The organism is Nocardiopsis sp. NPDC006832 (assembly GCF_040635885.1).
GTDB lineage: Bacteria > Actinomycetota > Actinomycetes > Streptosporangiales > Streptosporangiaceae > Nocardiopsis.
This window is the reverse complement of record NZ_JBEYLC010000010.1, coordinates 57,672-114,884: the sequence shown is the minus strand read 5'-3', so window position 1 is coordinate 114,884 and position 57,213 is coordinate 57,672. Positions and strand designations below refer to the sequence as shown.

Annotated in this window: 54 protein-coding genes and 2 tRNA genes (2 of these 56 running past the window's edge); 34 read left to right on the top strand and 22 right to left on the bottom strand. The window is 69.3% G+C overall.

Annotated features, from left to right (window positions below):
• The 3 genes from tsaB to alr form a co-directional block, all read right to left on the bottom strand.
• On the bottom strand, positions 1-270 hold the beginning of the coding sequence (gene tsaB / locus ABZ717_RS07715; protein ID WP_358507028.1) for a tRNA (adenosine(37)-N6)-threonylcarbamoyltransferase complex dimerization subunit type 1 TsaB. It extends 402 nt beyond the left edge of the window; the window shows 270 of its 672 coding nt (coding positions 1-270); the start codon lies at positions 268-270; its stop codon lies off the left edge, out of view.
• An 11-nt stretch (positions 271-281) separates the two neighbouring features.
• Complete coding sequence (tsaE, locus tag ABZ717_RS07710; RefSeq protein ID WP_358507026.1) at positions 282-794, bottom strand: tRNA (adenosine(37)-N6)-threonylcarbamoyltransferase complex ATPase subunit type 1 TsaE; 513 nt, start codon at positions 792-794, stop codon at positions 282-284.
• Between the two features lie 117 nt (positions 795-911).
• Entirely contained in the window at positions 912-2,039 is a 1,128-nt protein-coding gene (gene alr, locus ABZ717_RS07705) for an alanine racemase (protein ID WP_358507024.1), read from the bottom strand.
• An 89-nt stretch (positions 2,040-2,128) separates the two neighbouring features.
• Here alr and ABZ717_RS07700 point away from each other — a divergent pair, with 89 nt between their 5' ends.
• Positions 2,129-2,752 carry a DUF6069 family protein gene (locus tag ABZ717_RS07700; RefSeq protein WP_358507022.1) on the top strand — a complete coding sequence of 208 codons (624 nt, stop codon included), beginning with the start codon at positions 2,129-2,131 and terminating at the stop codon, positions 2,750-2,752.
• A gap of 156 nt (positions 2,753-2,908) precedes the next feature.
• Positions 2,909-4,318, top strand: a complete 1,410-nt coding sequence (locus ABZ717_RS07695) for a DUF6177 family protein (RefSeq protein ID WP_358507020.1) — start codon at positions 2,909-2,911, stop codon at positions 4,316-4,318.
• Between the two features lie 3 nt (positions 4,319-4,321).
• Here the strand turns inward: ABZ717_RS07695 and ABZ717_RS07690 are convergent, their stop codons facing one another.
• On the bottom strand, positions 4,322-5,506 hold the full coding sequence (locus ABZ717_RS07690; RefSeq protein WP_358507018.1) for an ROK family transcriptional regulator: 1,185 nt from the start codon (positions 5,504-5,506) through the stop codon (positions 4,322-4,324).
• A gap of 115 nt (positions 5,507-5,621) precedes the next feature.
• Here ABZ717_RS07690 and ABZ717_RS07685 point away from each other — a divergent pair, with 115 nt between their 5' ends.
• The 16 genes from ABZ717_RS07685 to ABZ717_RS07610 all read left to right on the top strand — a co-directional run bounded on the left by ABZ717_RS07685 (position 5,622) and on the right by ABZ717_RS07610 (position 25,430).
• The gene (locus ABZ717_RS07685; protein ID WP_358507068.1) at positions 5,622-6,779 is read left to right on the top strand and encodes a Gfo/Idh/MocA family oxidoreductase; all 1,158 of its coding nucleotides are present in this window, start codon (positions 5,622-5,624) and stop codon (positions 6,777-6,779) included.
• On the top strand, positions 6,776-8,290 hold the full coding sequence (locus ABZ717_RS07680) for a sugar ABC transporter ATP-binding protein (RefSeq protein ID WP_358507016.1): 1,515 nt from the start codon (positions 6,776-6,778) through the stop codon (positions 8,288-8,290). Before ABZ717_RS07685 ends, ABZ717_RS07680 begins: the two co-directional genes overlap by 4 nt.
• Positions 8,287-9,375 (top strand): ABC transporter permease, encoded by a 1,089-nt coding sequence (locus tag ABZ717_RS07675; protein WP_358507014.1) that lies wholly within the window; start codon positions 8,287-8,289, stop codon positions 9,373-9,375. Before ABZ717_RS07680 ends, ABZ717_RS07675 begins: the two co-directional genes overlap by 4 nt.
• On the top strand, positions 9,372-10,415 hold the full coding sequence (locus ABZ717_RS07670) for an ABC transporter permease (protein ID WP_358507012.1): 1,044 nt from the start codon (positions 9,372-9,374) through the stop codon (positions 10,413-10,415). Before ABZ717_RS07675 ends, ABZ717_RS07670 begins: the two co-directional genes overlap by 4 nt.
• Before the next feature lie 6 nt (positions 10,416-10,421).
• Positions 10,422-11,636 carry a substrate-binding domain-containing protein gene (locus tag ABZ717_RS07665; RefSeq protein WP_358507010.1) on the top strand — a complete coding sequence of 405 codons (1,215 nt, stop codon included), beginning with the start codon at positions 10,422-10,424 and terminating at the stop codon, positions 11,634-11,636.
• Positions 11,637-12,521 (top strand): sugar phosphate isomerase/epimerase, encoded by an 885-nt coding sequence (locus ABZ717_RS07660; RefSeq protein WP_358507008.1) that lies wholly within the window; start codon positions 11,637-11,639, stop codon positions 12,519-12,521.
• 190 nt (positions 12,522-12,711) lie between these two features.
• Positions 12,712-16,539 carry a ThuA domain-containing protein gene (locus ABZ717_RS07655; RefSeq protein ID WP_358507006.1) on the top strand — a complete coding sequence of 1,276 codons (3,828 nt, stop codon included), beginning with the start codon at positions 12,712-12,714 and terminating at the stop codon, positions 16,537-16,539.
• Positions 16,540-16,613: 74 nt separating this feature from the next.
• Positions 16,614-17,369: a hypothetical protein gene (locus ABZ717_RS07650; RefSeq protein WP_358507004.1), complete on the top strand. Its 756-nt coding sequence runs from the start codon at positions 16,614-16,616 to the stop codon at positions 17,367-17,369.
• Between the two features lie 14 nt (positions 17,370-17,383).
• The gene (locus ABZ717_RS07645) at positions 17,384-18,541 is read left to right on the top strand and encodes an inositol-3-phosphate synthase (RefSeq protein ID WP_358507002.1); all 1,158 of its coding nucleotides are present in this window, start codon (positions 17,384-17,386) and stop codon (positions 18,539-18,541) included.
• A complete protein-coding gene (locus ABZ717_RS07640; protein ID WP_358507000.1) occupies positions 18,538-19,419 on the top strand; it encodes an SCO3242 family prenyltransferase in 882 nt (293 codons plus the stop codon). Before ABZ717_RS07645 ends, ABZ717_RS07640 begins: the two co-directional genes overlap by 4 nt.
• Positions 19,416-20,261 carry a sugar phosphate isomerase/epimerase family protein gene (locus ABZ717_RS07635; RefSeq protein WP_358506998.1) on the top strand — a complete coding sequence of 282 codons (846 nt, stop codon included), beginning with the start codon at positions 19,416-19,418 and terminating at the stop codon, positions 20,259-20,261. The genes ABZ717_RS07640 and ABZ717_RS07635 overlap by 4 nt, the downstream gene beginning before the upstream one ends.
• On the top strand, positions 20,258-20,914 hold the full coding sequence (locus tag ABZ717_RS07630; protein ID WP_358506996.1) for an EboA domain-containing protein: 657 nt from the start codon (positions 20,258-20,260) through the stop codon (positions 20,912-20,914). Before ABZ717_RS07635 ends, ABZ717_RS07630 begins: the two co-directional genes overlap by 4 nt.
• Positions 20,915-21,784: a TatD family hydrolase gene (locus tag ABZ717_RS07625; protein WP_358506994.1), complete on the top strand. Its 870-nt coding sequence runs from the start codon at positions 20,915-20,917 to the stop codon at positions 21,782-21,784.
• On the top strand, positions 21,781-22,944 hold the full coding sequence (gene eboE, locus ABZ717_RS07620) for a metabolite traffic protein EboE (protein WP_358506992.1): 1,164 nt from the start codon (positions 21,781-21,783) through the stop codon (positions 22,942-22,944). The genes ABZ717_RS07625 and eboE overlap by 4 nt, the downstream gene beginning before the upstream one ends.
• 43 nt (positions 22,945-22,987) lie before the next feature.
• Positions 22,988-24,385 (top strand): nucleotide pyrophosphatase/phosphodiesterase family protein, encoded by a 1,398-nt coding sequence (locus ABZ717_RS07615; RefSeq protein WP_358506990.1) that lies wholly within the window; start codon positions 22,988-22,990, stop codon positions 24,383-24,385.
• Positions 24,386-24,425: 40 nt separating this feature from the next.
• Complete coding sequence (locus tag ABZ717_RS07610; protein WP_358506988.1) at positions 24,426-25,430, top strand: sugar phosphate isomerase/epimerase family protein; 1,005 nt, start codon at positions 24,426-24,428, stop codon at positions 25,428-25,430.
• Positions 25,431-25,462: 32 nt separating this feature from the next.
• Here the strand turns inward: ABZ717_RS07610 and ABZ717_RS07605 are convergent, their stop codons facing one another.
• The 3 genes from ABZ717_RS07605 to ABZ717_RS07595 form a co-directional block, all read right to left on the bottom strand.
• Complete coding sequence (locus ABZ717_RS07605; RefSeq protein WP_358506986.1) at positions 25,463-25,705, bottom strand: hypothetical protein; 243 nt, start codon at positions 25,703-25,705, stop codon at positions 25,463-25,465.
• Between the two features lie 136 nt (positions 25,706-25,841).
• Positions 25,842-26,213: a hypothetical protein gene (locus ABZ717_RS07600; protein ID WP_358506984.1), complete on the bottom strand. Its 372-nt coding sequence runs from the start codon at positions 26,211-26,213 to the stop codon at positions 25,842-25,844.
• Between the two features lie 98 nt (positions 26,214-26,311).
• Positions 26,312-26,803: a hypothetical protein gene (locus ABZ717_RS07595; protein ID WP_358506983.1), complete on the bottom strand. Its 492-nt coding sequence runs from the start codon at positions 26,801-26,803 to the stop codon at positions 26,312-26,314.
• A 490-nt stretch (positions 26,804-27,293) separates the two neighbouring features.
• On the opposite strand from ABZ717_RS07595, the gene ABZ717_RS07590 reads away from it, so the two are divergent.
• Positions 27,294-27,836, top strand: coding sequence for a TetR/AcrR family transcriptional regulator (locus ABZ717_RS07590; RefSeq protein ID WP_358507066.1), 543 nt, complete (start codon positions 27,294-27,296; stop codon positions 27,834-27,836).
• Positions 27,837-27,945: 109 nt separating this feature from the next.
• Here the strand turns inward: ABZ717_RS07590 and ABZ717_RS07585 are convergent, their stop codons facing one another.
• Entirely contained in the window at positions 27,946-29,148 is a 1,203-nt protein-coding gene (locus tag ABZ717_RS07585; protein WP_358506981.1) for an RNA-guided endonuclease TnpB family protein, read from the bottom strand.
• Between the two features lie 22 nt (positions 29,149-29,170).
• On the opposite strand from ABZ717_RS07585, the gene tnpA reads away from it, so the two are divergent.
• From tnpA to rsgA, 4 genes are all read left to right on the top strand, one after another.
• The gene (gene tnpA, locus ABZ717_RS07580) at positions 29,171-29,587 is read left to right on the top strand and encodes an IS200/IS605 family transposase (protein ID WP_358506979.1); all 417 of its coding nucleotides are present in this window, start codon (positions 29,171-29,173) and stop codon (positions 29,585-29,587) included.
• A gap of 296 nt (positions 29,588-29,883) precedes the next feature.
• Positions 29,884-30,654 carry an MHYT domain-containing protein gene (locus ABZ717_RS07575; protein WP_358506977.1) on the top strand — a complete coding sequence of 257 codons (771 nt, stop codon included), beginning with the start codon at positions 29,884-29,886 and terminating at the stop codon, positions 30,652-30,654.
• A gap of 127 nt (positions 30,655-30,781) precedes the next feature.
• Complete coding sequence (locus ABZ717_RS07570) at positions 30,782-31,657, top strand: MHYT domain-containing protein (protein ID WP_358506975.1); 876 nt, start codon at positions 30,782-30,784, stop codon at positions 31,655-31,657.
• A 268-nt stretch (positions 31,658-31,925) separates the two neighbouring features.
• The gene (rsgA, locus tag ABZ717_RS07565) at positions 31,926-33,041 is read left to right on the top strand and encodes a ribosome small subunit-dependent GTPase A (RefSeq protein ID WP_358506973.1); all 1,116 of its coding nucleotides are present in this window, start codon (positions 31,926-31,928) and stop codon (positions 33,039-33,041) included.
• Here rsgA and ABZ717_RS07560 read toward each other — a convergent pair.
• Positions 33,038-33,961: a TatD family hydrolase gene (locus ABZ717_RS07560; RefSeq protein ID WP_358507064.1), complete on the bottom strand. Its 924-nt coding sequence runs from the start codon at positions 33,959-33,961 to the stop codon at positions 33,038-33,040. The two genes, rsgA and ABZ717_RS07560, sit on opposite strands and share 4 nt — an antisense overlap.
• An 89-nt stretch (positions 33,962-34,050) precedes the next feature.
• Positions 34,051-35,916: a methionine--tRNA ligase gene (gene metG, locus ABZ717_RS07555; protein WP_358506971.1), complete on the bottom strand. Its 1,866-nt coding sequence runs from the start codon at positions 35,914-35,916 to the stop codon at positions 34,051-34,053.
• 281 nt (positions 35,917-36,197) lie between these two features.
• Between metG and ABZ717_RS07550 the strand changes: the two genes are divergently transcribed.
• Complete coding sequence (locus tag ABZ717_RS07550) at positions 36,198-36,656, top strand: hypothetical protein (RefSeq protein WP_358506969.1); 459 nt, start codon at positions 36,198-36,200, stop codon at positions 36,654-36,656.
• Between the two features lie 142 nt (positions 36,657-36,798).
• Entirely contained in the window at positions 36,799-39,465 is a 2,667-nt protein-coding gene (gene secD / locus ABZ717_RS07545; protein WP_358506967.1) for a protein translocase subunit SecD, read from the top strand.
• An 86-nt stretch (positions 39,466-39,551) separates the two neighbouring features.
• Here secD and ABZ717_RS07540 read toward each other — a convergent pair whose 3' ends face one another.
• Positions 39,552-40,214: an AIM24 family protein gene (locus tag ABZ717_RS07540; RefSeq protein WP_358506965.1), complete on the bottom strand. Its 663-nt coding sequence runs from the start codon at positions 40,212-40,214 to the stop codon at positions 39,552-39,554.
• Positions 40,215-40,303: 89 nt separating this feature from the next.
• Positions 40,304-41,179, bottom strand: a complete 876-nt coding sequence (gene rsmI / locus ABZ717_RS07535; RefSeq protein ID WP_358506963.1) for a 16S rRNA (cytidine(1402)-2'-O)-methyltransferase — start codon at positions 41,177-41,179, stop codon at positions 40,304-40,306.
• Positions 41,180-41,291: 112 nt separating this feature from the next.
• Here rsmI and ABZ717_RS07530 point away from each other — a divergent pair, with 112 nt between their 5' ends.
• The 3 genes from ABZ717_RS07530 (at position 41,292) to ABZ717_RS07520 (ending at position 43,950) form a co-directional block, all read left to right on the top strand.
• Positions 41,292-42,929: a phospholipid carrier-dependent glycosyltransferase gene (locus ABZ717_RS07530; RefSeq protein ID WP_358506961.1), complete on the top strand. Its 1,638-nt coding sequence runs from the start codon at positions 41,292-41,294 to the stop codon at positions 42,927-42,929.
• Positions 42,930-43,255: 326 nt separating this feature from the next.
• The gene (locus ABZ717_RS07525) at positions 43,256-43,459 is read left to right on the top strand and encodes a cold-shock protein (protein WP_017603347.1); all 204 of its coding nucleotides are present in this window, start codon (positions 43,256-43,258) and stop codon (positions 43,457-43,459) included.
• A gap of 179 nt (positions 43,460-43,638) precedes the next feature.
• Positions 43,639-43,950 (top strand): sec-independent translocase, encoded by a 312-nt coding sequence (locus tag ABZ717_RS07520; RefSeq protein WP_067600557.1) that lies wholly within the window; start codon positions 43,639-43,641, stop codon positions 43,948-43,950.
• 33 nt (positions 43,951-43,983) lie between these two features.
• On the opposite strand, the gene ABZ717_RS07515 is transcribed toward ABZ717_RS07520, so the two are convergent.
• From ABZ717_RS07515 to galU, 8 genes are all read right to left on the bottom strand, one after another.
• Entirely contained in the window at positions 43,984-44,523 is a 540-nt protein-coding gene (locus tag ABZ717_RS07515) for a hypothetical protein (RefSeq protein ID WP_358506958.1), read from the bottom strand.
• A 1,150-nt stretch (positions 44,524-45,673) separates the two neighbouring features.
• Positions 45,674-45,747, bottom strand: a tRNA-Ala gene (locus ABZ717_RS07510).
• 69 nt (positions 45,748-45,816) lie between these two features.
• On the bottom strand, positions 45,817-46,473 hold the full coding sequence (locus ABZ717_RS07505) for a hypothetical protein (protein ID WP_358506956.1): 657 nt from the start codon (positions 46,471-46,473) through the stop codon (positions 45,817-45,819).
• A 404-nt stretch (positions 46,474-46,877) separates the two neighbouring features.
• The gene (locus tag ABZ717_RS07500) at positions 46,878-47,597 is read right to left on the bottom strand and encodes a GNAT family protein (RefSeq protein ID WP_358506954.1); all 720 of its coding nucleotides are present in this window, start codon (positions 47,595-47,597) and stop codon (positions 46,878-46,880) included.
• Positions 47,598-47,849: 252 nt separating this feature from the next.
• Positions 47,850-48,374, bottom strand: coding sequence for a MogA/MoaB family molybdenum cofactor biosynthesis protein (locus ABZ717_RS07495; protein WP_358506952.1), 525 nt, complete (start codon positions 48,372-48,374; stop codon positions 47,850-47,852).
• Complete coding sequence (moaC, locus tag ABZ717_RS07490) at positions 48,364-48,867, bottom strand: cyclic pyranopterin monophosphate synthase MoaC (protein WP_358506950.1); 504 nt, start codon at positions 48,865-48,867, stop codon at positions 48,364-48,366. The genes ABZ717_RS07495 and moaC overlap by 11 nt, the downstream gene beginning before the upstream one ends.
• Before the next feature lie 132 nt (positions 48,868-48,999).
• Complete coding sequence (gene glp, locus ABZ717_RS07485) at positions 49,000-50,229, bottom strand: gephyrin-like molybdotransferase Glp (RefSeq protein WP_358506948.1); 1,230 nt, start codon at positions 50,227-50,229, stop codon at positions 49,000-49,002.
• A gap of 101 nt (positions 50,230-50,330) precedes the next feature.
• Complete coding sequence (gene galU / locus ABZ717_RS07480) at positions 50,331-51,269, bottom strand: UTP--glucose-1-phosphate uridylyltransferase GalU (protein ID WP_358506946.1); 939 nt, start codon at positions 51,267-51,269, stop codon at positions 50,331-50,333.
• A 172-nt stretch (positions 51,270-51,441) separates the two neighbouring features.
• Here galU and ABZ717_RS07475 point away from each other — a divergent pair, with 172 nt between their 5' ends.
• From ABZ717_RS07475 to ABZ717_RS07460, 4 genes are all read left to right on the top strand, one after another.
• Positions 51,442-52,107: a 5-formyltetrahydrofolate cyclo-ligase gene (locus ABZ717_RS07475; protein ID WP_358506944.1), complete on the top strand. Its 666-nt coding sequence runs from the start codon at positions 51,442-51,444 to the stop codon at positions 52,105-52,107.
• Positions 52,108-52,262: 155 nt separating this feature from the next.
• The gene (locus tag ABZ717_RS07470; protein ID WP_358506942.1) at positions 52,263-52,625 is read left to right on the top strand and encodes an FmdB family zinc ribbon protein; all 363 of its coding nucleotides are present in this window, start codon (positions 52,263-52,265) and stop codon (positions 52,623-52,625) included.
• A gap of 178 nt (positions 52,626-52,803) precedes the next feature.
• A complete protein-coding gene (locus ABZ717_RS07465) occupies positions 52,804-53,454 on the top strand; it encodes an SAF domain-containing protein (protein ID WP_358506940.1) in 651 nt (216 codons plus the stop codon).
• Between the two features lie 86 nt (positions 53,455-53,540).
• Entirely contained in the window at positions 53,541-53,966 is a 426-nt protein-coding gene (locus ABZ717_RS07460) for an MscL family protein (RefSeq protein WP_358506938.1), read from the top strand.
• A 67-nt stretch (positions 53,967-54,033) separates the two neighbouring features.
• Here the strand turns inward: ABZ717_RS07460 and ABZ717_RS07455 are convergent, their stop codons facing one another.
• Entirely contained in the window at positions 54,034-55,143 is a 1,110-nt protein-coding gene (locus ABZ717_RS07455; protein WP_358506936.1) for a D-alanyl-D-alanine carboxypeptidase family protein, read from the bottom strand.
• Positions 55,144-55,558: 415 nt separating this feature from the next.
• Between ABZ717_RS07455 and ABZ717_RS07450 the strand changes: the two genes are divergently transcribed.
• Positions 55,559-55,634, top strand: a tRNA-Arg gene (locus ABZ717_RS07450).
• 280 nt (positions 55,635-55,914) lie between these two features.
• Complete coding sequence (locus tag ABZ717_RS07445; protein ID WP_358506934.1) at positions 55,915-56,130, top strand: calcium-binding protein; 216 nt, start codon at positions 55,915-55,917, stop codon at positions 56,128-56,130.
• A gap of 96 nt (positions 56,131-56,226) precedes the next feature.
• Here ABZ717_RS07445 and ABZ717_RS07440 read toward each other — a convergent pair whose 3' ends face one another.
• A protein-coding gene (locus tag ABZ717_RS07440) for a phospholipase D-like domain-containing protein (protein WP_358506932.1) crosses the window boundary here: on the bottom strand, positions 56,227-57,213 show its 3' portion. 252 nt of this gene lie beyond the right edge of the window; 987 of the gene's 1,239 nt are visible here — the last part of the coding sequence; the start codon falls outside the window, past its right edge; it ends in the stop codon at positions 56,227-56,229.

The following is a 57,213-nucleotide window of genomic DNA, read 5'->3' as shown; positions in this document are numbered from 1 at the left end:
CGCGTCGGCGAGGGCGTGCCCGGTGGCCAGGCCGACCCGGAGGCCGGTGTAGGGGCCGGGGCCCACCCCCACCACGATCTGGTCGAGGTCGGCCGGTTCGAGCCCGGACTCGGTGAGCACACCACGCACCGTCGGGGTGAGGAGTTCACCGTGGCGTCGGGCGTCCACCGAACTCGCGCTCGCGCGGAGGGTGAAGGCGCCCTCGTCGTCGGTCTCGCCGACGGCTGCGGTGACCGCCGAGGTGGCGGTGTCGAAGGCCAGGAGCAACACGGGTGTTCCGCCTATCCGCGCCCGGCCGTGGTGCCGGGCAGTTCGATGTCGGTCCACCGGGCGCCGACCGGGCGCAGGTGGACGGTGCGGGTGTCGTCGGGGTGGCGTTCGATCCGAATCTCCAGCCGGTCGTCGGCCAGGCCCTCGGCCACGCCCTCGCCCCACTCCACGACGGTGACGGACTCCGGGAGGGTCATGTCCAGGTCGATGTCGTCGATCTCCTCGGAGCCGCCGAGCCGGTAGGCGTCCACGTGCACGAGGGCGGGTCCGCCGCTCAGGGAGGGGTGGATCCGGGAGATGACGAAGGTGGGCGAGGTGACCGATCCTCGTACGTCCAGGCCCTGGCCCAGGCCCTGGGTGAAGGTGGTCTTACCCGCGCCCAGGGGACCGGAGAGGATGAGCAGGTCTCCGGGGCGGGTGAGCGCGGCGAGGTCACGGCCCAGGGCGCGCATGGCGTCGTCGGTGGCGGCGGTGACCGCGTGGACGTGGGGCACGCCGTTGGTGGTGGCAGTGGTGTTGGTCATCGGGCTCGCAGCTGGTTCCGGTTGTGGTTTCGGTCGGCCGTGGAGGCACGCCGGATTTCCCTCTTCACCCAGGTTAGGCGGGACAGGAGGTAGCGGTGACCGATTTCGGCGAGTGGGTCACGCCCCGCCGACGTACTCGCGGGGCACGCGCACACCGATCCGCGTGACGATCTCGTACGGGATGGTGTCCAGGACCTCTGCCCACTCCTGAGCGGTGGGGACGTTCGGGTGCTCGTCCGGGTCGCCGAACAGTACCGCGTACTCACCCGGGGCCACGGGGTCGTTCTCGACATCGACAACGAACTGGTCCATGCAGACTGTTCCCGCGATGGTGCGGCGACGTCCGCCCAGGAGCACCGGGCCCTTGTTGGTGGCGGCCCGGGGGACGCCGTCGGCGTAGCCCAGCGGCACGAGTGCCAGGGAGGTCTCGTGTTCGGTGAGGTAACGGTGTCCGTAGGAGACGCCGCTGCCGGCGGGGACCCGCTTGGTGAGCGCGACCTTGGATTCGAGGGTCATCGCGGGCCGCAATCCGGGCACGTCGAAATCCGGAATCGGGCACAGTCCATAACTCGCGATTCCGCCGCGGACGAGGTCGAATCGGGCCTCGGGCAGGGTCAGCAGCGCGGCCGAGTTGGCGATGTGCCGTACCTGCGGCTCCAACCCCGCCTTCTCGGCGATGTCGAGGGACCTGTGGAACACGTCCAGCTGCGCGCGGATCGAGGGGTGTCCGATCTCGTCGGCGCAGGCGAAGTGCGACCACACCCCGCTGACCTTGATGAACCCCTCCTCCTCGGCGCGGGCCGCGGCCTCGACCACCGATTCCCAGTCCTCGGGGGACACACCACCGCGGTTGAGTCCGGTGTCGGTCTTGAGCTGGACACGGGCCGTCCGCCCCAGACGCCGGGCCTCGGCGATCACCTCGTCCAGCACGCCCCGGTCGCTGACGCCCAGGTCGATGTCGGCCTCGATGGCCTCGCCCACGGGCTCCCCCGGCGGGATGATCCAGGACATGACGGGGACGGTGATCCCGGCCCGACGCAGTTCCAGACCCTCCTTGATCAGCGCGGTGCCCAGCCAGGACGCGCCGCCGGCGAGGAGGGCGCGGGCCGCGGGCACCATGCCGTGCCCGTACCCGTCGGCCTTGACCACACCCATGAGCGGTGTTCCACCGGCCCGCTCGCGGAGCAGACGTGCGTTGGAGGTGATCGCGTCCAGGTTGACGCGGGCGTGCGCGAAAGGAGCCATACCCACAGTGTTCCACGCTCTGGTTAGGTCAGGGAGCTGCGGGTATGTGGGCTACGACCGACTTACGGCCCTATTCCAGGGATATCGGTATGAACGAAAACGGAAGTGAACGAGCCGTCAATGTCAGCCGGCTCTGGTCGGGTGGCCTGGCCACCGCGGTGGTCGCCGCCCTGGTGATCTTCGCGGGGACCCTGGTCGTCCGCGGAGTCTTCGGCGTCCCGGTCCTGGCACCGGAGGACGCCGGTTACCTGGGTGACGCGGGGACGGTGGGCTACGCACTGGTGGCGGGTCTGGTCGCACTGCTCGCGACCGCCCTGCTGTACATGCTGTTGCTGTCGGCGCCACGCGCGCTCTCGTTCTTCGGCTGGATCATGGGTCTGGCCACGGCCATCGCGGCCTTCACGCCCTTCACCCAGGGCGCTGAACTCTCCAGTCAGGTCTTCACCGGCCTGGTCAACCTGATCTGCGGTATCGCCATCGCCTCGCTGTTGCGCGGCGTGGGCCGCAGCGCCATCATCAGCCGGGTTCCGGCCACCCCCGACGAGCGTCCCGGTCGGGCCCTGCGACACGAGGGCATCCTGCCCGACGTGAACCAGCGTGAGTACGACCCCGCTCGCTACCACGCGATGGAAGAGGACGCCGAGTACGACGAGGCACGTGCCCGAGCCGAGCTTCAAAAGGCCGAAGAGGAACGTGCTCGCCGAGATGTCTGACCGGACACGCCGACGACGAGACGAAGACGCCACCAAGAATGGGACGGGACCTGGACGCCAGGTCCCGTCCCCCTTTCGTGCGCCCGTGCCCCAGGGGCCCGGGGAGGGGCCGATAACGTATGGGTCGCCCTGAATCCCCCGTGGAGGAGCCCCCGGTTGAGTCGTGACGTGATCGCCCTGTTGGCGCGGAGCCCCGGCCGTCGTTCGTTGCTGGAGGCCCTGGCCGCGGTCGATCCGGCGTTGCGGATCCGGTTGGTGGCCGAGGGCACCGTGGTGGAGCTGCGCGAGGACTCCGGGCGGTTGGTGCTCGCCGTGCAGTCCGGGCAGAGGTTGGCCACCTCGTCCGAGGCCGACCGCCTGCTGGGCCGGGGCCTCGCCGACGAGCTTCCCGCGCAGCCGCTGTGGGTGGAGGCGAGGGGCACCGAGTTGGAGGACGTGGACACGTCGGCGTTGGCCCGCCGTTTCACCGAAGCCCTGGTCGAAAGACATGGCGGGGTCGTGTGGGAACCGGAGTCGCGGCTTGTGCGGGAACCCCACCTGCTCGGGGGCACCGACCATCCGGCGGTGAGCGCGGTGACCGAGCGACACGCGGTGCTGGTGCAGGACCGCCCGATCGTGTCGCTGTCCGGCTGGTTGGTGGACGCCCTGGCCCGGTACGGGCGCGAGGGCCTCGGGTTGCAGGTGGTCACCCCCTCCGACAGTGTGCTCACGCACGCCCTGCGCGGGCTCTTGGGCGACCCGAACGCCACCTGGGTGGTGCGTACCGACGACGGCCACCACTACGACGGTTTCAACGGTCTCCCGCTGGTGTGGCGGGACGACGTGGGTTATGTCCCCGACTCTCGGATGCGGGCGGCGGACGGCCCCCACCCGGACTTTCGAGCACGACAGCAACACGTCACCGGCTCCCACCTGCACGTGGACCTGCAGATGGACCACCCCGCCTCCGACGAGCCGGAGCTGGGAGGGGTGGTGGAACTGCTCGCCGAACGGCTCGGCGGAGCCCCGCCCGCGGTGTGGGGCGTGGCCGAACCGCTCTCCCGCGAGTGGGACACCGTCGACCTCACCACCCTGGCCCGGGGGCGCGCCCCCGGTGAGACCACCGCCCTCTTCCACGGCCCGCACGGAGCCGAACCCGTGTTCGGTGGGCGTTGGCGGGTCTCCCCCATCACCTCCGGGGTGCGCGAGAGCGTGCGTTTCACGGTCGCGACGGAGGACGAACCGGATCTGGAGGCGCTGGAGCCGCTGGTGCGGGAACTGGCCGAGCGTGACGGGCTGCGGTCCATGACCGTGCGACGCGCGATGGGTCGTACCGACCTGCTCCAGCCACCGCGCTGGGCCGGCGTGCCGATCCCGGTGGGACTGGCGGTGGGCGCCGAGGGCGTGTTGGCGGTCGGCAGGTCGAGCGCGCTGGCCGCCCCGGTTCGCGGCGAGGCGTTCGGCCCGCCGATGACCCCGGTGGTCTGGTACCGGATCGGGGACGGGGTGGAGCCGGACGCGTGGCGCCGGTTCCGGTCGCTGATGCGGCACCTGCGGCCCCCGGGCTCCCAGCCGGGTCGCCGGTGACCGTCAGGCGCCCATGACCAGGGTCTGGGCGTGACGGGCGCTGAGACAGTGGTCGATGACCATGACGGCCGCACCGATGACGCCGGCGCTCTCCCCGGCCTTGGAGGAGACGATGCTGAGGTTCTCGGTGGCCAGCGGCAGTGACCGCTGGTAGATGATCTCGCGGGCCCCGGCGAGGAGGTGGTCTCCGGCCAGGGCCAGCGCGCCGCCGATGACGATCACGGACGGGTTGAACATGTTGACCGCGGCGGCCAGGACCTCGCCGATGTCGCGACCCGCCTGACGTAGGGCGCGCAGGGCGGGGACGGACCCGTTCCGGGACAGTTCCACCACCTGGCGCGCACCCGTGGCGGGGACCCCGGCGGAGGTGAGCACCTCGGCGAGGGCGTGTCCGCTGGCGACCGCTTCGAGACAGCCGGTGTTGCCGCAACGGCAGGGCCGTTGTTCGCCGTTGGGGACGTGGATGTGTCCCATGTCGCCGGCCGCGCCTTGGGCCCCGCGGTAGACGCGGCCCTCGCTGATGATGCCGCAGCCGATACCGGTGGCGACCTTGACGAACATCAGGTGTCCGGCGCCGGGCCAGGCGACGTGGTGTTCGCCCAGGGCCATGATGTTGACGTCGTTGTCGACCAGCACGGGTCGTCGGATCGAGGCGCTGACGTGTCCGGCCACGTCGAAGTCGTCCCAGCCGGGCATGATCGGCGGGTTGACGGCGCGTCCCGTGGAGTGTTCGACCGGTCCGGGCAGGCCGATGCCCACACCGAGGAGTTCGTCGGCGTCGCGGTCGGCGGTGTCCAGTAGGGCGAGGCCGTGTTCGACGACCCAGTCCAGGACGGGTTCGGGCCCCAGGGCGATGTCGAGGTCGGCGCGGTCCTCGGCCAGGACGGTGCCGGACATGTCGGTGAGGGCCAGACGCGCGTGGGTGGCGCCGAGGTCGGCGGCCAGGACCACTCGCGCCTCGGGTCGGAACGAGAAGGTCGTGGGCGGGCGACCGCCGGTGGAGACCGCTTCTCCCGCGGGACCGATGAGTCCACTGGCCAGGAGCGCGTCGACGCGTTGGGTGACGGTGGAGCGGGCCAATCCGGTGACGGTGGCCAGTTCGGAGCGGGTGCGGGGGCGGCCGTCGCGCAGCAGCCGGAGCAGGGTCCCGGCGCCGGGTGCGGCCGTGGTGAGCGCGTCTTCCGTCATGCGAACAGTGAATCACAGGATCTATTGATTTCCTGTCAGCCAACTAATTTGTCCAGATCCGGCAACTTATGCTTGACCGTCGACATAAGTCCGACGTAACGTCCCAGACATGTCAGTGAAGAAGGTCACAAGTTCGGACGCCCCCTCGTCCGGACCGGCCATCCCCCAGGCCTACCGAGCGGCGATCGTCGGCACCGGCTTCATGGGACGGGTCCACTCCCACGCCGTCCGCGCCAACGGCGGCGAGGTCGTCGGGGTCGCCGGTTCCTCCCACGCCAAGGCGGAACGGTTCCGCGCCGAGCACGGCATCGCCCGGGCCCACGCCGACGCCCTCGACCTCATCCACAGCCCCGACGTGGACGTGGTGCACGTGTGCACCCCCAACCACCTGCACGCTCCACTCTCCCTGGCCGCCTTGGCCGCCGGAAAGCACGTGGTGTGCGAGAAGCCCCTGGCCACCGACGCCGACACCGCCCGCGAGCTCACCCGCGCCGCCTCCGCGGCGGGCCGGGTCGCCGTGGTGCCCTTCGTCTATCGCTTCCATCCCATGGCGCGCGAGGCCCGCGCGCGCGTGGCCTCCGGTTCCATCGGCCGGGTCGGTCTGGCCCATGGCGGCTACCTACAGGACTGGCTCCTCCACCCCGAGGAGAGCAACTGGCGGGTCGACCCCGAGCTCGGCGGGCCCACCCGGGCCTTCGGCGACATCGGCTCGCACTGGTGCGACATGCTCGAATTCGTCACCGGCGACCGCATCACCGAGGTCAGCGCCCAGGTCTCCCGGATCACCGACACCCGCGGGGAGAACGGCGGCCGGCCCGTCACCACGGAGGACCTGGTGTCCTTCCAGTTCGCCACCGGGGGCGGGGCCGTGGGCAACGCCGTGATCAGCCAGGTCTCCCCGGGCCGGAAGAACCAGTTGGTGTTGGAGGTCTCCGGGACGAAGGGTTCGCTGCGCTTCGACCAGGAACACCCCGAGACCCTGTGGGAGGGCGGGCGCGGCCGGACCGGGATCATCTCCCGGGACGACCCCGAACTCAGCTCCCAGGCCGCGCGTCTGGTCACCCTGCCCGTCGGCCACCCGCAGGGCTACCAGGACTGCTTCAACGCTCTGGTCCACGACACCGGGGCGGCGATCGCCGGAGACGAACCGGACGGCCTTCCGGTGTTCGCCGACGGTCTGCGCGCGGCAGCGATCGCCGAGTCCGTGCTGCTCTCGGCCGCGGAACGTCGCTGGGTCGACGTCCCCGCCATAGAAGAGGTGGAACCGGTATGACCGGCGCGCCCCTGCTCAGGATGACCGGCATCGGCAAGTCCTTCCTGGGCGTGCGCGTCCTGCACGGGGTCGACCTGGAGCTGCGCGCCGGCGAACTGCACGCGTTGGTCGGGGAGAACGGCGCGGGCAAGTCCACGCTCATGAAGGTGCTGGCGGGGGTGCACAGGGCCGACACCGGCCGGATCGAACTCGACGGCGCGGAGGTCTCCTTCGAGCACCCCGTCAGGGCCCAGCGCGCCGGGGTCTCCACCGTCTTCCAGGAGTTCAACCTGCTCCCGGAGCGCACGGTCGCCCAGAACGTGTTCCTCGGGCGGGAGACCCGCACCCGGGGCATGGTGGACGATCGGGCGATGGAGAGCGCCACCGCCGAACTCCTGGCCGACCTCGGGTTGGCGGGCATCGCCCCCTGGTCGAAGGTGCGGCACCTGTCGGTGGCCGAGCAGCAGGTGGTGGAGATCGTCAAGGCGCTCTCCCACGACGCACGCGTCATCTCGATGGACGAGCCGACCGCCGCCCTGGCCGACCACGAGGTCGAGGTCCTCTACCGGATCATCGCCCGGCTGCGGGAGCGCGGTGTGGGCATCCTCTACGTCTCGCACCGGTTGAAGGAGATCTTCGACCTGGCCGACACCATCACCGTGCTCAAGGACGGTCACCTGGTGGACACGATGGTGGCCGCCGACACCCGACCCGCGGAGCTGGTCCGCAAGATGGTGGGCCGGCCGGTCTCCTCCGTCTTCCCCGAACCCCTCGGACCCCACGGAGAACACGTGGGCGAGGTGCGCCTGTCGGTGTCCGGCGCGGGGAACACCCGACTGGACGGGATCGACCTGGAGGTACGCGGCGGCGAGATCGTCGGGCTGGCCGGGCTCCAGGGCAGCGGCCGCACCGAGATCGCGCACGGGCTCTTCGGCGTCGACCGGTTCACCCGAGGTGAGGTCCACGTCGACGGACGTCGGATCGACCCGCGTTCACCCAGGCAGGCGGTACGCGCCGGCCTGGCGTTGGTCACCGAGGATCGCAAGAGCCAGGGCCTACTGCTCGATCAGTCCGTCCTGGCCAACGCCCGCCTGGTGCTCGACGCCGTGCTGCCGTTCGGTTCGGGGCGGCGCGCCCGGCGGATCCCGGGCATCCTCTCCTCCCTGGAGCTGGTCGCCCGCGGCGGCCACGGGCAGGAGGTCCGGTTCCTGTCCGGCGGAAACCAACAGAAGGTGGTTCTGGCCAAGTGGCTGGCCACCGACCCCGGCGTCATGATCCTGGACGAACCCACGCGCGGGATCGACGTGGGCGCCAAACAGGCCGTGTACTCCCTGATGCGCGAACTCGCCGCCGCCGGGGTGGCGATCCTGCTCATATCCTCCGAGCTGCCCGAGCTCATCGGGATGTCCGACCGTCTCGTCGTGCTCGACGACGGCCGGGTGGCCGGCGAACTTCCGGGTGGTTCCAGCGAGGAGACCGTGATGGCCCTGGCCACCGGTGCCTCCGTACACCGTGAGGAGGCCGCCCCGTGACCCGAGTCGTCTCCGCTTCGAGGAACCTGCGCGCCCGTACCGGCACCACCGGCCTGGTCTACCTCGCCCTGGTGATCGTGCTGGTGGGCGGTGCCCTGTTCGTGGCCCTCCGCGGCGGCAACCTGTTCACCGCGGCCAACACGGTGGACCTGTTCACCCGGTCCAGTCTGCTGGGGTTCCTCGCCATCGGGCAGACCCTGGTGATCCTGTGTCGTTCCCTCGACCTGTCGGTGGGGTACGTGACGGCGCTGTCCACCATGGTCGCCGCGATCACGATGGCGGGAGACCCCTCCCGCATCGTCCTCGGCATCGGGGCCACCTTGGGCCTGGCCGCGTTGATCGGCCTGGTCAACGGGCTCATCATCACCAAGCTGAGGGTCAACCCGTTCATCGCCACCCTGGGCATGGGGCTGATCATCAAGGGCTACCTGGACACTCGTTTCCAGGGTCCCGGCGGGTCGATCCCGGCCGAGTTCCAGATGTTCGGTCTCTCCAGGGTCGGCGTCCTGCCGGTCTCCACACTGGTGATGTTGGCGCTGGCCGTGGCCGTGATCCTGTTCCTGCGTCGCACCCGGACCGGTTTCCACATGTACGCCGTGGGCGGTGACGCCGAGGTGGCGCGCCTGTCGGGGATCCGCCCCGAGCTGCCGGTGATCATCGCGCACGTGCTGTGCTCCATGACGGCCGGCGTCGCCGGTCTGCTGCTGGCCTCGCGCTTCGGCACCGGCAACACGCTGGTGTACGGCAACGGCTACGAGCTGGAGGCCATCGCCGCGGTCGTACTGGGCGGGACGTACCTGTTGGGCGGGCGCGGCGGCGTCGCCGGGACCGTCGCGGGCGTGTTCATCCTCGCCACCCTCGACACGGTCTTCAACACCCTGTCCGTCGACCCGTTCGTCAAGGACGTACTGCGCGGCGCCATCGTCATCGCCGCAGTGGCCATCTACGCCCGTGGGCAGCACGCCCGGACGGCCGTCCGCCTCCGTTTCCCCTCCGGCGGCGCACCACCCTCGGCGGGCGGTCCCCCGGATCCCCCGACTTCACCACCGGAAGCGGAACCCGCGGCCCGGGGAGGTACCCGATGACCGAACCGACGACCGCCCGCGCCCGCTTCCTGTCCACCCTGCGCGGTGGTACCGGGACCGTGTCCGTGCTGCTGGTGCTGATCTTCGTGGTCATCGCCACCCAGAACCCGTCGTTCTTCGAGGGGCCGCCGCTGATGGCGTTCGCGAAGAAGGCGGCCCCGCTGGTCGTCCTCGCGATCGGCCAGTACCTGGTGATCGTCTCCGGTGAGTTCGACCTGTCGGTGGGTTCGCTGGTCGGCGCCCAGGTGGTGATCGCCGCGCGCCTCATCGACGGCGACGAGGCGATGACCTACCCGGTGATCGGGCTGATGCTGCTCTTCGGTCTGTTGGTGGGTCTGGTCAACGGCCTGGTCACCACCCTGCTGAAGGTCCCGTCGATCATCACCACCCTCGGCACGATGCTGATCCTGTTCGGCGCCGTGCGCTACTGGACCGGAGGCGCGCCCACCGGAGCCCTGTCGGAGGGCTTCCGTGTGTTCGGCCGACACGGTCTGGAGGGTGTCCCGGTGCTGGGACAGCTCCCGTGGGCGCTGGTCATCGCCGCGGTGCTCACGGTCGGGGCGATCCTCCTGATGCGTTCGCCCTACGGACGTTCCCTCATGGCGACCGGTGACAACGACACCGCCGCCGCCTTCTCCGGGGTCCGGGTGTGGCGGGTGCGCACCCTGGCCTTCGTCGGGTCCTCCCTCATGGCCACCGTGGCCGCCGTCCTGATCGGCGGCTTCGCCGGGGTGACCGCCCAGGTCGGTGAGGGATTGGAGTTCACCGCCATCACCGCCGTCGTCCTGGGCGGCGTGGTGTTGGGCGGTGGTCGCGGAACCGTCGTGGCCGCCGTGCTCGGCGCCCTCACCGTGGAGGCGCTCTTCACCCTGTTCAACCAGCTGTACCTGCCGTCGACCATCCAGCCGACGGCCCAGGGGCTCATCATCATCGCGGCGGTGGCCTACGCCTCCCGTCGCGGCGACCCGCGTCCACCGACTCGTCCGCGAAGGCGACCGGACCCCCCGAACGAGCGGCAGCTCGACTCTTCCAGGAGGTAACCCCCCATGCGCGCATCCCGCGTACTCCTCGCCGGCGCGGCCGGCCTGACACTGGTACTCAGCGCCTGTACGACCGACGCACCCGAGAACCCCGACGAAGGCACGGCCGAGGGCGAGAACGGCGGCGAGCTGTCCCCGGACGCCGAGTGGTTCGACCAGGCCGAGTTCGACGCCCAGATGGCCCAGCGCGACATCGAACCCGAGGGCCCCGCCGACGAGCCCTGGATGCAGGCGATCGAACCCGAGTGGGTCGACACCTCCGACTTCGCCATCGACGACCCGGAGGACGCGCACCTGTGCTTCTCCAACGCGTCGGTGTCCAACCCCTGGCGCGTGACCGGCTTCATCACCATGGAGCAGCAGGTCGAGGCGCTGGTCGACGAGGGCCGGATCGGCAGCTTCGACAGCTCCGACGCGGCCGACGACGACAACCAGCAGATCTCCGACATCCAGGCGTTCGTGGACTCGGGGAACTGCGACGCGATCATCATCTCCCCGTCCACCACCGCCACCCTCACCCCGGCCGTGGAGACCGCCTGTGAGAGCGGTGTCCCGGTTGTCGTCTTCGACCGTGGCGTGAACAGCGACTGCATGGTCACGTTCATCCATCCGATCGGCGGTTACGCCTATGGCGCCGACGCGGCCGACTTCCTGGTGGAGAACCTGGAGCCGGGTTCGACCGTCCTGGCACTGCGCATCCTGCCCGGTGTCGACGTGCTGGAGCACCGGTGGGCGGCCGCTCAGGAGATCTTCGCCGACAGCGAGCTGGACGTGCTCGGTTTCGAGTTCACCGAGGGCGATGGCGCCCAGATCAAGGACCTGGTCTCCCAGCACCTGCAGCGCGGTGAGGTCAACGGCATCTGGATGGACGCCGGTGACGGCGCCGTGGCGGGTCTGGAGGCCTTCGAGGACGCCGGTCAGCCCTACCCGGTGATCGCCGGTGAGGACGAGCTGAGCTTCATGCGCAAGTGGGACGAGGAGGGGCTGACCGCGATCGCGCCGGTGTACTCCAACTTCCAGTGGCGCACCCCGGTCATCGCCGCGGGCATGATCCTGGCCGGCGAGGAGGTCCCGGCCGAGTGGGTCCTGCCTCAGGACCCGATCCGTGAGGACGAGCTCGACGACTACCTGGACCGCAACTCCGACATGCCGTCCCTGCACTACGCGAAGTTCGGCGGCGAGGACCTGCCGGGCTTCCCCGAGGCCTGGGTGGACCGGTAGATGCGCGCGCTGGGGGTCAACACCTGGGTGTGGACGTCTCCGCTGACCGACGCCGCGCTGGAACGGATCGCGCCCCGCGTCGCCGGGTGGGGGTTCGATCTGCTGGAGCTGCCGGTGGAGAACATCGGCGACTGGGACCCCCGGCGTGCCCGCGTCCTCCTGGAGGACCTGGGGTTGGACGCGAGCGTCGTGCTGGTCATGGGGCCGGGTCGGGAACTGGTGGCGACCGACACCGACACCCGACAGGCGACCCGGGACTACCTGAGACGGGTCGTGGACGCCGCGGCGGAGGTCGGTTCCACCGTCGTCGCGGGCCCGGCCTACGCCTCGGTGGGACGTACGTGGCGGATGTCCCCGTCTGAGCGGGCGGGACTGCGCGCCGAACTCACCGAGGCGCTCGCCCCCGTGGTCGACCACGCGTCGGCCGCGGGGGTGCGGGTGGCCGTGGAGCCGCTGAACCGGTACGAGACCAGCGTGCTCAACACCGTCGACCAGGCCCTGGAGGTCCTCGCCGACCTGCCCGCGGAGCACTGCGGGCTGGCGCTGGACCTCTACCACATGAACATCGAGGAGCGGGACGTGGCGGACGCGATCACCCGCGCCGCCGGCCGGATCCATCACGTCCAGGTCTGCGCGAACGATCGTGGGACGCCCGGAGCCGACCACCTGGACTGGTCACGCATCGTGAGCAACCTGGGTAAATCCGGTTACTTTGGACCCCTGGTCATCGAGTCGTTCACTGCCGACAATGAGTCCATCGCCACGGCCGCGTCCGTGTGGCGGCCCCTGGCCGTCTCCCAGGACGCGATCGCTGTCGACGGCCTGGCCTTCCTCCGCCCGCTCACGACCTCCCTGCCCCCGTCGAAAGGAGCCGCCGTGTACTGACACACGATGAGGCGGCCATCCCCCGCCTCCGAACGCGATAGCAGGAACACCCCGAACGGTTCGCGCCCGCACCGCGACCGGACGCCGGTCCTCGACCGGCCCGGTCCACCGTGACCGCGAGATCGTCCCTGCCGTCGGCGCCGGCACGCCGCACGGACTCATCGACCCCCACCCCCAGGTGAGGTAATCCGTGATCAGCAGTCCCCTACGAGCACTCGCCGCGACGGCCGCGGCCGTCGCCCTGGCCCTCGGCCTGACGTCGGTCCCGGCCCAGGCCGACGAAGCCGAACAGGACACGTTCAGCGCGCTCATCTTCTCCAAGACCACCGGTTTCCGACACGACTCCATCCCGCACGGCATCGCCCTTTACGAGGCCCTCGCCGAGGAACACGGCTTCGAGACCGAGCACACCGAGGACGCCGAGGTCTTCAACGACGAGGACCTGGCCCGCTTCGACGTGGTCATCTGGCTCTCCACCACCGGCGACGTCCTGGACGAGGACCAGCAGGCCGCCTTCGAGAACTACGTCCAGGAGGGCGGCGGCTACGTCGGCGTCCACTCCGCCTCCGACACCCACTACGACTGGGAGTGGTACGGCGAACTGGTCGGCGCGTACTTCTCCAGCCACCCGCCCGGCACCCAGGACGCCGAGGTCATGGTCAACGACCGGGCCCATCCCTCCACCGACATGCTCCCGGCGAGTTGGGAGCGGCACGACGAGTGGTACGACTTCGACGTCAGCCCGCGCGGTGACGTACACGTCCTCGCCGGCCTGAACGAGGCCTCCTATGAGGACGAGGTCGACCCCGCCGGGCAGATGGGCTTCGACCACCCGATCGCCTGGTGTCAGGTCTACGACGGCGGTCGGTCCTGGTACACGGGCGGCGGCCACACCATCGAGTCCTACACCGAGCCCGAGTTCTCCGAGCACCTGTTGGGAGGCCTCCAGTGGGCCGCCGGGCAGGTCGAGGGCGACTGCGGTGCCACTCAATGGGACAACTTCGAGAAGGTGACGCTCGCCCAGGGCGAGGAGAACGTCGGCGAACCCATGGGCATGGCGGTCCTGCCGGACGGCCGGGTCATGCACACCTCCCGCAACGGGCAGGTGTCCCTGTGGTCGCCGGACAGCTACAGCACCGCCGCGCTGGCGGACGTGCCCGTCTACGACCACGACGAGGACGGCCTCCAGGGCGTGGCCCTGGACCCGGACTTCGAGGAGAACGGGTGGGTGTACCTGTACTACGCGCCCGTCCTGGACGGGGTCCCGTCCGGCGCCGCCCCCGAGGACGGCGAACCGGAGGACTTCGAACCCTACGAGGCGCACAACAACCTGTCGCGCTTCCAGTTCGTGGACGGTGAGGAACCGAGCCTGGACCTGGAGAGCGAGCAGGTGATCCTGGAGGTCGAGGCCACCCGCGGCATGTGCTGCCACGTCGGTGGTGACATCGACTTCGACCCGGACGGCAACCTGCTGCTGTCCACCGGTGACGACACCAGCGCGTTCGGCTCCGACGGGTTCAGCCCGCACGACGAGCGCGAGACCCGCAACCCGGCCTTCGACGCCCAGCGCAGCTCGGGCAACACCAACGACCTGCGCGGCAAGCTGCTGCGGGTCTCGGTGAACGAGGACGGAAGCTACGACATCCCCGAGGGCAACCTGTTCCCGCCGGAGTCCTCCGACGGTGAACCGACCCGCCCCGAGATCCTCGCCATGGGTCTGCGCAACCCGTTCCGGTTCAGCGTCGACCAGGAGGACGGCAGCGTCTATCTGGCCGACTACGGGCCGGACGCCCCCGAGGCCGACCCCGAGCGAGGACCGCAGAACACGGTGACGTGGCACCACATCACCGAACCGGTCAACATCGGCTGGCCGTACTGCATCGGGAACAACTCCCCCTACGTCGACCACGACTTCGGTGAGGGGACCTCGGGCGAGCCGTTCGACTGCGACGCCCCGGTCAACGACTCCCCGCGCAACACCGGACTGGAGAAGACTCCCCCGATCACCCCGGCGGCGATCTGGTACGACTACGACGAATCCGAGGAGTTCCCGCACCTGGGCACGGGCGGTGGCGCCCCGATGGGCGGCCCGGCCTACGACTTCGACCCCGAACTGGACTCGGACAACAAGTGGCCCGAGTACTACGACGGCGTCCCGCTGCTGTACGAGTGGAGCCGCCAGTGGATCAAGCAGGTCCACCTCGACGACGAGGGCGGCGTCCTCGACATCACCGAGACCGTTCCGGACATCGACCTGGCCAACCCCATGGACATGGAGTTCGGCCCGGACGGCGCCCTGTACGTGCTGGAGTACGGCTCGGGATACTTCGGCGGCGCCGAGGACTCGGCGATCTCCCGTATCGACTACGCGGGTTCCGGGGACAGCCCGGTGGCCCGCATCGGCACCGATGCCACCTCCGGCGCGGCGCCGCTGACCGTGGAGTTCTCCGGGGAGGAGTCCTTCCACCCCGGTGGTCTCGCCTTCGACCACGAGTGGAACTTCGGTGACGGCGAGAGTTCGACCGAGGTCTCCCCGACCCACACCTTCGAGGAGGGCGGACGCTACAACGTCTCCCTCACGCTGACGGACGAGGAGGGGCGCACAGGTACGGCCACGGTATCGATCACCGCGGGCAACACCGCGCCCGAGGTGGCGTTCCAGACGCCCCTGGACGGTCAGTTCTTCGACTGGGGCGACGAGATCCCGTTCGAGGTGTCCGTGGAGGACGCCGAGGACGGCTCGATCGGGGACGGCGTCGACTGCGCCGACGTGGAGGTCACGTCCTCGCTCGGCCACGACACCCACGCCCATCCCTGGACCCAGTACGAGGGCTGTGAGGGTGTCAGCGAGACCGGGACCGACGGTGGTCACGGCCACGACATGAACATCTTCTGGGTGCTCCAGGCCGAGTACACCGACGGGGGCGGGGACGATGTCCCGGCCCTGACCGGCAGCGACGGGGTCAAGCTCAACCCGTCGCGGATGCAGGCGCAGTACTTCACCGACAGCGAGAACGTCGTCACCGAGACCACCGAGGACCCCGAGGGTGGTCTGCGCAACATCGGTGGCGTCTTCGACGGCAGCTGGGTCGCCTACGACCCGGTCAACCTGCACGGGGTCGAGCAGATCGACTTCCGTGTGGCCTCCGAAGGAGCGGGCGGCGCCATCGAGGCCCGCGCGGGTGCCCCCGACGGTGAAGTGGTCGGCTCCGTCGACGTCGAACCCACCGGCGGCTGGCAGGAGTGGGCCGACGTCACCATGGACGTCACCGACCCGGGCGGCACGATGGAACTGTTCCTGGTCTTCACCAACGGGGACGCCGGTGCGGACGAGAACCTGTTCAACCTCAACTACTTCGACGTGAACGCCGATCACCACGGAGAGGAGCCGGAGCCCGAACCGGAACCCGAACCCGAGCCGGAACCCGAGCCCGAGGGCTGCGAGCCGCCGAACGTCGACGACGGCGCTACCGCCCTGTGGGACGGCGAGTCGTTGGACGGCTGGAACATGGCCGGTCCGGGCGGCTTCGACGTCGTCGAGACCGACGAGGGCTGCGTGCTCGAATCGTCCGGCGGCATGGGGCTGCTCTGGCACGAGACGGAGCTGGACTCCTACCGGTTGAAGGTCGACTACCTGACTCACGAGGAGACCGACAACTCCGGAGTCTTCGTCGGCTTCCCCGAGCCCGGTGACGACCCGTGGGTCGCCGTCGACGAGGGCTACGAGATCCAGATCGATCCGTTCGGCGCGCCGGAGGGCGACCCGATCACCCGGACGGGCGCCGTCTACGACTTCCAGGCGGCCACCTCCCACCCGGAGGTCGTGGGCGAGTGGAACTCGATGGAGATCGAGGTCACGGACCCCCACATCCGGATCCTGATCAACGGCGAGTTGGTCAACGAGTTCGAGAACACCGACCCCGACCGTGACCTGTCCGCGGGACACGTCGGTCTGCAGAACCACGGTGACGCCGACACGGTGTGGTTCCGCGACGTCCAGGTGTCCGACATCGAATAGCACCACCCGCGGCGGGGCCGGCCTCGGCCCCGCCGCTCCCCCCAGCCGGTCAGCGCCAGGACAGGAGGTGCCAGTTGAGCACCCGGAAACGACAGAAGGACGATCGGGGCTCGGCCGGGCCCGACACGACCGAGAAGGTGGTGACCCGCGAGGCCGGCCGCCTCACCTGGTGGTTGACCGGCGGATCCATCCTGCTCGTGGGCGCCGTCGTCGCGCTGGTGGTCACGATCGTCGACGGCGGTGATGGCGCCGTCACCCCCGACCCGGCCCGCGTCGCCGAGTTGGAGGCCTCCGCGACCGATCGTCACGTCGGCCAGGTGGCGGAGCTCATCGAGCACACCCGCGCCGCGCACGAGGAACTCGTGCCCGTCCTGGAGGCCCTGGGCGAGGCGCTGCCCGAGGACGGATCCGAGCCCGCCGGGGACCTCCCCGACTCCGACACCATCGCCGACTGGAACCGGACCACCGACAACGCCCGCGCCCACCTGGACCACGCCGAGTCCGGCGAGACCGGCTTCAACGTCACCCACGCGGGTCTGCGCGGCTCCGTGGACGTGCTCGGATCCACCTTGGACACCCTCGACGTCGCCGTCGCCGCCGACGGGGAACAGGGCGCCGAACTCCTCGAACTCACCATCGACCTGCGTGACCAGGCGGTTCGCGCGTGGTCGGTGGCCGCCACCCAACTGGACGTGATCAGCATCGACGCCGGTCACGGCCACATCCACCTGTACCTCCCGGCCGCCCCGGGCAGCGGCGCGTTGGAGCCCGACGAGGCCGAGGACGGCGACGGGGCCGTCGACGGAGCGCCCGGAGACCACGACCACTGACAGGGGAGTTCCGTATGACACGAATCGGAGTGTGGTCGGTGGGGGCGCGCGGATCGGTCGCCACCACGGCCGTCCTCGGCGCCCTGGCCGTCCGGGCCGGAGCCGCCGAGCCGACCGGGTGCGTCACCGAACGCCCCGAGTTCGCCGACGCGGACCTGCCCGGCATCGGTGACCTGGTGTTCGCCGGTCACGACGTCCGCGGTACCCATCTGGTCAAGAGCGCGGAGCCGTTGGCCAGGTCGGGGGTGGTGCCGCCGCACCTGCCCGAGGCGTTCGCCGAGGAACTGGGCGAGGTGGACCGGCGGATCCGCAAGGGGCTGGAGCCACGCTCCGAGGGGTTCTCCCGCCGCGACGCGGACGCCCTGGAGGAGGACATCCGGGAGTTCGCCGAAGCGGAGTCGCTGGAGCGGGTGGTGGTCGTGGACGTGTCCAGCACCGAGCCGACTCCGAGACCGAGCCCCGAGCTCGCCGATCCCGACCTCCTGGAGGCGGCCCTGGACGCGGGAACCGCCCGGGTTCCGGCGAGCTCGGTCTACGCGTACGCGGCCCTGCGCGCGGGCTGTTCCTTCGTGGAGTTCACGCCCAACGCGGGGCCCCGTCCGCCCGCTCTGGCCACCCTGGCGGAACGGCTGGGGCTGCCGTGGGCCGGTTCGGACGGCAAGACCGGGGAGACCCTGGTCAAGAGCGCGCTGGCGCCCATGTTCGCCGCGCGCGCCCTTCGGGTGCGTTCGTGGTCCTCCACCAATCTGCTGGGCGGCGGGGACGGGCGCACCCTCGACGACCCCGAGAGCAACGACAACAAGTCCGCGTCCAAGGCGCGTGGCCTGGAGCACCTGCTGGGGCACCCGGTGGACGGTCCGTTGCACATCGACTACGTGCCGGACCTGGGCGACACCAAGACCGCCTGGGACCACGTGTCCTTCGAGGGGTTCCTGGGCGCCAGGATGACCCTGCAGTTCACCTGGTCGGGGTACGACTCGGCCCTCGCCGCCCCGTTGGTGCTGGACCTGGCCCGGCTGGCCGCGCACGCCCACCGGTGCGGCCGGGTCGGACCGGTGCCGGAACTGGGCTTCTTCTTCAAGGACCCGGCCGCGAGCGACGTGCACGGGCTCTCCGAGCAGTGGCGGGCCCTGACCGCCTGGTGCGCCGAGGACGGGGGTGCTCGAAGATGAACGCGAAGGTCCGATCATTGGCCCGTCTCGTGCGCCTGCCCGCCGCCCTCTCCGTCCTGGGCGACACCCTGACCGGGGCGGCCGCCGCAGGACGGCTGCGCGAGCCGCGTACGTGGGCGTTGCCGCTCTCCTCGGTGTGTCTGTACTGGGCGGGGATGGCCCTCAACGACTACGCCGACCGCGAGTTGGACGCGGCCGAACGCCCCGAACGCCCCATCCCCTCCGGCGCGGTGGCTCCCGGCGAGGCCTTGGCGGTCGCGTCCGGGCTCACGGTGGCGGGTGTGGGTGTGGCGGCGCTGGCCGGCGGGCGGCGGACGGCACTGGTCGCCTCCGCCCTGGCCGCGACGGTGTGGACCTACGACCTGGTGCTCAAACCCACCCGGCTGTCGCCGTTGGGGATGGCGACGGCCCGCGGTCTGGACGTTCTGCTCGGCGCCGGCGACCGACCCGGGCGGGCGGTGCGGCCGGCCGTGGCGATGGCCGTGCACACCCTGGGTGTGACCGCGCTGAGCCGGGGCGAGGTGCACGGCACCCGCCCGGGGATCGCTGCGGGCTCGTTGGCCTGCACCCTGGCCGGGGCCGTCGTGGCGGCCCTTCCCGGCCGGACCGGACCCCAGACCCCGCGCGACGCGGTGGACGAGGTGATCGCCGGGATGTTCGCGGGGGCCTACGCCGGCACGGTCGGCCTCGCCCAGGGGCGGGCGCTGGCCGACCCCGCGGCCGAACACGCGCGGGAGGCGACCGGCGTGGGCATCCGCGGCATGATTCCGCTCCAGGCCGCGTTGCTGTCCCGCTATGGCGCACCCGTACCGGCCTGCGCGCTGGCGGTGGGAGCCCCCGTCGTCGCCCGTGCTTCGCGGAGGGTGGCGGTGACATGAGGTTCGGATACGGCACCAACGGGTTCTGGGACCACCGGATCGACGACGCGCTCTCGATCATCGCCGACCTCGGGTACGAGGGGGTCGGGCTGACCCTGGACCACCCGCACCTGGATCCGTTCTCCCTGGACGCCAAGGCCCGGGTGAGGGCGATCGGGCGCCGGCTGGACACCTTGGGTCTGGCGTCGGTGATCGAGACCGGTGCCCGCTACCTGCTGGATCCCCGACGCAAGCACGAGCCCACCCTGGTCTCCGACACCGGCCGGGACGTCCGGGTCGACCTGCTCAAACGCGCGGTGCGCGTCGCCGACGAGCTGGGAGCCGAGGCGGTGTCCTTCTGGTCCGGGATCCTGCCCGAGGGCGCCACCATCGGCCAGGGGTGGGACCGGCTCACCTCGGAGGTGGAGAAGGTCCTGGTCGTCGCGGACGAACTGGGCGTGGACTGCGCCTTCGAACCGGAACCGGGCATGTTCGCCGAACGGTTGGCGGACGTCCTGGAGCTACGGAGCAGGCTCGGCGACCCCGAGCGGCTGCGGGTGACCCTCGACGTGGGCCACGGGGTGTGCAACGAACCCGATGGCCCCGAGGGCGCGGTCGAGCGGGCGGGCCCGCTGATCGCCAACGTGCAACTGGACGACATGCGCCCCCACGTACACGAGCACCTGGAGTTCGGGGACGGCGAGATCGACCTGCCCGGGGTCCTGGGCGCCCTGCGCCGGGTGGGATACACCGGCATGGCGTCGGTGGAGCTGCCCCGGCACGGTCACGCCGCCCCGGTGGTCGCGGAGAGGTCCAAGCGCGCCCTGGACGCCGCCTGGGCCCGGGTCGAGGAGGAGGCTTGAGCGCGTTGGAGCCGTTGGACGACAAGGCCCGATCGGTGTTGGACTCCCTGTGCGCCCAGGTGGCGGAGCGGCCCTCCCGTGTCGCCGTTCTCTTCCCCGCGGTGGGGCGGCGGGTGGCCCGTGGGCCCGGACCTTCGGGCGACCCCACCGGAACACTCGGACCGACGGTGGAGGATTCGGCCCGGATCGAACTCCTACGGACCGTGGTGGGCTCCCTGCCGCCGGCGGACGCGGCCACGGAGATCACCGATCTGTACGAATACGGCGACGCCGACGAGAAACGCGCGGTGCTGCACGGCCTCCACCTGCTGGACGGCACGGTGCCCGAGGTCGCGGGGACGATGCGGAACCTGCTCGCCGACGGCCTGCGCACCAACGACACCCGGCTGATCGCGGCGGCGGCCGCGAATCCCGCCCAGTCCCTGTTGGACGACCACGCCTGGCGACAGACCGTGCTCAAGTGCCTGTTCGTCGGGGTGCCGCTGCGTCTGGTGGCGGGGCTGGACACCCGGGTCGACCTCGAACTGGCCCGCATGTGCGCGGACTTCGCCCACGAACGCGCGGCCGCGGGTCGGGCCGTACCGGCCGACGCCCGGTCGGTCCTGGACCGTTTCCCCGAACACCCCTTCCACGAACGGCCGCAGGAGGGCTGAATGCGCATCTTCGAACCTCACATCCACATGACCTCGCGCACCACCACCGACTACCGGGCGATGTACGACGCCGGGGTGCGAGCGCTGGTGGAACCCGCCTTCTGGACGGGGCAGCCGCGCACCGGCGTCGGTTCCTTCCGCGACTACTTCGACGGACTCATCGGTTGGGAGCGCTTCCGCGCCGCACAGTTCGGGATCGCCCACCACTGCACCATCGCGCTCAACCCCAAGGAGGCCAACGACCCCCGGCTGACCGGGGTGCTCGACGTCCTCCCCCGTTACCTGGCCAAGGACGGTGTGGTGGCGGTCGGCGAGGTCGGCTTCGACTCGCGCACCCCGGAGGAGGAGAAGGTCTTCCGCCGGCAGCTGGAGCTGGCCAAGGAGTTCGCCCTGCCGGTGTTGGTGCACACCCCGCACCGGGACAAGGCCGAGGGGACGCGGCACACGCTCCGGCTGGTCGCCGAGTCGGGTGTCTCCCCCGAGATGGTGCTGGTGGACCACCTCAACGAGACCACCGTGGCGATGGTGCACGACTCCGGGTGCGTCATGGGTTTCTCCATCTACCCCGACACCAAGATGGACCCGGACCGGATGGTGCGGATCCTCTCGGAGTGGGGCACCGACCGGATGGTGGTGAACTCGGCCGCCGATTGGGGGCACAGCGACCCGCTCTCGACCCTGTACACGGGGCGGGCCATGCTGGCCGCGGGTTTCACCGACGACGAGGTGGACCGGGTGCTGTGGCGCAACCCGGTGGACTTCTTCGCCCGAAGCGGTCGCCTGTCGTTGGAGGGCGCCTCGTCGGTCGGGGCGACCTTCGAGGGCAACTCGATCCTGCGCGGCGAACGCCCCGAGGGGGACGCCGGATGAGGTTCCGCCACCCCGACGGCACCGTCGTCCATCTGGCCTATTGCACCAATGTCCACCCGGCCGAGGACCTCGACGGTGTCCTGCGCCAGATCCGGGTGTTCGGCGGCGGGGTCCGCTCCGCCCTGGGCGTCGACCTGTTGGGGCTCGGGTTGTGGCTTCCCGCTCCCCTGGCCCGCGAGCTGGCCGCGGACCCCGCCCTGGTCGACCGGTTGCGCGAGGGCCTGGAGACGGCGGGGCTGGAGACCGTCACCCTCAACGCGTTCCCCTACACCGGCTTCCACGACCCGGTGGTCAAGCACGCCGTCTACAGTCCGGACTGGACCGACCGCGCCCGGTTGGACTACACGGTGGACTGCGCCCGGATCCTGGCCCGGCTGATGCCCGACGACGCCGCCCGGGGTAGCGTCTCCACCCTGCCCCTCGCCTGGCGGGAGCCCTGGTCGTCGGAGCGGCTGGTGGTCGCCCGCGGGCACCTGACCGAGCTGTCCGGGGCCCTGGCCGAACTCGCCGACGCGGGACGCCCGGTCCGGGTCGCCCTGGAACCCGAACCGGGGTGCGTGGTGGAGAGCACCCACGACGCCGCCCGGTTCCTCTCCGGATCGCCCGCGCACCTGGGCGTGTGCCTGGACACCTGCCACCTGGCGGTGGGGTTCGAGGAACCCGGACCGGCGCTCGCCCGCCTGGCCGACGCCGGGCTGCCGGTGGTCAAGACCCAGGTGTCGGCGGCCCTGGAGGTCCCCGACCCGTCCGCCCCTCGGGCCAGGGAGGCGCTCGCCGCCTTCGCCGAGGACCGGTTCCTGCACCAGACCCGTGAGCTCGTGGGCGGGCGCGCCCAGGGCCGCGACGACCTGCCCGACGCCCTCCACGGCCCTCGCCCGTTGCGCGGACGCGGCCCCTGGCGCACCCACTTCCACGCGCCCCTGCACTCCCCCGCGAACGAACCGTTGCGCGGCACCACCGACCACCTCACCGAGACCCTCGCCCACCTCCTGGGGCCCGAGGGCGCCCGCACCGACCACCTCGAAGTCGAGACCTACACCTGGACGGTGTTGCCCGAGGGCAGCAGGCCCGTGGGCGAGGACGGGCTGATCGAGGGGATCGCCGCCGAGCTCGCCTGGACCCGGGACCGGCTCCTCGACCTCGGACTGACCGCCCTGTGAACGCCCGATGGCCCGTGACCCCCGAAGGAAGGGACCGTTCCCCATGACCCAGGACCGCCGCCTCCTCGTCATCGACGCGGTCGGCCTCACCCCCCGGCTGCTTCGGCACGCGCCCCGTCTGCGGGCCCTGGCGGAACGGGGCCGGCAGGCCACCTTGGAGACCGTCCTGCCCGCCGTGACCTGCACCGTGCAGTCCACGTTCCTCACCGGCGCCACCCCGGCCGGCCACGGCGCCGTCGCCAACGGCTGGTACTTCCGTGACCTGGGAGAGGTGCACCTGTGGCGCCAGCACAACCGGCTGGTCCAGGGCGAGAAGGTGTGGGAGACCGCCCGCAGGCACCGCCCCGGTTTCCGGACCGCCAACGTGTGCTGGTGGTACGCCATGGGCGCCACCACCGACTGGACCATCACGCCCAGGCCCGTCTACCACGCGGACGGGCGCAAGTCCCCTGACTACTATGCCCGGCCGGTGGCGCTGCACGACGAACTCACCGATGAGCTGGGCCCCTTCCCCCTGTTCCACTACTGGGGGCCGACCGCCTCCCTCCGCTCCACCGAGTGGATCGTGGCCGCCACCCGTCGACTGTTGCCCAGGGCCGACCTGACCCTGTGTTACGTCCCGCACCTGGACTACGACCTACAACGCTTCGGCCCGGGATCCGAACAGGCCCTCAAGGCGGTCGGCGACCTCGACGCCGCGCTGGCGCCGCTGTTGGACGACGCCGAGGCGGCCGGTGTCACCGTGCTGGTGCTCAGCGAGTACGGCATCACCCCGGCCGACCGCCCCGTGCACGTCAACCGCGCGCTGCGCGAGGCCGGGCTGCTGGAGGTGTACACGCAGGAGGGCATGGAGTACCTGGACCCGTGGGCCTCGCGCGCCTTCGCGGTCGCCGACCACCAGTGCGCCCACGTCTACGTGGACGACCCCGCCGACCTGCCCGCGGTCACCGAGGTCGTGGCCGGCCTGGAGGGTGTGGACCTGGTCCTGGACCGGGCGGCGCAGGCCGGTCACGGACTCGACCACGACCGCTCCGGCGAACTGGTGCTGTTCGCCGATCCGGGCGCCTGGTTCACCTACTACTACTGGCTGGACGACGACCGCGCCCCCGACTTCGCGCGTGGCGTCGACATCCACCGCAAGCCCGGATACGACCCGGCCGAGCTGTTCCTCGACCCCGCCGACCCGATGGTCAAGGCGCGGGCCGCGGCGGGCCTGATCCGCAAGAAGGTCGGCCTGCGGTACGCGATGAACGTCGTCCCCCTGGATCCGGGCTGTGTGCGCGGAACCCACGGACGCCCCCACACCGATCCCGAGGACGGACCGCTGTTGTTGTGCGACGGCCCCATCCCGGACCGGGATCGTTTCGCGGCCACCGAGGTCCGCGATCTCATACTCGACCTCGTCGGTGTGCCGGCACCGACGAGGTCGACCCCGCTATGACGCAACCGGCCCCGACCCCCCGAACAACGGAGGATGCACGATGACCAGACCGGTCACCCTCTTCACCGGCCAGTGGGCCGACCTGCCCTTCGAGAAGGTGTGCGAACTCGCCTCTTCCTGGGGCTACGACGGACTGGAGATCGCCTGCTGGGGCGACCACCTGGACGTCACCCGCGCCGCCGTCGACGACTCCTACGTCCAGGGGCGCCGGGAGATCCTCGAACGGCACGGGCTCGGCGTGTGGGCCATCTCCAACCACCTGCTGGGCCAGGCGGTGTGCGACGACCCCATCGACCACCGCCACCGGGACATCCTGCCGTCCCGGGTCTGGGGCGACGGCGACCCCGAGGGCGTGCGGCGGCGCGCCGCCGAGGAGATGAAGCTGACCGCCCGGGCGGCCGCGAGGCTGGGCGTGTCCACGGTGGTGGGCTTCACCGGCTCCGCGATCTGGAAGTACGTGGCGATGTTCCCGCCGGTGGGCGACGACGTCATCCAGGCCGGTTACCGGGACTTCGCCGACCGGTGGAACCCGATCCTGGACGTGTTCGACGAGGTGGGCGTGCGCTTCGCCCACGAGGTGCATCCCTCGGAGATCGCCTACGACTACTGGTCGACACAGGCGGCCCTGGAGGCGGTGGGGCACCGGGAGGCGTTCGGGTTGAACTGGGATCCCAGCCACATGGTGTGGCAGGACATCGACCCGATCGGATTCCTGTGGGACTTCCGGGACCGGATCTACCACGTGGACTGCAAGGACGCCCGCAAGCGCGTGGGCGGCGGCCGTAACGGACGTCTGGGCTCACACCTGCCGTGGGGCGACCCGCGTCGGGGCTGGGACTTCGTGTCCACCGGCCGGGGCGACGTGCCATGGGAGGCGTGTTTCCGCGTGCTGAACTCGATCGGCTACGACGGGCCGATCTCCATCGAGTGGGAGGACGCCGGAATGGACCGTCTGACCGGTGCGGCGGAGGCGGTGAGGTTCGTGCGGGCCAACGTCTTCGACCCGCCCACGTCTTCCTTCGACTCCGCGTTCGGCTCCGGCTGACGGATCCGGCCGCGGCCCCCCACGTCGGCCCGTCACATCATGGGGGCGATGACGACGCGGAACTCCCCGCCGTCGGTCCCCACGTCGTGGCGGAAGTCGTTGACCCGGTTCACCGAGCGTTGGACGGCGTCACCGCCGAAGGCACTGGTGTCCACGCCGGGCAGCACCTCGCGCAGGGCGAGGACCGCCTCGTCGATGGACAGGGCCGTGCCCCGGTGTTCGGGGGTGATGCGTCGGCCGTCATCGGTGAGCCGACTGATCGCGATCCGGAACATCGCCGGTCTCCCTGCGGTTCGGGGGGATGGTCGACGACATTCTCTCCCATCCGTGGCGAGGTGGGAAAGCGCCTGGGGAGAGCCGACCGGGACGGTGGGGGCGGGCCCGGACCCACCCACCGTCCCGGGACCGGCCTCAGATCTCCAGGGTCTCCTCGATGCCCTTGAGCCGGTGCCTGGCCAGGGCGAGGTTCCCGCGGGCGCGGTCCATCGCCAGGTAGAGGAAGAGTCCCTGCCCCTTGCGGCTGGTGAGGGGCCGGATGACGTGGTATTGCCCGGACAGGGTGATGAGGATGTCCTCGATCGCGTCGTTCAGGCCCAGTTGGTCCATGGTCCGCATCTTGGCCCGGACGACCTCGGTGTTGCCCGCGGCGGCCACCGTGAGGTCCAGGGACTTGTTCGAACTGAGGGTGCCCAGGGCCATTCCGCTGCTGTAGTCGACCACCGCGGCCCCGACGGCGCCCTCGATCTCCATCATTTCCTTGAGTCCGGCTTCGATGTTGGGCATGTCCTTCTCTTTCCTTTGGTTGATTCGGCGCAGCTCTCTCCGGTCGGCGATCCAACGACGCAGTCCCGGACCCCGGTGGCGCGGGGGCGAACCACCGTTCACGCGACCACCGTTTCCGCTTCGGGCCGCTCCACCGAAAGGGCGCGCAGCCCGGATAGGACCCGTTCCAGCATCGGTCGGTCCAGGGTGACCAGGGCCCTGGGCCTGATCGGACGGCCGTGGCCACGGCGGGGCGGGTGGGTGTCGTGTTCGGGTGGTTCGACGTTGTCGGCCAGGTCCCGCAGTCTGCGCAGGGCGATCCCGAGATTGCCCTGGTCGCGCTCCACGCGGACCTGCACGCAGTAGTGCGAGCCGCGAAGGACCGCGTACAGCACGTGGTGGTCGACCTCGGTGACCACCACGTCCTCCACCGTCTGGGCGGCGCAGAGCGGCCCGCCGGCGATGGCCTGGAGCATCGCCGCCGCGCCCGAGGTCCCGTCGTCCTCTCCGACGTGGGACAGGGCGCGGTCGCCTCGCCAGTCGACGAGACAGACACTGCGTACGCCAGGGGTCTGGAGCATCTCCCGCATCTGTTGGTCGATGGCGTGCACGGCGTTCCTTTGTGAGGGCGGAGCCGATCCGGTCGGCCCACGGGCGGAATCGAACGATGTCCCGGTAGCGGACGATTCGAGAATAAGACGCCATCGTCCTTCTCGCAGGCTTTTCCGGCATTTAATATTTACGCACCTTCTGGCCTGCCATTTCGCGGAAAAGAAGTAAGTGGCGTTTGATTCTCAGAATGCGTTCTGTGGACTTTTCGGCCAGTGTCGGCGAATGAGGTCCGTTGTTCTGTTTCGGGACTTTCGCTCACGGAACGCAAGGCACACGAACAGGCCCTAGGGTGTGTTACCGACCGTTCGTTCAGTAGGCCGATCCGGTCGACACGTGGGAGGACCCGACCTTCCACGCGCTCCAGCCCTCCGCCGCAAGGTAGGTTCGACAACCGTGGCCCGAACTTCCGCACCCGACGACCCCGCCGCACGCTCGACCGGACGGCGCCGCTCCGGCCGCCCGGGGCACGACGCCGACTCCGTGCTGCGCGTGGCCGCCCGCGTCTTCAACGAACGCGGGTATGACGGCACGAGCATGGAGGACCTGGCCCGCGCCCTGGGTGTGACCAAGTCCGCGATCTACCACCACGTCTCCGGCAAGACCGAACTGCTGCGTCGGTCGCTGGACCTGGCGATGGACGCGTTGTTCGAGGTGACCGGGGAAGAGGGCGCGACCACCGGGCGGGCCATCGACCGCCTGGAACACGTGATGCGCGGCAGCGTCCGGGTGCTGGTCGAGGAACTTCCGCACGTGACCCTGCTACTGCGGGTGCGAGGCAACACCGACGTGGAGAAGCGGGCGCTGGAGCGCCGGCGTCGCTTCGACCACCTGATCGCCGACCTGGTACGCGAAGGCGTGGTCGACGGCGACATCCGCAGCGACGTGGACCCCGCGGTCGCCTCACGTCTGCTGTTCGGCATGGTCAACTCGATCGTCGAGTGGTACAAGCCCGACCGAGGACTGGCCTGCGAGGAGATCGCCGACGCCTTGATCCGCATCGCGTTCCAGGGGATGCGCGCGCCCAAGGATTGACGTCCTCCCCGCCGTGAACGACGGGGATTCCGACCCGCCCTTGTCGGGCAGGTGGCACTACGCGCCTCACAGCGCGCACTGGTTCCTGTTTCCCTGGGTCCTGCCAACCTCAAGCGGCTGGTCTTACAGTCCCTCCACAGGCGTTTGACCTGTCGGCCCGTCCGGCCGCCAGGACGATGCGGGCCGCGTTCACGTCCCGATCGTGGGTGGTTTCACACGCCTTGCACGTCCATTCCCGTACGTGCAAGGGTTTGGGTCCATCGATGGCCCAGCATTCTGAGCAGGTTTGTGAGGAGGCCAGGAACCGGTCGACCTTGGAGAAGGAGCGCCCGTACCTGGTGGCCTTGTACTGAAGCATGTTCACAAATGCCGACCAGCCGGCATCGTGCACGCTCTTGGCCATCCGGGTGCGTCCCAGCCCCTGCACCGACAGATCCTCCACGTGGATGGCTTGGTTCTCGCGTACCAGCGTGGCGGACAGCTTGTGGTGAAAGTTCCGACGGGCATCGGCCATCCGAACGTGAGCGCGGGCCACCTTCCGACGGGCCTTGGCCCTGTTGTTGGAGCCCTTGGTCTTGCGGGAGAGTGCTCTCTGGGTTCTCTTCAGCTTGCGTTCGGCACGGCGCAGGAACCGCGGGTTGGCGATCTTCGTTCCGTCCGACAGCACCGCGAAGTGCGACAATCCCAGATCGATCCCGACCTCCGGCGTGGTCTCGGGCAGTACCTCATCGGCGTTTGTCTGGACCACGAACGAGGCGAAGTACCGATCAGCGGCATCCTTGATCACGGTGACCGAGGTCGGAGTGGACGGCAGCTCGCGTGACCACACCACCTTGATCTGGCCGACCCTGGGCAGGGACAACTTCCCAGGGGCGGTGATCTTCCATTTGGCGTTGTTGGTGAACCGGGCCGACTGGGTGTTATCACGGCGCGATTTGAACCGAGGCGCCCCCACCTTCGCGCCTTTGCGCTTTCCGCTCTTGGAGTCCTCGTGCGCTTTCCACGCCTTGTCCAGGTCCCGCAACGCCTGCTGGAGCGGGACCGAGGACACCTGCGCAAGCCATTCCCGCTGCGGGGTCCGCTTCGCTTCGGTGATCAGCGCTTTGGACAACTCGGTGTTCTTGGGTACCCGCTGGTAGGGGCCCTGGGCGGTCCGTGCCTTGGGGGAACCGAGCAGCTTGTTCGACGCCTTCACGGGATTCTGGCGTTCCAGAGCGTCGTTGAACACCACTCGCACACACCCGAACAAGCGGGCGAGCGCGGCGCGCTGGTCCCTGTCCGGGTAAAGGCGGTAGGTGTATCGAAGCTGCATGCTCGCATTCTATCATTGGCTTATGGCCAATGAGAGCAATGTCAGGGCTGGTAGACACTGTGTTTTCGCGATGCACGCGCACTTGGTTTTCGTGACGAAGTATCGGCATGAGGTCTTCGCCGACCGCCACCTGTGGCGGATGGAGGAGGTCATGCGGGCGGTGTGCGCCGACTTCGAATCAGAGTTGGTGGAGTTCAACGGCGAGGTGGACCATGTCCATCTGCTGGTGGACTTCCCACCCAAGGTCGCGGTATCCAAGCTGGTCAACAGCCTCAAGGGGGTGTCCTCGCGTAGGTTGCGTCAGGAGTTCCCTGAGCTTGAGCGCCACTACTGGCGAGCCAAGCGGTTGTGGTCGGGGTCCTATTTCGCCGGGTCGGTCGGGGGTGCGCCGATCAGCGTCCTTCGGCGGTACATCCAGGACCAGAAACGCCCGTCCTGACGGACCGGCGCAGGTTCGGATCCGATTCACCTCCGGCCTGAAGGCCGGAGCACTCTCGGATAAAACAGGTAGCCCTGGGGGTCAAGCGAACATTCGCCCCACAGCAACCCATTTGGTGATAAAAACCACATATTCCGAGTGAACCGAAAACGGCTCCCCCAACGGCCGCGCGCTTCCGTCGGCCCGCCGAGGCCCGGGCCACGACCCCTTACGCTCTCCGCGCCCGACGCCCCTGAACAGGCATTTTATCCTGAAGGCTAAGGATTCACCCTTTTACGCCCAGGGACGCGGAAATCATGATCGACCACTTCAACACCGGATTGCTGACGCCGATAGGCGCCTACGCGGTCTCCGTGATCGGATCCTTCATCGGTTTGATGTTCGCCCGCCGCCTCCGAACGTCCACCGGCGCGGCCCGGTGGTGGTGGCTGGCCCTGAGCGCGATCTGCCTCGGGGGTACCGCCATCTGGTCGATGCACTTCATCGCCATGCTGGGCTTCCAGGTGCACGGCACCCCGATCCGCTACGACGCCGGGCTCACCATAGCCAGCGGGTTGCTCGCGATCTTCGTCATGGCCGTGGCGCTGTTCCTGATGAGCACCGAACCGAACAACACCCGTCTCCTCATCAGCGGGGTGATCGCGGGCTCCGGGATCGTCTCCATGCACTACATCGGGATGGCCTCGATGCACATGCACGGCGAGATGCACCACGATCCCCTGTTCGTCGTCCTGGCGACGGCGATCGCCCTGGTCGCGGCCACGGTCGCCCTCTGGTTCTCCTGGCGGCTGCGCGGCACGCTCAGCATCCTGGCCGCCGCCCTGGTGATGGGTGTCGCGGTCTCGGCCATGCACTACACGGGCATGTTCGGCGTCGACGTCACCCTGACCGAACGCACCACCGACACCTTGGCCGGCTCGACCGGCATCGACCTGCTACTGCCGCTCGTGGTGGGCCTGTTCGTGTTCCTGCTGGTGTGCAGCCTGCTCCTGATGCTGGGGGTGGAGGACGGCGCGGATTCGAACAAACGCGGTTCCCATCGCCGGTCGATCGAAAACCACGGCTGACCAACTGGCCGAAAGTGGTCACGAAATCCGTCTTCACACCTCTGGCGGGGATTACGGTCGGTCTCTACCATCTGTGATTGCTGGTCACATTTGTGACTGGAGTCATAGAAAGTAGAGGCCTGCGGCCATGGCCGACATATTCCCCCAAGGTCTACTCACCCCCGCCCTCGCCTACGCGGTCTCCGTCATCGGTTCCTTCCTCGGGCTGGTCTTCACTGCGAGGGCCCGTCGTTCGGCCGGTCTGGTCCGTTGGCAGTGGCTGATCCTGGCGGCGCTGTCCCTCGGTGGTATCGCCGTGTGGTCGATGCACTTCATCGCCATGCTGGGACACACCATCCCCGGGACGATCATCAGGTACGACCCGTTCCTGACCCTGGTCAGCGGCGTCGTACCCATCCTCGTCATGGGTCTGGCCCTGCACCTGGTCATCCAGAACCAGAGCAACGGACGCCTGCTGCTGTCCGGAACCCTGCTCGGCGTCGGCGTCGTCTCGATGCACTACACCGGCATGGCGTCGATGAACCTGCACGGGGAGATGCACCACAACGCCCTCCCCGTCGTCGCCTCCTGCGTCATCGGCCTGGTGGCGTCCACCGTGGCCCTGTGGTTCGCCCGGAACCTGAAGCACAACGGCGCCATCTTCGGAGCATCCCTGGTGATGGGGCTCGCGGTGTCGGCCATGCACTACACCGGTATGGCCGGACTGCACGTCGACAGCCCGGAGATGACCCACTACGGAGCCCCGGAAGGCGTCAAGGCCACCGAGTTGGCCCTTCCCCTGATCGTGGGCCTGTTCGTCTTCATGCTGATCTGCAGCCTCTTCCTGCTGCTGAGCGGCGACGAGGACGACCGTCGGGACTACACGCGCCCCTCCCACCGCTCCACCGAGCACGCCGTGCTGCGAAGCCAGGAGGACTACGCGCCCCGGCACGGCTCCCCCGTCGCACCCCTGGACCAGGAAACCCCCCGCCCGGGTGACGACGTGTGGACCAGGAACCGCTGAACCGGTTCCGCACTCGCGTGGTGCCCCGGGACCGTGAAAACCACTGGCGTCCCGGGGGCACCACGGCCTAGGCTCGTCTCGAATCGAACCGGGCGCGCACCGCGCCGGCCACACCGGTTCCCGCCCCTTTCCGCGGGAGAAGAAGAGAGGAGCACACGATGCCCGTCCTCGTGTCCACCCCCCACAACGGCACCTCTTTCATCTCCCGCGAGTCCTGAGCCGCCGCACCTCGACGGCCCCGACTCGCGCCGTACCAAGAAGAGACGACGTGAGTCAGCACAGCGAACACACCGGCACGACCGGCCTGCCCGAACACCCTCTGACCCGGCTGGGATGGAACCCGCGGGTCTCCGCGGCCTTCGACGCCCTGACGTCCCCGCACCACCTGCGACCGGCCCGCGTCATCGAGGCCCGACGCGGCGCCGTCGCCGTCCACCTACCCGAGCCCGCCACCGCCGACCTGTCACCCGAGGTGCGCAGGGCCGCCGAGTCGGACCGTTCCACCGCGCCCACCGGCGGCGACTGGGTGGCGGTCCGCCGATCCGGTGACACCTGGGTGGTCGAGGCCGTGCTGGAACGTACCGGGACCCTGGTCCGACAGGGCGTGGCCAAGGACTCGCACGACCAGGTCCTGGCCGCCAACATCGACGTCGTCCTCATCTGCGAGGCCGCCGACCAGGGCCCCAACGTGGGCCGACTGGAGCGGTTCCTCAGCCTCGCCTGGGCGAGCGGCGCCACCCCGGTCGTGGCCGTCACCAAGTCCGAACTGGCCGGGGATCGGCTTCCGGACGTCCTCGAACTGGTCCGGGCCGTCACCACCGGCGCGGACGTGTACGGCGTCAGCGCGCACACCGGCGACGGACTGCCCGACCTGGCCGCCCGACTGAGCGCCGGTGACACGTGGGTGCTGTTGGGCACCTCGGGAGCCGGCAAGTCCAGCCTGCTCAACGCACTGGCCGAGCGGGAGGTGATGGGGACCGGCGAGATCCGGCAGGACAGCCGAGGCCGGCACACCACCACCCACCGGCAACTGGTCACGATGCCCGGTGGCGCCCTGTTCCTGGACATTCCGGGGGTGCGTCGAATCGACGTTCCCGGGGGCGAGACCGGGGTCGATCGGACCTTCGCCGACATCCACGCCCTGGTCGAGCGGTGCCGGTTCCGGGACTGCTCACACGGAAACGAACCCGGTTGCGCGGTCAACGCCGCCGTCGACGAGGGCGAACTGGACGCGGCCCGGTTGGACCGCTGGTTCCGGCTGCGTCGGGAGGCCGAGTGGAACCGGAGCCGCAACGACTCCCGACTGCGCGCCGCCCGTCGTAAGGAATGGAAGCGGAAGGACCGTCAGGGCCGCGAGAACGCCTGGCGCAAACGAGGGTTCTAGAAATCGAAGGCGCGACGGGCGTTGTCCGCCACGATGGTGGCGAGCTCGTCCTCGTCCATCCCCTTGACCTCGGCGAGCACGCGCAGCGTCAGCGGGATCAGGTAGGGCGCGTTGGGTCGGCCCCGGTAGGGCTTGGGGGTGAGGAAGGGCGCGTCGGTCTCCACCAGGATCGACTCGGCGGGGGCCGCGCGCGCCGCCTCGCGGAGTGATTCGGCGCCGGCGAAGGTGACGTTGCCCGCGAAGCTCATGAAGTAGCCGTGCTCGGCGCACACCTTGGCCATCTCGGCGTCGCCGGAGAAGCAGTGGAAGACCACCCGTTCGGGGGCGCCCTCCTCCACCAGGATCCGCAGGACGTCCTCGTGCGCCTCACGGTCGTGGATCATGAGCGCCTTGCCGTGCCTCTTGGCGATGGCGATGTGTCGGCGAAAGGACTCCTCCTGGGCACGCGCGCCCTCGGGCCCGGTCCGGAAGGTGTCCATGCCGGTCTCCCCGACCGCGACCACCTCGGGGCGACCGGCCAGGGCGTCGATCTCGGCGAGTTCGGCCTCCAAGGCCTCGATGCCACCGGCGGGACGGGCCTTCTCCGTCCAGTCGGTGTCGTCGGCCTCCACGCCCTCGGCGCCGTCGCCGTGCACCACGCGCGGGGCCTCATTGGGGTGCAGTGCCACCGCGGCCCACACCTTCCCGGGGTACCGCTCGGCGACCTCGACCGCCCAGCGCGAAGAGGACAGGTCCACGCCCACCTGCACCAGTGGGGTCACGCCCACGGCCTCGGCCGCGGCGATGATCTCGGGGACCTCGGGGGACTGCATGTCCATATGGGTGTGGCTGTCGGCCACCCGTACCCGCAACGCCTCGGGCGCCGCCGGCGGAGTCTGCGCGTTGCGCTCCTTGACCGCCTTGCCACTGCGCTTGCCCACGTCGACCTTCCTCCGTCGTCCCTCGGTCATTGGAGATTCCCCGCGGGCCCCGAGGTGTTCTCGGGGCCCGCGGGTACTCATGTGCTCGGTTACTCGGTGTCGCCGGCCAGGCGCGCGAGTTCCTCGTCGACCACGGACGGGTCGAGCTTGGTGAACAGCGGCTCCGGGCGGCTCAGCGGGGTGCCCGGGACGATCGGCGTCGAGGCCCACCGGGCGTCGTTGTCGGCGTAGTCACCGGTGATGACCGGGTAGTCCACCTTCTCCTCGGAGTCACCGATGGTGTCGTGACCCGACTCGATCCGGGGCATGCCGGTCCAGGTCCCGGTGCCACCCATCATCGCGTACACCTTGTTGGCGGCGACGGGCAGGAACGGGGTGAGCAGGGTGTTGGCGTCCTGGACCAGCTGCAACGCCACGTGCAGAACGGTGGCCATCCGCTCGGGGTCGGTCTTCTTCAGCGCCCACGGAGCCTGGTCGGAGATGTACTTGTTGGCCTCGGAGACGGTGCGCATGGCCTCCTGCAGGGCGGCCTTGAACTGTGAGCGCTCCAGGCGGGCGCCGACGGTGTCGAAGGCGGCCTTGGAGTCGGCCAGGACCGCGCGGTCCTCGTCGGTGAGCTCACCGACGGCGGGGATCTCGCCCAGGTTCTTGGCGGCCATGGAGATGGACCGGTTGACCAGGTTGCCCCAGGCCGCGACCAGCTCGTCGTTGTTGCGGCGCACGAACTCGGCCCAGGTGAAGTCGGTGTCCTGGTTCTCCGGTCCGGCGGCCATGATGTAGTACCGCAGCGCGTCGGCGGAGTAGCGCTCCAGGAAGTCGCGCACGTAGATCACCACACGGCGCGAGGAGGAGAACTTCTGTCCCTCCATGGTGAGGAACTCGCTGGAGACCACCTCGTCGGGGACGTTCAGCTCGCCCAGCGTTCCGACCTCACCGCCCCGGTCGCCCTTGCCGCTCGCGCCGAGCAGGATGGACGGCCAGATGACCGAGTGGAAGACGATGTTGTCCTTGCCCATGAAGTAGAAGGACTCGCTGTCCTTCTCCTGCCACCAGCGCTTCCAGGCGTCGGGCTCACCCACGCGCTCGGCCCACTCGATGGACGCGGACAGGTAGCCGATGACCGCGTCGAACCAGACGTACAGGCGCTTGTTGGCGTTCTCGCTCCACCCCTCCAGCGGGATCGGCACACCCCAGTTGAGGTCACGGGTGACCGCGCGCGGCTGGAGGTCCTCCAGCAGGTTCAGGGAGAACTTGAGGACGTTGGGCCGCCACCCCACCCGGCGCCCACCACCATCACCGGACGGCTCCGAGGCGGTCACTTCCTCTTCCTTGCCCTTGAGCCACTCGGTGAGGATCTCGGCGAAGGCGGGCAGGTCGAGCATGAAGTGCTCGGTGTCCGTGAACTCGGGGGTCTCCCCGTTGATCCGGGACCGCGGCGAGATCAGGTCGATCGGGTCGAGCTGGTTGCCGCAGTTGTCGCACTGGTCACCGCGGGCACCGTCGTAGGCGCAGATGGGGCAGGTGCCCTCGATGTAGCGGTCCGGCAGGGTGCGGCCGGTGGAGGGGGAGATCGCGCCCTTGGTGGTGCGCGTGAAGACGTATCCGTTGTCGTGGAGCGTGGTGAACAGCCGCTGGACGACGGAGTAGTGGTTGCCGGTGGTGGTGCGGGTGAACAGGTCGTAGGACAGGCCGAGGGCGACGAGGTCCTCGGCGATGATCCGGTTGTAGCGGTCGGCCAGCTCGCGGGCGCTGACGCCCTCCTGGTCGGCCAGCACCTGGATGGGGGTGCCGTGTTCGTCGGTACCGCTGACCATCAGCACGTTGTTCCCCGACATTCGCTGGAAGCGCGAGAAGACGTCCGAGGGGACCCCGAAACCGGAGACGTGGCCGATGTGGCGCGGGCCGTTGGCGTAGGGCCAGGCGACCGCGGTCAGGATGTGGCGATTCGACGACATGACCCAAGCCTAAAGCCGGCCGGGGTGTACGCGGGCCGCCTCCCTGGCCACGGCGCCGATTCCCCGATGTGACGGCGCTTCCCGCCCCTTCCCCCGCTCCTCCGCCCCGGGCTTCCCGGACGGTCGACCGCATACGTTCCGGCAACGGTTGTCCACAGGGCGGCCGGCAGTGATTCCCCGGGGTGGGTCCCTGCCCTTATGCTCGGCTCAACGACGTCGAGTGTCACCGGAGCGCCGACGCGGAACGACAGAGAGCGACCCTCCAACCCGGTCCCGAGGCGGTGGTCACCACGGATACCCGTGCCATACCCCGTCCTGCCCGGAACACCGCGTCCCTGATCGCCGGCGTGGTGTTGATGGTCGTGCTGTCCTTCCCCTTGGCCGCCGCGCCGTCCGGTGATGGGGAGGCTCTCCCCTCCTCGGTCGGTTCGGCCGACGCCCCGGCGACCACCGCCGACTCCGGCCCCTCCCCCTCCGCCAAGGAGGCGGGCAAGGAGGTCGGACCCTACGTCGACCCACAGACGGTCGCGCTCGGGCCACCCGCCTCCACCTGCGATCAGCGGTTGGTACTGCGGGACCTGCCCGACGCGGTCCCCTCTTGCGCCCTGCGCCTGGCGGTGTGGGACCAACCCTGGTGGCCGCTGCCCCTCCCCCTTCACGACCCCGTTCCCGAACAGGTCGACGCCGAGGGGCTGCCATCCACCCGGGCGCCCCCTCTCACCGCGCACACCACCGTCTGACCAACCCGGTCGGTCCTCACCCGTCTCGTACGGGTCCGGGCCCTCGCACCCCCCGTTCGGTCCCGGGCCTCGCGCCGCGCGCGAGCCGTCCGGTGCCCGGGCACGCGACCGGTTCCACCATCCGCAGTGAGAGGTTCACCCCTTGTCCAGTCAAACGGGAGCGGGAGCGCGCTGGACACGCGCGCTCATCTCCCTCCTCGTCATCCTCGTCGCGTTCGGCGCGGCGTGGTTCATCCCACCGCGCCTGGGTCTCGACCTGAGCGGCGGTACGCAGATCGTCCTCGAAACCCAGGACGGCCCCGACGGCACCGCCGCCGACTCGGAGAACACCGACAAGGTCGTCGAGGTGCTGCGTCAGCGCATCGACCGTCTCGGTGTGGCCGAGGCGAACATGTCGCGTTCCGGTGAGAACCGGATCATCGTCGAACTACCCGGCGTGCAGGACCCGGCGGAGGCCGCGCAGATCGTCGGCCAGACCGCCCAGCTGTCCTTCCACCCGGTCCTCGGCGTGGGCGAGTCCGGCGGTGGCCAGGGCGTCCAGGCGCCCCAGGGCGGAGACTTCGCCAACCCGCCGGCCGACGAGGCCCGCGCCCCCTCCGACGGCGAGGGCGAGGCTCCCGCCGAGGGTGGGGGCGAAGCCCCCGCCGGTGGCGAGGGCGGCGAGATGACGCAGGAGGAGATGGAGGAGATCCTCGGCGGCATGGGCGGCGACCCCGGTGGTGGCGGCATGCCCCAGGCGCCCGCCGGTCCCCCCGCGGAGAACCCCGAGGACGTCGCGGTGACCCTGCCCGACTCCGAGGGCACCATGCTCCAGCTGGGCGAGGCCGCCATCCAGGGCGACCGCGTCTCCAGCGCCGAGGCCGGCCTCGACCAGGTCAACCGCGCCCAGTGGGTCGTCAACGTCGCCTTCCGCGGCGAAGGCCGTGACCAGTGGCAGGAACTGACCGGGCAGGCCGCCTGTTTCCAAGAGGGCGACCCACGTCGCCGCGTCGCGATCGTCCTGGACGACCAGGTCATCTCGTCCCCGCAGGTGACGGCGGAAACCGCCTGTGAGGTGGGCATGGCCGGCGGCCAGACCACCATCAGCGGCGACTTCAACAGCGAGACCGCCGAAGAGCTGGCCGTGCTGATCGAGGGTGGCTCGCTGCCGCTGCCGGTCACCGAGGTCCAGCGTCAGACCGTCGGTCCGACCCTCGGCGCCGCCGCCATCGAGGCCAGCGCCATCGCCGCCATCCTGGGCATCGCGTTCACCGCGCTGTACATCACGGTGGTGTACCGCATGGTCGGTTTCCTGGCCTCCCTGGCCCTGGCGTTCTACACCCTGATCGCCTACGGCGCGTTGGTGGCCATCAGCGCCACACTGACGTTGCCGGGTCTGGCCGGTTTCGTGTTGGCGATCGGTATGGCCATCGACGCCAACGTGCTGATCTTCGAACGGGCGCGTGAGGAGTACCAGCGCCAACAGCAGGTCTACGAGGCGAACAAGGCCTCCGGTATGAAGGAGTCCGACAAGGAGGGCAAGGAGACCGGCGCCCTGGCCCGTCGCCGTCGCCGCGCGGTGCCGCCCAACCTGGAGAAGGCTTTCGTCCAGGGCACGCAGAAGGCCTGGAGCGCGGTCCTCGACACCAACGTCACCACGATCCTTGCCGCCGCCCTGCTGTTCTTCTTCGCCTCCGGCACCGTTCAGGGCTTCGGTGTGACCCTGAGCCTGGGCACCATCGCATCCATGATCTCCGCGCTCGTCATCGCGCGCGTGTTCGTGGAGTGGGCGGTGCGTCGAACCGTCATCAAGAAGCACCCCTCGATCAGCGGCATCAACCGCATCGGCAAGGTCCGCACTTGGCTGGTCGAGAAGAACCCGCAGCTGATGAACTTCCGCCGCGTCGGACTCATCGTCGCCGCGCTGATCGTGGTCACCGCGATCGCGGCACCGTTGGTCCGCGACACCAACCTCGGTGTCGAGTTCACCGGTGGTCGCGTCCTGGAGTACGAGATCACCGGCGAGCAGGACCTGTCCATCGACGAGGCCCGAGGTGTCATCTCCGCGCTCGACTTCGCGGGTTCGGACACCGCGGTGGTCCAGGAGTCCGGTGACGGCGACCTGTCCGTCCGCACCGGCGACATCTCCGACACGGAGGCCAACGGCATCACCGAGGCCATCGCCGAGGAGACCGGTGGCGTGGACCTGATCAGCGACGAGCTGATCGGTCCGAGCATGGGCGACGAGCTGCGTAACCGGGCCCTGATCGCGCTCGGCGCGGCCCTGGCCCTGCAGATGATCTACCTGGCCTGGCGTTTCCGCTGGTCCTTCGGTGTCTCCACCATGGTGTCGCTGGCCTTCAACATGCTGTTGGTCGTCGCCCTGTTCATCTGGCTCGGCAAGCCCATCGACGGGGTCTTCCTCGCCGCGATCCTGAGTGTCATCGGGTTCACCGTCAACGACTCGGTGGTGGTGTTCGACAGGGTGCGAGACGAGTGGGCGAGGGACGACAAGTCCTCGTTCACCGAGATCGCCAACCGCGCGATCCTCAACACCCTGCCGCGTACGGTGAACACGACCGTCGGTGCGTGGATCATCCTGATCTTCCTCACCTTCCTCGGTGGGTCCTCGCTCCAGGACTTCTCCATCGCCATGTTGGTCGGTCTGTCCACCGGTGTGGTCTCCACCGTGTTCGTCGCGGTACCGATCGCCATCTGGCTGCAGAAGTGGGACAAGACGCCCGCGCCGCACGTGATCAAGGAACGCAAGGCCAAGCAGAAGGTGGCGGCCAAGGCCGCCCGCGACGCGGACGACGGAGCGGTCGTCTAGGGCGCGCCTTCACCGGCCCGAGAAACGAGGGGCCCCGAACCGCCCAGGTCGTGCGGTTCGGGGCCCTTCTCCTGTGCGCGGTCCGCTCAGCCGTTGGTGGGGGTCGGTGCGCCCTCGGAGCCCTGGACGAGCACGAAGCCCTGCCCCTGCAGAGCGAGCTGGAAGGCCTCACCACTGCCGCGCCCGATGATCGCTCCGGCCTTGACCGTGCTGCGGATGTCGGCCTGCAGGGAAGTACTCCAGGCGACGGCGGCCTGGGTGTCGACGAAGGTCGGCTGATCCACGTTGAGCAGCACCGGGCTCCCGTGGCAGGCCACGGCGATCCGGCCCCGCCCGGTGAAGACCGTGTTGAAGAGTCCTCCGGCCACCATGCCGCCGAACCCCTGCACCTTCTGGATGTCCCAGTTCAGGGTGGGCTCGAAGGCCAGGACGTTGGCGCCGTTGACGGTGAGGGACTCCTCCTCCAGGTCGATCAGGTGCACGTCCCAGGCCTCGTGGGCCAAGAACACGTCCCCCCGCCCGGACACCTTCATCAGTGGCAGGCCCTCGCCCGTGAACGCCTTCTTCATGAACCGGCCGACGCTGCCCGCGCCCTGGTACGCGAACTCGACCTGCCCTTGGTAGGCGACCATCGCGCCCTGTCGGGCGTAGAACTCACCGTTGAGCCCCACTCTCAGCATCTTGCGGTTCTGCAGGTGCATCCCCGGCTGCTGGGTCTCCTGGGCTTGTTGGAAGAGCTCACTGCGCATGTGGGAATCCTCTTTCGTCACTTCGGTCTCAGTGCTGTTCGACGCACCGACCCGGGAGTTGGTTTCCCCGGCGGTCGGATCCGCCGGGGTCACTCCGCCTCGACGACACCGTGGACCAGGTCGTAGACACGGCGCTTGGGCACACCGGTCTCCTTGGCGACCCGGACGATGGCCTCCTTGCGGCGCATCCCCTCGTCCTCCAGCTCCCCCACGGCGACGATCAGGTCGGTGTCGCTCGTGCTCTCCGCGCGGGGCCGGGCGCCCTCCACCACCACCGAGATCTCGCCGCGCACACCGTCGGCGGCCCACTCGGCCAACTCGCCCAAGCCGCCCCGGCGCACCTGTTCGTAGGTCTTGGTGAGCTCACGGCAGACCGCCGCCCGGCGTTGGGCGCCGAACGCCGCGGCCATCGTCCGCAGGGTGGCGGCGATCCGGTGCGGGCTCTCGAAGAAGACCATCGTCCGGCGCTCGTCGGCCAGCTCCTCCAGGTAAGGCCTCAGGCCCTTGCGCGGTGGGAACCCCTCGAAGCAGAATCGGTCGGTGGGAAGTCCGGAGACCACCAGTGCGGTGGTCACCGCCGACGGCCCCGGGATCGAGGTGACGGGGATCCCCTCCTCGGCGCAGGCCGCCGCCAGGCGGTAGCCGGGGTCGGACACCCCCGGCATCCCCGCGTCGGTGACGACCAGGACCTCCTCGCCCCGCCGCAGATCGGCGAGGAGTTCGTCTCCTCTGCGGCTCTCGTTCGCGTCGTAGTAGGACACGACGCGGGCACCGGACTCACCACCGAGGCGGATGCCCGCACGGGAGGCGAATTGACGCAATCGACGTGTGTCCTCCGCGGCGATCACGCGCGCCCCCTCCAGCGCGTGCAACAGCCGAGGTGGCGCGTCCTCCAGGTTCCCGATGGGCAACCCGGCCAGGACGAGCCTTCCGCCCGGCTGTGTTCTCTCGACACCCTCAACCACTGTGATCCCCGTCCTGTCGCGCTACGGTTGGCCATGATCGAACCATCCGAAACCCGGTTTCACGGCCCGCCCGCAACGGACCTCCATCTCTGACCCCAACCTACGAGCCGAGATGACCACCACCGCACTTCCCAGCGAGGCCGAGCCCTCGCCCCCTCCGGCCGCGGCCCGGCCCTCCGACCTCCGTTCCCGCTTCGTGCCCCGCATGCCCACACCCGCATGGCCGGGTTGGCTGGGCGCCGGCCTCGTCGCGTTGTTCGCGGGGGCGCTCAGGTTCTTCAACCTCGGGCAGCCGGAACGGATCTACTTCGACGAGACCTACTACGCCACGGACGCCTTCGCCCTGTGGCGTTTCGGATACGAGCACGAGACCCTCGACAACTCGGACACCATGTTGGCCGAGGGCGATCCGAACATCTTCACCGGCGCGGGCGACTTCATCGTCCATCCGCCCGTCGGCAAGTGGATGATCGCGCTCGGCGACTGGCTGTGGACGCTGATGCCGTTCGGGTCGGCGGTCAGCCCCGAAGGTTGGCGGGTGGCCTCCGCCCTGGCCGGGATGATCTCCGTTCTCATCCTGGTCCGGCTCGCCACCCGGATGACCCGCTCCGTCCTTCTCGGCTGCACCGCCGGGCTGATCCTGGCCTTGGACGGCCTGCACTTCACCCTGAGCCGCATCGCCATGGTGGACATCTTCCTCACCCTGTGGATCCTGGCGGGGTTCACCTGTCTGGTGATCGACCGGGACAAGACGAGGGAGCGCCTGGTCCGCCTGGCGGAGGCCGGGGTCGACCTGACCACGGTGGGTTGGTTGGGCATGCGCTGGTGGCGCCTGGCCGCCGGTCTGTGCTTCGGCCTGGCGGTCGGCACCAAGTGGTCGGCCCTGTTCTTCATCGCCGCCTTCGGTCTGCTCACCGTCGCCTGGGACTACGGTGCCCGGCGCAGCGTCGGCCAGCGTCGTGTCTTCGGCCGTTGGCTGGGCATCGACGCCGTACCCGCGTTCCTACAGACCGTGGTGGTCGCCGGGATCGTCTACCTGGTCTCCTGGTCCGGGTGGTTGTTCACCCGCGGTGGTTACAACCGGGACTTCGCCGATGGTCTGGCCCCCGACTGGCTGCCGAACATCGTGGCCACACCGTTGGAGGCCCTGTGGAGTCTGATCGACTACCACGGCCGGATGATGAACTTCCACTCCGGCCTCACCAGCGACCACACCTACATCTCCGCGCCGTGGGAGTGGCTGATCATGCGCACCCCGGTGATGTTCCACTACGACGGGCAGGCCGTCGGGTGCGACACCGGGAGCTGTGTGACCTCGGTGGTGTCCATCGGGACCCCGGTCATCTGGTGGGTGAGCATCATCGCCATGGTGGTGATGCTGGGCTGGTGGATCACCTTCCGCGACTGGCGGGCCGGCGCTGTGCTGCTCGCGGTCGCTGCCGGTTGGCTCCCCTGGTTCGCCTACCCGGACCGCCCGATGTTCCTGTTCTACGCGCTGCCGTTCCTGCCGTTCCTGGTGCTCGGCATCGTGCTGATGTTGGGGATGCTGATGGGCGCGGGAGAGGACAGTCCGCGCTTCGCTCCGTACACGCGCGCGCTCGGCGGAGTGGTCTTCGGTGTCGTGGTGTTGTTGACCATCGCGCACTTCGCCTACCTGTACCCGGTCCTATCGGCCTATCCATTGCCGGACGACACCTGGGGCGATCGGTTGTGGTTCGAGGTGTGGATCTACGGACGCGATGCCTCCTAACGAGTGGACCCGCCCGGGGAACGGCCGAAATCGTTCCCCGGGCACAACTCCATTAGTCGCACAAGGGCGGGAAATCAACCTTTTCGAGTAGCCGCAACAGGACACTCGGATATCGGGGATTCATGGCCGAAAGGTCTCGGCAAGGTCCCATCCTCCCTGGTACTGTCTGCAACTGGTTGCTGTTGTAGTTTCCATGGATGCCCGAGGCGCCTCGCGGAACTTCACGTGGGCGCTTGTCGATTCGGGTATGACCCTTCTTCGGTCCGGCGCCCGGCGACCCGGGACCAGCAGGGTGCGGTCCCGCCGTAGTCCCCAAGGGAGAGCACATGGCTCAGGGCACCGTGAAGTGGTTCAACTCTGAGAAGGGTTTCGGGTTCATCGCCGTCGAGGGTGGTCAGCCCGACGTGTTCGTTCACTACTCTGCGATCGCGGGCACCGGCTTCCGGAACCTGGAAGAGGACCAGAAGGTCGAGTTCGACATCATCCAGGGCCCGAAGGGCCCGCAGGCGGCGGACGTTCGCACGGTCTGACCGTCACACGTGCGTTTCCCCAGCCCTCCGCTCGCCGAGTGGAGGGCTGGTTCGCCTTCAAGACCCCGATGTGCTCCGAGAGCCACCGATGGGTGTTGGATGGGGACACGGTTACCCAAGCATGGCGATACCGGTTAACCTGCTTGAAGCCGGTCAGCACCCGAAGGCGAGGACCATACATGTTCGGCATCAGCGGTGGAGAGTTCGTCGTCCTCCTCCTTCTCGCGTTGCTGATCTTCGGGCCGGACCAGCTCCCGAAGGCCGCGCAACAGGTCGGCCGTGTCCTGCGCCAGCTCCGCACCATGGCCAACTCCGCCTCCAACGACATCAAGGAGGGGCTCGGCCCGGAGTACAAGGACTTCGACGTCCAGGACCTCAACCCGAAGAGATTCATTCAGAAGCACTTCTGGGAAGAAGAGGAGGAGACCGACAAGAAGCCGGTCTCCCGCCTGAACGGCAAGCGCCCGCCCTTCGACGACGAGGCCACCTGAGCCGTCCTTCCCCCTGCTCCACCGGCCCGGCGCTCAGCCCACCAGCATGAGGAAGAACGCCCCCAGCACGAGCAGGACGATCGATCCCACGATGATCGCGGGCGATCCCACCGCCAGGATGAGCACCTCCGCCGTCACCGCGCCGCCCAGCGCCGCGAGCAGCCACGGCCATCGGGGTCGCGGCGCCCAGTCGTGCCGGCGTTCTCGGGCCACCGTCAGCCCCAGACCCACCCCGATGAACAGCCAGAACGCGAGGTGGGCGATGACGCGTACCTGCGGGTCCACGTAGTCGGCCATACCCCCGACCACCATCACGTACAGGACCGTGGACGTCCCCAGGCGCCAGAACCCCCGGCCGCGTTCGGCTCGCATGGTCTTGTTGCGCGCTCTGGTGGTGCGCCGGAATCCCTCTCCGACGACCGCCGTGGACTCCTCCGGGATGGGCTCCACCCGGCTCTCGGGTGGGCGTCCGCTCGGCGCTCCCTCCGGGATGGGTGGGCGCGCGTACCCACCCGTGGGCTCCGGTTCCTTCGGGTATTCGTATCCGCCTGACTGCTGAGGGGAGTCGGACACTGCTACTGGTCGCCCCTTCACCTTCGTTTCGGCCCCGACCCGGACGGCCCGGACGACGTACCGGGCTCTTACCCGGTCGGGTGTTCGGTCAAATCCCCCTCGCGATCACGGAGCGGAGTGTCTTGGGCGGACATGGGTAAGGGCCCGTCGACGATGTCGAACGGGCCCTCCAAGCGTGACGGACGCCGCGTCGGCGCCGTCAAGCCGGCCTGGTTACCACCAGGTCCAGCCGTTGTTCTTACGAGAGCTCTGCGCGTGCACGGTCATGGCATCTACCTTTCTTGGTGTTTCCAGCCCATCCCGGAACCAAGATGTCCTATCGCGACAGAGTCCACAAGGTCCGAGGCCGAATATTCATCATTCCATGGCCGACGATCGACCAAAGGTTGTGGCACCGGTTCCGAAATGGCCATAGAAGACGGAATCGGCGCAGCTCAGACCGGTTTCCATACTCTTCATGGCGCGACAGCGTCTCCGATGACCTGCAGGGACAAGTCCCTCGAGAAGGGAAATCAGAAGGGACCGACATAACGGAGAGCGACGGTCTCGCTATTGCCACGAGGAGTATCGAAATCGACTCGCGGAACCCGACCCTCCTCGGGGTCGGGGCGTGTGACGACGTCACGGGCGGGCATCCGCATCCGCACATCAGCCCAGAAACCCCCACATAGCGGTACTTCCGCGACCCTTCACCAGAAGAGAGACATCACTTTCGGTGATCTTCTGAAAACCCGGTTCCATCCGGACTCGCGTCCCTGAGGCCCCGGGCATCCCCGTTTCGGACACGGCCAAAACCGAGTATGCGCCTGAACCCTTCTAGACACCGCTCCTCTCCGTGAAGAGGTTCGGACGAGCACGAGGACCCGGTGGTCGATCCAGAGGCCGAACCCATAGGCGTCCCGGTGCCTCGGTGGATAGGCTGGGGACCGCATCGGCACCACCCCGCCGCAGGGGATAGACGCTTCGCCGGTGACACTCGGGGCTCAGGTCCGGATGACCTCCCGCCGCAGGGAACAGCGAACACGGCGTCCGACCCCATCACGAGCACGAGAAAGGGCCCGATCCACGGATCGGGCCCTGCTCTTTCTCGGTCTTGAAAGACGAAGAAGCCGAGGGGAAGACGTACTTCCCCTCGGCTTCTTCTCTTCGGTGGAGCTGAGGGGATTTGAACCCCTGACCCCCTCGATGCGAACGAGGTGCGCTACCGGTCTGCGCCACAGCCCCGAAGACGTGACCAACTTTAGCAGGAAAGTTCGAGTGGTCCGAACGCCCGATCGGGCGTTCGGACCGGGGTCAGTCTCCGGCGGCCCGCAGGCGTGCGTCCGCGTACTGGTCGTAGACCTGACTGCGGCGCTCCTGGAGGGCGATCACCTTGGCCAGGCGCTGGGCCTCCCGGGCCTCGTGTTCCTGGCGGTCACGGTCCCGACGTGCGCGCAGGTAGGCCCGGCGACGTGCCTTGAGGCGGGCCCGACGCCGCTCGGCGTCGACCTTGGCCGCCTCCCGCAACAGTGCGAAGTGTCCGACGAGCAACAGGATCGGCGGCGCGATCACCCACCAGGGACCGAGACCGAAGGCGACGGCCACGATGGTGGCGACGTTGAGCAGGGTGAGCGCGCTGGTGCGCCGACGACGGCGGGCGATGACCCGGGCCCGGGATTCGGGTGCGGGCATCGGGCCCCGTTCGACGGGACGCGGCTCCTCGGCCTCCTCGGCCGCGTGTTCCCGGTGCGCCCGCGGCCGGGTGATGACCTGGGTCTCGGTGAGATCCGGGTCCTCCTCGTCCGCCTCTTCCTCCTCGAACGACTCGTCGACCTCGTCGGCGTCCGGCTCGGCGTCGTCGCGTCGGGTCTCCTCGTGGGTCGGCTCGACCGCGTCCTTGCGCAACAGCATCGGCACCAGGACGATGAGCCAGACCACCACGATGGCGAGGTACAGGGGAGAGCTGCTCATCACCCCTCCTCACGATGACGGCCACTGAACGTTGATCGACACTTCGTCGACACCGCGCCGCGTGTACATGAACACTGTCCCGGGAGTACCGACGCCCCCCGGCTCGGTACCGTTCCTACTCCGGGTCGGAGCCGGAACGAATCCCGTGTGCCATATCCACGTGTTGCCCGCATCGTCAATGCGTCTATGTTCCGCACGGTACGACCCCGTGTCCATAAATGCGCCGCATTCCGACCGGAGTGTCGCAAGATTGTGGACCCTCAGTTTCGGTCGCTCCACCCCTCCGGAAGAAATCGCAGGTCAGATGGTGACTGCGGAGCGCAGTGCCAATTCAACGCAAAGTAATGAATCAATGTGCTTAAAGTGAGGTTTAGGCTTCGGACGCACCCGTGATGCTGTCACGTTCAGTTCGGCCACGGGTTCGGACTCGCCGGATCACGTGGATCCTCGCCGCCGTTCGGGCCATCCGGCCCCAATGCCGAACCGGGGCCGGAACCACCCTCCGAGGTCGGACCGGAAGACCCCCCGTCGTACCAACGACGCAAAACCCCCCGGGGCACCTCCTCCGCGGTGAGTCCATAACAAATATGGTCCCGCCAGGCCCCGTCGATGTGCAGCTGTCTGCGTCGCACGCCCTCGTCCCGGAAACCGAGTTTGGTGACCACGCGTCTGCTGGCCCGGTTCTCGGGTCGGACATTGGCCTCGATCCGGTGCAGTCCGACGCTGAAGAAGGAGTGGTCGACGGCCAACGCGACCGCGGTCGGGGTGATGCCCCTCCCCGCGTAGGCGCTGTCGATCCAGTAACCGACCTGTGCCGATCTGGCCGAACCCCACACGATGGCGCCCACTGTGAGCTGTCCTACGAAACGGTCGTCGTAGGTGACCGCCCAGGGCATGGACAGCCCCTGGCGCGCCTCACCGCGGATGGCCTGGATCATCGCGACGTAGGGGGAGACCCCGGTGGTGCGCAACGGCATCTCCGGGTAGGTGGGCTCCCACGGCCGCAGCCACTCGGCGTTGCGCGCACGGGTATCACGCAGGGCGGGGGCGTCGCGCAGGCGCAGTGGGCGAAGCGCGATCGCCCCCTCCTTGAGGGTGACCGGCCACCTCTGTCTGCGTTTCACGTCGTCCCTCCGTGGCCCTGTGCACCACCCGGCGCGGATACGCCACCGGCCCTCGGGGCGTGGCCACGCCCGGTACCGGTGAGCCCTTCCAGTATTCCACCCCTGGGGACACGCGGTAGCGGGTGTAACCTCCGCCACACAGGAATCGGATGATTCCAAACTCCATTCACTCCTGCACCAAAAACCGTACTAGGGTCAAGGAATTCTCTGCTTCCGGAATGCCCGGGATGTGATTGTGGTCATTACCGGGTCTCATTCCGACCGGGGGTGGTCACCGCCCCGCATCTGGTCGATCGCGTGCCCCAGAACGGGTGCCAGCACGTCCATTCCGTCGCCCACGCCGCCTCGGGAGCCGGGCAGGTTCACCACGAGCATGCTGTGTCCCTCCCGCTCCACGACCCCCGCCAGGCCTCGGGAGAGGATCGCGGTGGGCACTCCCTTGTCGCGCCCCGCGGCGCGCAGCGCCTCGGGGATGCCCGGGACCTCGAAGGCCAACAGCGGACGGGTGGCCTCGGGGGTGCGGTCCTGGGGGGTGAGACCGGTGCCACCCGTGGTCAGCACGGCGTCGGCGCCCTCGTGGTGCGCGCGCAACAGCGCCTGGGTCACCGGTGGACCATCCGGCACCACCCAGGGCCCCACCACCGTGAATCCCAGGCCGCGCAGGCGCTCCACGATCACCGGCCCGGAGCGATCCGGGTAGACCCCGGCGGCCGCCCGGTTCGAGGCGGTGACCACGGCGACCCGACGCGCGGAGCGTTCGTTCGGCTCAGTCGCCACGCTTCCAGTGCCCCTTCTTCCCGCCGAGCTTCTCCTCGACCCTGACCGCGGTGACCTCGGCCTCCGGGTCGATGGCCTTGACCATGTCGACCAAGCCGAGCGCCGCGGTCATCACGCAGGTGAGCGCCTCCATCTCGACGCCCGTGCGGTCCGCGGTACGGACCGTGGCGGAGATGTCCACGCCGTCGTCGAGGACCGTCAGGTCCACGTCGACACCGTGCACCGCGATGGGGTGGCACAGCGGCACCAGGTCGGGGGTGCGCTTGGCGCCCTGGATGCCGGCGATGCGCGCGACCGCGAGGGCGTCGCCCTTGGGGACCTCTCCGCCGCGCAGGGCGGCGACGGTCGCGGCGTTGAGCAGGACCCGGCCGGTGGCGGTCGCGCTGCGGGCGCTGACGTCCTTGCGGGAGACGTCCACCATGCGCGCGGCGCCGGATTCGTCGAGGTGGGTCAGGCCGGAGGGGTGCGCCTCCGGCTTCGGGGTGTCGGTCATCGGGGTCACCCGTCGTCTTCGCGTGTGGACCACGCGGCCCATCGGTGCGCCGGCCGCGTGGGGCGCGCGTCGGCGCGTCCCACGCATGACCGTACTCCTCCACGGTGACAACGGCGCGGAGACCGCCTCGGGTCAGTGCCCGGGCAGCGCCAGGACCTCCGCGATCGCACCCGCCGGCAGCTCCGTGACCTCCTCCGGGACGACGAGGAGGCCGTTGGCGTCGGCCAGCGCGGACAGCTGGTGCGAACCCTGTCGGACGGCGGGCGAGACGGTGTGCGCCGCTTCGGTGCCGGGGTCCGCCGGCGACAGCACGGCGCGCAGGTAGGAACGTCGACCCTTCGGCGAGGTGACCGCGGTGGACAGTCGGGCGCGCACGGTCGGTAGGGGCGTCGGGTCGAGACCGCGCAGCTTCCGCAGCACCGGCCGTACGAACATCTGGAAGGAGACGAAGGCGCTCACCGGGTTGCCCGGCAGCGTGATGATGGGGGTCTCGTCCGGGCCGATCGTGCCGTATCCCTGGGGCTTGCCGGGCTGCATCGCCACCGAGGTGAACTCGACGGTCCCCTGCCTGCCGAGCACCTCCTTGACCACGTCGTAGGCGCCCATGCTGACGCCACCGGTGGTGACGACGATGTCGGCGCGCAGCAGCAGCCCCTCCAGGGCGTCACGAACGCTGACCGGGTCGTCGCCGACGAAGCCGTGGCGGTGCGCCTCGCCCCCGGCCTCCTTCGCCGCGGCCGCGATCATGTAGCTGTTCGACTCGTAGATCTGGCCGGGGCCGAGCGGGCGCCCGGGTTCGACCAGTTCCTCACCGGTGGAGAGGACCACGACCCTGGGCCGGGGGACGGCCGGGACGGTCCGGCGGCCGACCGCGGCGAGCACACCCATCTCCCCCGCCCCGATGAGGGTCCCGGCGTTCAGCACACGCGCGCCCGCCTCGACGTCCTCTCCGCTCCTGCGCACGAACCCCCCGGGCGTGGCCGGACGCTCGACGAGGACCTCCACGCTCCCACCGTCGGTCCACTCGACCGGGACGACCGCGTCGGCGCCCGTGGGCATGGGTGCGCCGGTCATGATGCGCGCGCACAGGCCGGGGCGGATCGCGCTCGGGGACGGGTCGCCCGCCGGGATGTCGGCCACCACCGGCAGTCTGACCGGGGAGCCGGGCGAGGCGTGTTCCAGGTCGCCGGAGTGGACGGCGTAACCGTCCATCGAGGAGTTGTCGAAGCCCGGCAGGGACACCTCGGAGACCACCGGTTCGGCGAGTACCGTCCCGTGGGCCCGGAGCAGGTCGAGCTCCGTCGCCTCGGGCACGGCGACCAGCGCCAGCAGATCGGAGACGTGCTGTTCGACGCTCTTCATGGGGTCCCTCCGGTTCGTGGTGCGCGCTGGGAACGGTCCACTCGTGTGGTCCGCCCCCACCCCATTGTGACCACTGACACCGGTGGGACGCGCCGGGCGGGTCAGCTCCGGTCGGCGCGGTCGTGGCGGTCGACGAACTCGCGCAGCCAGGGCAGGAGCTCCTCGGCCAGGTCCGGGCGCCGGCAGGCGAAGTCGACCACGGTGCGGATGTAGTCGGCCTTGTTGCCGGTGTCGTAGCGCTGTCCCCGCAGCAGGACCCCGCGTACGCCACCGCCCTCCTCGGGCTTGGTGCGGGTGAGTTCGAGCAGGGCGTCCGTCAGCTGGATCTCACCGCCGCGCCCCGGCGGGGTGCGGTGCAGGACCTCGAAGACCGCGGGGTCGCAGACGTAGCGACCGATGATCGCCCAACGGCTCGGCGCCTCTTCCCGCGCGGGCTTCTCCACCAGGTCGGTGACCGTGACGACGTCCTCCTCCTCGGTGGGTTCCACCGCGGCGCAACCGTAGAGGGAGACCTGTTCGGGCTCGACCTCCATGAGCGCCACGACACTGCCTCCGTGTTCGCGACGCACCTCGATCATGCGTCGCAGCAGGTCGGCGGTCTCGATCAGGTCGTCGCCCAGCAGCACGGCGAAGGGGTTGTCGCCCACGTGCGCCTCCGCGCACAGCACAGCGTGCCCGAGCCCGCGGGGCTCACCCTGGCGGACGTAGTGGACCTGGGCGAGGTCGCTGGACTCACGGACCGAACGGAGCCGCTCCGCGTCGCCCTTGGCCTCAAGGGCGACCTCCAGCTCGTAGGCGCGGTCGAAGTGGTCCTCGATGGAACGCTTACTGCGTCCGGTGATCATGAGGACGTCGTGGAGACCCGACTCCACCGCCTCCTCCACGACGTACTGGATCGCGGGCTTGTCCACGATCGGCAGCATCTCCTTGGGAGTGGCCTTGGTCGCGGGCAGGAAGCGGGTGCCCAGACCCGCCGCGGGGACGACCGCCTTGGTCACGGAGGAGGTCGAGGGACGCGTCTGGTCGATGTCGGCGCTCATGGTCAGGCACTTTAGGGCAGAGCGAGCCGTTCTCGTGCTCGGTCCACGGACGTGGCGACGAGAAGTCCCCGTCCTTTCGGGAGGAGGCGGAGAAAACGCCACCCGGAGTTCACCCGGGTCGACGTACGAGCGTCCCTGGGACATCCGGGACGGCGGTGCCACACTGGGGCGCATGGGTGATCCGAACGGCCGCGAACGGGCCGACAAGCGCGCGCTGCGCGAGCGTCTCCTCGCCGAGCGTCGGAAGCGGGGACCGCGGGAGCGCGACCGGGTGGGATCGAGGGTCCGCGACGCCCTGATGGACCTGCCCTGGCTGGCGATGGGCGGAACCGTGGCCTGTTACTACTCGGTCGGCGGTGAGCCCGACACCCGCAGGCTCGTGCACGCGCTGTGGAAGCGCGGCACGTACGTCCTGCTACCGATCTTCCTTCCCGACCACACCCTGGACTGGGCGTCCTTCGACGGCCCCGACTCCCTCTCCCCGTCCGGGCGCGGGCTGGTGGAACCCACCGGGCACCGTTACGGGCCCGAGGTGTTGGGCCGCGCCGACGCGGTGATCTGTCCGGCCCTGGCGGTGGACCACCACGGTGTACGCATGGGACGAGGGGCGGGCTGCTACGACCGCGCCCTGGCGCACAAGGGCCCGCACACCCCGGCGATCGCGGTGGTCCACGACGAGGAGTTCGTCGTGGAGCTGCCCTCGGAGCCCCATGATCGGCCCGTGGACGCGGTGGTCACTCCGGGTGGCGGGCTGCACGCCTTCGACCCCGCCGCCACGGTCTGGCCCGACTGGGGCCGTGGCCGGAGAGGGTCCGGGTCGGGGTCGGCCGAGGACTGACCGGGGATTAAGCGGTCACATCGCGACGTTGTCGCTTTCGGTGCCCCTCCCCATCGGTGATCCCTCCGGATGAGGGGCGGTCGCGGCCGTGGTCGGCGAACGCGTACTATTTAGCAGTCAACGGGTGAGAGTGCCAGCAAGGAGGACCCGGAACAGTGCCTACGTATCAGTATGCGTGCACCGAGTGCGACGCCCAGATGGAGGTCGTGCAGAGCTTCAGCGACGACTCGCTGACGGTCTGCCCCGAGTGCGAGGGGCGCCTGCGCAAGGTGTACTCGGCCGTGGGGATCGTCTTCAAGGGCTCCGGTTTCTACCGCACCGACAGCAGCTCCAGCACCTCCAACAGCTCGGCCATGACCGGTTCGGGCTCCGCCGAGGGCAAGGACTCCAAGCCCTCCGGCTCCGGAGACTCGGCCAAGTCCGGCGACTCCACCGCCAAGAGCGCCTCCTCCGGCGGCGACTCCTCCGGCGGCAAGAGCACCGGCAACACCACCACCGCGAGCACGAGCAAGAGCTGAGCCGCCCCACCCTCCGTTGACCTGTCCGCGCCGCCGGGATCCTCCGGCGGCGCTTTCGCGTGTCGGTGACCGGAGCCGCCCGAGCGTTCCGTGGTCTTCCACGGCCCGGGGAGGATCAGGGGAATCCGGCCTGTGGATAACCGGTCCGGCCCTCTTCCGCCGTTCTAGCGTTGAAGGCATGACCACCACCCCCTACCGTCACCGACGTGGGCTCCTGCGCCTCCTGGACCGGTACCGACGCGCCGTGGCGGCCCTCCTGGCCGCCTGCGCGGCGATCGGCGCCGTCTTGGTCCTGCGACCCCCTCCCGAACCCTCCACGGAAGTACTGGTCGCCGCACGCGACCTGGACGCCACCGGGCCGGTGACCGAGGCCGACCTCGCCGGTCGGACCCTGCCGGACCGACTGCTTCCCGAAGGCGCCCTCTCCCCCGAGGATCCACCCACCGGCCTCGTTCCGAACGCACCCGTGCGCGCGGGCGAGGTTCTGACCGACGCCCGCCTGGGCGACCCACCCGCCGCCCCCTACGGCCCCGACATGGTGGCGGTGCCGGTCCGAGTCTCCGATCCCGGGGCGGTGGCCCTTCTCTCCCCCGGCAGCAGGGTCGACGTACTGGCCGCCCGGGCCATGGACGAACTCGGTGGCCCACCCGCCCGCGCGGGTCCCGCCATCGAGGTGGTCGGCGACCGTCCGGTGCTCGACGTACCGGCGGAGGAGGGCACCACCGGTGAGGGCGGTGCGCTGATCCTCATCGCCGCCACCACGGAGGAGGCCCGCGTGCTGGCCGGGCACGCGACCGTTTCGCGACTGTCCGTCATCATCCGTGGTTGACCCATCTCCGGAGCTGGTGAAAGCTATTCGAGGCGCCGCGCCGCGGCGCCTTCCCGAACAACTCCGAACACGTAGGGCAGTACCCCATGGAAGGCTTCAAGAAGTTCCTGCTCCAGGGAAACCTGGTGCAGCTCGCCGTCGCGGTAGTCATCGGCTCCGTCTTCGCCAGTCTCATCACGGCGTTCACCGAAGGGTTCATCACCCCGCTGCTCGGCATCTTCGGGGGTGTTCCCACCTTCGGCGACCTCTACTTCGAGATCAACGGCAGCAGGTTCCTCTACGGCTCCTTCATCGACGCCCTCATCTCCTTCCTGATGACCGCGGCGATCCTGTACTTCCTCGTGGTGTTGCCGCTCGGCAAGCTCATGGAGAAGTTCATCAAGGCGGAGGAGGCGACCACCCGCGAGTGCCCGCACTGCTTCTCCGACATCGACAAGAGGGCCGGTAGGTGCGCCCACTGCACCGGTGAGGTCACCCCGGAGATCGCCGCGACCCCGGAGAGCACGGCCTGACCCACACGGGTCCCCGCACACGCGTAAGGGCGGCCCCGCGGGGCCGCCCTACGGGTTCACGGGCCGATCAGCCCTCGTACTCCCAGTGCCAGGGCTCGAACGGACTGGACTTGGCCCAGGCCGGGTGGACCCAGCCGTGGTCGCCTCCGTTGGTCTCCATCCAGTTCCATTTCTCGGAACGGAAGTTCTGGATGCCACAGCCCAGGTCGATCGCCTGCCCCAGACCGTGGTTACTCGTGCCCGGGACCGCCGCGAAACCGGGTGCCACCTCGCCGTACACACGGTGCTGGTTGGGCAGGTCACGGTAGGAGCTGGTGATGCAGATGTTCTCGCCGTACTGCTCGACGTGCTTCATGTTGAGTTCGAGGAAGGACTTGGCGGCGTCCGCTCTCAGGAAATGTCCGTCGTACATCTCACACAGGGAATCCTTCGGCAGCAGCCCGTTGGGGTAGCCGTCCGCCTTGGAACCCGCCGAGGCGTCGCACTCCGAGGCGGCCATGAAGGTGTCGGGGTCCAGACCACGCGACTCCAGTTCGTCGGTGAGCGCGTTGGTGCTCTCCTCGGACTGGGCGCGCAGATCATCCACCTGGGCGGCGAGTTCCGCCTGCTCAAGCTGGGTGAAGGTCTGTAGTTCCTGCGCCTCGCTCGCCAGCCCGACCTGCTCCTCACGCAGGTCCGTGGCGTCCTGGATCAGCGCCTGGTTGTCCTCGGACAGCTTGGCGGCGTAGGACTGGGTCTGGAGGTCCTCGTCGAGGTCACCGGTGGCGAGGATGCCGAGTACGCCCGCGTCGGGCTGCTGGTACATGGTGCTGGCCAGCTGGGCGAGCGGTTCGCGCATCTCACCGAGGTCGACCTCGATCTGCTGCAGGTCGTGGAGCGTCCCGACCAGATCCTCCTGAGCGGCCTCCACGGCCTCTTGACGCTCGACGTACTCGTCGGTGGCGTCCTCCAGCTCCTGAGTCGCCTCTTCCGCGTTGTTCCTCAGGTCCTCAAGGTCGGCCTCTGCGGAAGCGGGTGCCAGTGCGGCTTGCGGCATGGGAACGACGAGCAGCGCGGTGACCAGAACGAGCGTCAGCGCCTGCGTCATCCGGACCCGCTGCGACAGGCTCAGGGCGGACAGCGCCCCGCCACCCGACACGCGGAACCTGCGCCGCGCCGAATCAGAATTGAACGGCACGAATGATCCTCCGGCTGCTTTTCCTCGAACATCTACTCGTGGCCGCATGGCAACGTACTACATGTCCACATGCGGACACACTGGGCAGTTCCATCCGGCGGCCACGGCCGCGGACAGCGAGCCGCTCCCCTGCGGGGCGTCCCACTCGACCCCCGGCGGAAGGCCTGGTCATCGGGTCACCGATGGAGGTCACATCCATCAACCCACAGTGACCGTAACGCTCAAGCCGCCATAATCACGACACGCGACATGAACAACATCACACCGTCACCAGGACAACCAATCGTAGGTCAGCGTACTCCGCCACGCACACAGCGTGCTCCCGCGGCACCGCAGGAACATCAATCGACATCCCATGCACGCCCATCCTGGGTTAGGCTTGACCCCGCGACGGGGTAACCTCCGTCAAAATCATGGCTCCGTAGCTCAGGGGATAGAGCACCGCTCTCCTAAAGCGGGTGCCGCAGGTTCGAATCCTGCCGGGGCCGCCACACAAGGCGTGGGCGCCGTCCTCCATCGGGGATGGTGCCCACGCCTTTTCGCTCCCCCATGGTTTCCCCCACGGACGGTCAAGTCCCCACAAGTATCGCGGACAGCGCGTTCGGCACCGACTCTTTGGTTCCGTGAAGGCCCCGTTCTCGGGAGAACTCTGGACGGAATCGTCCGGCCACGTCGTGTCGGGACGGGCTTCCCGAGGCTCCGACCTCGATCATGGAGACCCGGCCGACCAGGCCGGACACGCGTGATCCAGGGCGAGCGGGGGTGAGCCGGGTGGCGAACGGAGACTACGAGACCGAACGCGACACCGAGCGGGGGAACGGTCGGTCACGAGGGCGGCAACGAGGTGGGTCGCCCTCGGCGATCGCGTCCGCGCTCAGCAGGGATCCCCATCCGGGGCCCCAGCACTGGGGTGGACCGCGGCCACGTCGCGCGGAGCCCGAGGTGTTCTTTCCGCGCAGGTTCCCCCGGTTCTCCCCCGAGGAGTGATCCCACGTGAGTCGGCGCGGCCTTGAGCGAGGGGGCGTCGAAATCGGGTCCCACGGCGGAACCTCCCTGCTCCGGTCACCACGCCCCCGAGAGCCCTCAGAGAAAGCTACGCCACGGGGCCAGGACGATCTCGCTGAACTTGGCCATGATGGGGCGGCCTCGCCACTCCTCCTCGGTCAGCTCGCGGGCGTTGGTGAGGTCGACGTCGAAGACCCGCTCCAGGTGCTTGGCCACACCCTCGTCGAAGAGCTCCACGTTGATCTCGTAGTTGCCGATGAGGCTGAGCCGGTCCACGTTGGCGGTGCCGATGGTGCTCCACCGGCTGTCCACCGTGGCGGTCTTGGCGTGCACCATCGTGCCCTGGTACAGCCACAGCCGCACCCCACCGCGGAGCAGTTCGGAGTAGCGGCCGCGCGCCAACCAGTCCGCGACGACGTGGTTGGAGTTCTCCGGGACGAGGACGTTGACGTCCACTCCCCGGCCGGCGGCATCGATGAGCGCGTTCGCGAGCTCCTGGTCGGGGATGAAGTACGCCTGGGTGAAGAGGACCCTATCCCTGGCACGGTCCAGCGCCTCCAGGAGCATCGCCCGGATCGGATAGATGAGCTGTTCGGGAACGTTGCGATGGACGCGGATGTGGGGGTCCCATTCGGCCTCGCCCAACCCGTCCAGTTCGGGTTCGCCCTCGGCCTTGTTGCTGTTCCAGAAGTCGACGAAGGCGTTCTCCAGCTCCCACACCACCGGGCCGGCCACCCGCAGGTGGGTGTCGCGCCACTCCATCGCGTAGGTGGAGCCGATGTTGAACCCGCCGACGAAGCCGATCTCGCCGTCGACGGTGAGGATCTTGCGGTGGTCCCGGCCGGACTTGCGCATGTCCAGGAGGAGCATCCCGAGCCGGAACACCGGGTAGCGCAGAACCCGTACCGAGGGTGGGAACTCGAAGAACCGACGGGGCACCACCAGGTTCGCGAAACCGTCGTAGACGACGTACACCTCGACACCGCGTTCGGCCGCCTCGATCAGGGCGGCCTTGAACTCTTGGCCCACGGCGTCGGACTTGATGATGAAGGACTCGAAGAGGAC

What these genes read in the sequence shown, in the direction of transcription:
- tsaE (WP_358507026.1), bottom strand. Translation starts at nt 794, where the DNA reads ATGACCAACACCACTGCCACCACCAACGGCGTGCCCCACGTCCACGCG.
- alr (WP_358507024.1), bottom strand. Translation starts at nt 2,039, where the DNA reads ATGGCTCCTTTCGCGCACGCCCGCGTCAACCTGGACGCGATCACCTCC.
- ABZ717_RS07700 (WP_358507022.1), top strand. Translation starts at nt 2,129, where the DNA reads ATGAACGAAAACGGAAGTGAACGAGCCGTCAATGTCAGCCGGCTCTGG.
- ABZ717_RS07690 (WP_358507018.1), bottom strand. Translation starts at nt 5,506, where the DNA reads ATGACGGAAGACGCGCTCACCACGGCCGCACCCGGCGCCGGGACCCTG.
- ABZ717_RS07680 (WP_358507016.1), top strand. Translation starts at nt 6,776, where the DNA reads ATGACCGGCGCGCCCCTGCTCAGGATGACCGGCATCGGCAAGTCCTTC.
- ABZ717_RS07670 (WP_358507012.1), top strand. Translation starts at nt 9,372, where the DNA reads ATGACCGAACCGACGACCGCCCGCGCCCGCTTCCTGTCCACCCTGCGC.
- ABZ717_RS07665 (WP_358507010.1), top strand. Translation starts at nt 10,422, where the DNA reads ATGCGCGCATCCCGCGTACTCCTCGCCGGCGCGGCCGGCCTGACACTG.
- ABZ717_RS07660 (WP_358507008.1), top strand. Translation starts at nt 11,637, where the DNA reads ATGCGCGCGCTGGGGGTCAACACCTGGGTGTGGACGTCTCCGCTGACC.
- ABZ717_RS07645 (WP_358507002.1), top strand. Translation starts at nt 17,384, where the DNA reads ATGACACGAATCGGAGTGTGGTCGGTGGGGGCGCGCGGATCGGTCGCC.
- ABZ717_RS07640 (WP_358507000.1), top strand. Translation starts at nt 18,538, where the DNA reads ATGAACGCGAAGGTCCGATCATTGGCCCGTCTCGTGCGCCTGCCCGCC.
- ABZ717_RS07635 (WP_358506998.1), top strand. Translation starts at nt 19,416, where the DNA reads ATGAGGTTCGGATACGGCACCAACGGGTTCTGGGACCACCGGATCGAC.
- ABZ717_RS07625 (WP_358506994.1), top strand. Translation starts at nt 20,915, where the DNA reads ATGCGCATCTTCGAACCTCACATCCACATGACCTCGCGCACCACCACC.
- eboE (WP_358506992.1), top strand. Translation starts at nt 21,781, where the DNA reads ATGAGGTTCCGCCACCCCGACGGCACCGTCGTCCATCTGGCCTATTGC.
- ABZ717_RS07615 (WP_358506990.1), top strand. Translation starts at nt 22,988, where the DNA reads ATGACCCAGGACCGCCGCCTCCTCGTCATCGACGCGGTCGGCCTCACC.
- ABZ717_RS07610 (WP_358506988.1), top strand. Translation starts at nt 24,426, where the DNA reads ATGACCAGACCGGTCACCCTCTTCACCGGCCAGTGGGCCGACCTGCCC.
- ABZ717_RS07605 (WP_358506986.1), bottom strand. Translation starts at nt 25,705, where the DNA reads ATGTTCCGGATCGCGATCAGTCGGCTCACCGATGACGGCCGACGCATC.
- ABZ717_RS07600 (WP_358506984.1), bottom strand. Translation starts at nt 26,213, where the DNA reads ATGCCCAACATCGAAGCCGGACTCAAGGAAATGATGGAGATCGAGGGC.
- ABZ717_RS07585 (WP_358506981.1), bottom strand. Translation starts at nt 29,148, where the DNA reads ATGCAGCTTCGATACACCTACCGCCTTTACCCGGACAGGGACCAGCGC.
- tnpA (WP_358506979.1), top strand. Translation starts at nt 29,171, where the DNA reads ATGGCCAATGAGAGCAATGTCAGGGCTGGTAGACACTGTGTTTTCGCG.
- ABZ717_RS07575 (WP_358506977.1), top strand. Translation starts at nt 29,884, where the DNA reads ATGATCGACCACTTCAACACCGGATTGCTGACGCCGATAGGCGCCTAC.
- ABZ717_RS07570 (WP_358506975.1), top strand. Translation starts at nt 30,782, where the DNA reads ATGGCCGACATATTCCCCCAAGGTCTACTCACCCCCGCCCTCGCCTAC.
- metG (WP_358506971.1), bottom strand. Translation starts at nt 35,916, where the DNA reads ATGTCGTCGAATCGCCACATCCTGACCGCGGTCGCCTGGCCCTACGCC.
- ABZ717_RS07540 (WP_358506965.1), bottom strand. Translation starts at nt 40,214, where the DNA reads ATGCGCAGTGAGCTCTTCCAACAAGCCCAGGAGACCCAGCAGCCGGGG.
- ABZ717_RS07530 (WP_358506961.1), top strand. Translation starts at nt 41,292, where the DNA reads ATGACCACCACCGCACTTCCCAGCGAGGCCGAGCCCTCGCCCCCTCCG.
- ABZ717_RS07525 (WP_017603347.1), top strand. Translation starts at nt 43,256, where the DNA reads ATGGCTCAGGGCACCGTGAAGTGGTTCAACTCTGAGAAGGGTTTCGGG.
- ABZ717_RS07520 (WP_067600557.1), top strand. Translation starts at nt 43,639, where the DNA reads ATGTTCGGCATCAGCGGTGGAGAGTTCGTCGTCCTCCTCCTTCTCGCG.
- ABZ717_RS07505 (WP_358506956.1), bottom strand. Translation starts at nt 46,473, where the DNA reads ATGAGCAGCTCTCCCCTGTACCTCGCCATCGTGGTGGTCTGGCTCATC.
- moaC (WP_358506950.1), bottom strand. Translation starts at nt 48,867, where the DNA reads ATGACCGACACCCCGAAGCCGGAGGCGCACCCCTCCGGCCTGACCCAC.
- glp (WP_358506948.1), bottom strand. Translation starts at nt 50,229, where the DNA reads ATGAAGAGCGTCGAACAGCACGTCTCCGATCTGCTGGCGCTGGTCGCC.
- galU (WP_358506946.1), bottom strand. Translation starts at nt 51,269, where the DNA reads ATGAGCGCCGACATCGACCAGACGCGTCCCTCGACCTCCTCCGTGACC.
- ABZ717_RS07475 (WP_358506944.1), top strand. Translation starts at nt 51,442, where the DNA reads ATGGGTGATCCGAACGGCCGCGAACGGGCCGACAAGCGCGCGCTGCGC.
- ABZ717_RS07465 (WP_358506940.1), top strand. Translation starts at nt 52,804, where the DNA reads ATGACCACCACCCCCTACCGTCACCGACGTGGGCTCCTGCGCCTCCTG.
- ABZ717_RS07460 (WP_358506938.1), top strand. Translation starts at nt 53,541, where the DNA reads ATGGAAGGCTTCAAGAAGTTCCTGCTCCAGGGAAACCTGGTGCAGCTC.